Below are 57,671 nucleotides of genomic sequence, written 5' to 3'. Positions count from 1 at the left end.
CGCTTACCGGGCCTACGGGAGAGCATGTAGAGCACGTAGGCCGGGTAAGGCGTAGCCGCCACCCGGCATGTTTTCACGCACTGCTCCAGCCGCCGCCCAGCGCTTTATACAAATCAATTTGCGCCAGCAGCAGGTTGTTTTTCACCTGTACCACGCTGGTCTGCACCGAGAACAGCGTGCGCTGCGCATCGAGCTCATCCAGATAAGAAGAGTATCCGTTGCGGTAGCGGTTTTGCGCAATCCGCAGCGTCTCCTGCGCGACCGTCTGCTGTGCCAGCAGCTCGGTAAGCTGTTCCTGATAGCGGGTGATGGCATCAAGGCTGTCATTCACCTCAGCAAACGCGTTACGCACGGTTTTTTCGTAGCTATACAGCGCCTGATTCCGCTGGGACTGAGAGATATCTACCTGCGCATTCAGCGCCTGACGGTTCAGCAGCGGCGCAAGAATACTGCCGCCCACGCTCCAGAGCTGTAGCGGGTTATCCAGCAATCCCGACAGCGTGCGATCCTGCACCGATCCCGTGGCCGTGAGGTTGATCGACGGCAGCAGGCTGGCGCGCGATGCCGCCAGCGTCGCGTCCGCCGCAATCAGCTGACGTTCAGCCTGGACGATATCCGGGCGTCGGTTCAGTAGCGTCGACGGCAGCTGGGAGGGCAGTTTCAGCGGCGTCAGGGCATCAAAGCTTTCACCGCGCGCAACGTCACCCGGGTTGCTGCCCAGCAGCAGGCTAAGCGCATTTTCCTGCTGCGCAATCTGGTGCTGAAGCAGTGGAACCTGGGCGCGGGTGGCGCGCAGCTCAGAATCCGATTGCATCAGCTCAAGGCGAGAGCTGTATCCCGTCTCAAATTGTCTCTTGGCGAGGTTGAACGCCTCTTCACGCGACTTCAGAGTGGACCGGGTAACGCGAAGCTGTTCGTCCAGCGACAGCAGGGTGACGTACCCGGAGGCCACCGAGGATGCGACGGTAAGATCAGCCGCCGCAGCCGCCGCCTTTTGTGCCTCCAGCGACGCTTCAGCGGCACGGGAGGTGCTGCGGTTTACGCCCCAGATATCCACGTCGTAGCTGGCGGTCAGGCTGCCTTTGTACAACGTACCGTATACCGGAAGCCCCGTGGCGGCGGACTGCGAGCGCGCGCGCGTCCCGGTCACGCCCGCGTCAAGCGACGGGAACAGGCTGCCGTCAGCGGCGTACACCCGGGCCTGGTACTCGTTAATCCGCTCGCGGGCAATCAGCACGTCGCTGTTATTCTTCAGCGCCTGATCCACATAGCGATTCAGATTGCTGTCGTGAAAATTTCGCCACCAGAGCTGCTCTGTCGGGCTGGCTGGCCCCGACGTCGCGCGCCACTGGGCCGGTATGTGCAGGGACGATTTGGCGGGCTCAACGTCTACCGACTGGCATCCCGCCAGGATAGTCATTATAAGCAGGCCGGCTATCGGGCGAAGCGTCATTGTTTCGCCTCCCGCGTGTCGATGGTCACCTGCACCGACATGCCAGGACGCAGCAGCCGGTACGCCTCCGGCTCACCGAGTACCTCAATGCGTACCGGGATGCGCTGGGCGATTTTAACAAAGTTGCCCGTGGCGTTGTCCGGGGTGATAGCGCTGAACTCGACCCCTGTGGCCGGGGATATGCTCTCTACGCGGCCCTGATAGGCTTTATCGTTTAAGGCATCGACGGTGAATTTCACCGGCTGTCCGACGCGTAAATTCGCCAGCTGCGTCTCTTTGATATTGGCGATCACCCAGTGCTGCGGCGGGACCAGCGTGGTAAGGTGCGTCCCGGCGGTGACGTACGCCCCCAGACGCACCGCAATCTGCCCGAGCTGACCGTCACGCGGCGCGACAATGCGGGTGTTTTGCAGATCGATCTGCGCCAGCTCCAGCGCGGCTTTCGCATTCTCAACGTCCGCTTCCAGCGAACCGCGATTGACGATGACCGTTTGTAGATCCTGACGCGACATCTCAAGCGTTGCTTTCGCCTGGTCGATATCGGCGCTCCCCTGGGCGGCACTGGCCAGTGCCGAATCGCGCTCGCGAATGGAGAGGGAGCCGTCCGCGGTCAGCTCTTTCACGCGTTTCAAATCCGCCTGGGTTTTCAGACTTTGGGCACGGGCGTTTTTCAGCGCCGCCTCGTTTTTGGCAATCACCGCTTCCGCGCTTTTGCGCTGTTGCAGGTTGTTATTCAGGGCTGCAATTTTCATTGCCAGCTGCGCCTCGGCCTGATGGACGCGCTGGCGATAGATGCGGTCATCTATCTGCAACAGCAGCTCGCCTTTTTTAACCTGCGCGAAATCCTGAACATGGACCTCGGTAATGTAGCCGTTTACCTGCGGACTGATGAACGTGGTCTGGCCGCGCACGTAGGCGTTATCGGTAAACTGGGCATGACGCGTGAACGGGGGCAACTGCCAGGCATAAAGGATCACCAGTACCCCGACAATGCCGATAGCCGCGGCGGTGAAAATGGAAACGACGCGCACATTTTTGCGGGTGTTGGCCTGCTCTTTGGCGGCATCCTGCTGACTCATAACTTCTCCTGAAAAATAGTCATTACTTGTTGCCAGTGGCGTTCTTAAGGGCCATACGGGCGGTGATGCGCAGACGCAGCAAGCGCCATAAAATCCAGACCAGCGTGGCAGTGGCAATGCTCGCCGTCAGGAGATAAGTATCGTTGTAAGCCAGAATGTTTGCCTCAAGCGCCGTCACCGTCTGGAGCTGGGTAATGGCCTGAGTTCCCAGCAGGGAACTGTCGCCAATCAGGCTTTTGTACATCTGGGTGTAAAGCTGAATCCGTTCGTTCACCAGCGGGTTAAGGGTGGTGAGCTGGTCAGCCAGCAGGCTGGAATGGTACTTCTCGCGCCAGGTCTGGAAGGTGCCGAGGATCGCGGACCCCAGCAGCCCCCCAAGGTTCTGACTCATACCAAACATCACGGAAAAGCTGACCAGATTGCGCGGATCGGCGATCACCCCGCCAATGGCGGCCAGCATCGCAGGCGCAAGGAAGAACGCGCTGCCGAAGCCCAGCAGGAACTGGCTGAATATAAGCTGATCCGGCCGGGTCAGGTTGTTGGACTGGCTGTCCAGCAGCGAGGCAACGATCATCAGCGCCAGCGAGGTGATAATCGGCCAGGCCAGTTTAGTGGGCTTAATTGTCAGACAGCTGGTGACGATACCGCAGACGATCCCGGCGAAAATAGCCCACGCCAGATGGGTCATCTGTTCATTCTGTAAGCCTACATATTGCAGCCAGCCGATGACGCCCGTGTTCTGCTCCGCCAGTACGATGCGGATCAGCAGCATGATCAGCCCCAGGCGTACGATGCTGCCGCTGGAGAGCCAACGGGTATTAAGCAGCGGGTTGTTGCGGTTATGTTCAAACACGATCGCGGAGACAATCAGCACCAGCGAGAGAGCCAGCGCCCAGCCGATCCACGGCGCTTCAAACCACCAGTCCAGACGCCCTAACGACAGAACCGCGCACAGCAGCGCCATACCGGGCGCAAGCAAAAAGAAGGTGATGAAATCTTTCTTCTCGAAGACCTTGCGTCGATCGCCCGGCGGCAGCTTGAGCGCCATCACGCAGGCCAGGGAGATCAGGGCCAGACCCAGCTCGAAGAAGTACAGCCCGCGCCACTCATCAAGCTGTAACAGCTCGGTGGAGAACAGCCGCGCCAGCGGGATCGCCAGCGACGACCCGGTTATGCCGATGGTCAGCGCCTTCAGTCGGTGCTTCGCGGGCCAGGCCTGGATCTGGTAATAAATGCCGAGCGAGCTGAGCGCGGCGGCGACCATCCCGTGTGCCGCCCGTACCATCAGCGCCGAGCTGAGATCGTTCACAAACAGGTGGAAAAAGGTGACCAGCACATACAGCACCAGGAAGCCTTCCGTAAAGGCGCGCAAACCGTACTGCTGGCGAAACTTTACCAGCAGCAGGTTGATGGAGACGTTGGTCATGACATAGACGGCAGGCAACCAGGCGATTTCAGTCGACCAGGCGCCAAAGGTGCCTTGCAGGTTTTGCAGATTGGCGGTGACGACCGCGTTACCCAGCGCCCCGGTCAGACACACCAGCAGGCCGACCACGCCATAGGCGATTCGTTTCGACGTTGGATGTTCCGGGGTGGAAGGGGAACCCAACAGGGCGGGTTTCTCGTGTGGCTGCCACTCGCGAGGAGCATAAGGGTCGCGTTGGGGCAGGCGCATAGCGTGGTTTACCTTTCTAAAAGTTGAATTGTGAGCGGGCTAATGATTCTAAGGCTGACGCAAATCATAATTCAAGTGAATACGATTTTCTCAGGTTAATCAAATGTGAGTGCTTTTTGAGAACGTTCCGGCCCGTTTTTTTCAGCATTCATGCCATAGCATGACGCGCAGAAAGGGGGATAATCGAAGGCTCTGTATGTTGTAAGGAGGTAACGATGACAATGGCACTTTTCCCCTGTCTGCCTGGCACAACCCTCGACGCCGTGAATACCGTTGGGGCGTGGCTTGCTCAGGACGACTATCAGGACAACCAGCCCGTTGATCTGGTGATTCTGGCGGGTAACGCGGTGATCCCCGCGATTGATGCTGCCTGTAAAATCGCGGCTGAACAGGGTATACCTCTGATCATCAGCGGCGGGATCGGTCACTCGACGACCTTCCTCTACGCCGCGATTGCGAAACACCCCCGCTATAACAGGATACCCACCACCGGGCGGGCTGAGGCGGCTATTCTGGCCGACATCGCCCGTGAATTCTGGAACATTCCGGCCGAGCATCTTCACGTTGAGGATCAGTCGACCAACTGTGGCGAAAACGCCCGCTTCAGCCGGGCGTTGATGAAACAAGCCGGACTGAACGCCGCCCGGGTGCTGGTGGTGCAGGACCCGACAATGCAGCGTCGCACAATGGCTACGTTTGCCCGCGTTTGCCGCGACGAGGCCGCATCGCCCGCATGGGTGAGTCATCCCGGCCTGACGCCCGTGCTGCAAAACAGCGACGACGGTCTGGTGTTTAGCGGCCCGGTCGAGGGGTTATGGCCGGTAGAGCGCTACTTGTCGCTGGTGCTGGGTGAATTTCCGCGACTCAGGGACGACATCAACGGCTACGGTCCGGCGGGACGTGATTTCATTGCCCATGTCGATATCCCTGCCGACGTGGACGCCGCGTGGCAGATCTTGCGAAACGACGTCATTCTCACCGACGCGCTGGTGAGCCGTTCCCTGCTGTGATGCTCTGCCCGTTTGCGCCATCTTTTACGCAAACGGGCATCCTGTGTTGCCGATTTGTGATTTTGGAAACGGGCTGACCCGTTTCTTTTATGAGATATCTCACAAAAACAGACTCATAGAGTAGGCAATTGGCCCCGTAATTATAGTTTTTAACATTAAGTTTACTTGTTAAAAACAGTGTGATTACAGGAGCAGGTTATGACAGTACCCGTACAACATCCTATGTATATTGATGGACAGTTTGTTGCCTGGCAGGGTGATGCATGGATTGACGTGATCAATCCGGCCACGGAAGAGGTCATTTCCCGTATCCCCGACGGCAGCGCCGAGGACGCCCGCAAGGCCATTGACGCGGCAGATCGCGCGCAGGCTGGCTGGGAGGCGCTGCCTGCTATTGAGCGCGCCAGCTGGCTACGCAAAATTTCCGCCGGGATCCGCGAGCGCGTCAGTGAAATCAGCGCGCTGATTGTGGCCGAAGGCGGCAAGATCCAGCAGCTGGCGGAAGTGGAAGTGAACTTTACCGCTGACTATATCGACTATATGGCCGAGTGGGCGCGCCGTTATGAAGGGGAAATCATTCAGAGCGACCGTCCGGGCGAAAATATTCTGGTGTTTAAGCGTGCCCTGGGCGTCACCACCGGCATTCTGCCGTGGAACTTCCCCTTCTTCCTGATTGCCCGTAAGCTCGCTCCCGCGCTGCTCACCGGTAACACCATCGTTATCAAGCCGAGCGAATTTACCCCAAACAACGCCATTGCGTTTGCCAAAATCGTCGATGAGATTGGCCTGCCGAAAGGCGTCTTTAACCTGGTGCTGGGCCGGGGTGAAACCGTCGGACAGGAGCTGGCCGGGAACCCGAAAGTGGCGATGGTCAGCATGACCGGCAGCGTCGGGGCAGGTGAAAAGATCATGGCTGCGGCGGCGAAAAACATCACCAAAGTGGGGCTGGAGCTGGGCGGTAAAGCCCCGGCCATCGTGATGGACGATGCCGACCTCGAGCTGGCCGTGAAGGCCATTGTGGATTCACGCGTCATCAATACCGGACAGGTGTGTAACTGCGCGGAACGTGTCTATGTCCAGAAGGGGATCTACGACCGCTTTGTGAATCGTCTGGGCGAGGCAATGAAAGCCGTCCAGTTTGGCAATCCGGCTGAGCGAACGGATATTGCCATGGGGCCGCTGATCAACGCCGCCGCTCTGGAGCGCGTGGAGCAGAAGGTGGCGCGCGCGGTGCAGGAGGGGGCTAAAGTGGTCCTTGGCGGTAAAGCGGCAGAAGGCAAAGGGTATTTTTATCCCCCAACGCTGCTGCTGGACGTACGTCAGGATATGGCCATCATGCACGAAGAGACCTTTGGCCCGGTGCTGCCAGTGGTGGCATTCGACACCCTGGAAGAGGCGCTGAACATGGCCAACGACAGCGACTACGGTTTAACCTCGTCTGTTTATACGCAGGACCTGAACGTCGCGATGAAAGCCATTAAGGGGCTTAAGTTCGGCGAGACCTACATTAACCGTGAAAACTTTGAAGCGATGCAGGGCTTCCATGCAGGCTGGCGTAAATCCGGTATCGGCGGGGCGGATGGCAAACACGGTCTGAATGAGTATTTGCAGACGCAGGTGGTCTATTTGCAGTCGTAATCAGGAGCCCCCTCCATGCGAGGGGGTTCACATTTTCAGGAAAGGTGGTTATGTTGGCGCGATAATGATTCTTTATCGGGAAACAACATGCGCACAAAATATACGGGTCTGCAAATCAGCATTCACTGGCTGGTTTTTCTGTTAGTCATTATGGCCTATTGCGCCATGGAGTTCAGAGGGTGGTTCCCAAGAACCGATCGTCCGCTTATTAATATGATCCACGTTTCCTGCGGGATCAGCATCCTGGTGCTGATGGTGGCGCGCCTGCTTATCCGCCTCAAATTCCCGGCTCCGCCTATTCAACCGAAACCAAAAGCGATGATCACCGGGCTGTCCCATCTCGGGCATCTGGTAATCTACCTGCTGTTCATTGCGCTGCCGCTGATCGGTATGGTGATGATGTATAACCGGGGAAATGACTGGTTTGCGTTTGGCCTGACGATGCCGCATGCGGCGGAGGGGAATTTTGACCTGGTGGATACCCTAAAGGAGTGGCACGTAACGCTGGCGAATCTGGGGTACTTCGTGATTGGTTTGCACGCCTTTGCCGCGCTGATGCATCACTACTTCTGGAAGGACAACACGCTGCTGCGCATGATGCCGAAAAAGCGTCAGTAACCGATAATGCCCTGCGAACCCGCAGGGCATTTTTTTGCGGCTTATTGCAGTTGCGCGCGCTCCTGCGCCGTTAAGTCCAGTTCCTGAGTTGAACCCGTTTCCGAAGATTTTACCGCCGCTTCCAGCACCGCCATCACCGCCAGGGCTTCCACCGGATGGACCGGGTTGTCAATCTTGCCGTTCAGGGCATCGCGCACGTTTATATAGTACTGCCGCTGGTCGCCTTTTGGCGCAGGGATAGCGCTGGCTTCACCCTGGGCATTAAACAGCACCATAGCGTCGCTGTCTTCACCCCAGCTTTCGCTACCCGGAGCGACGCCTGCCAGCAGCTGGGCTTCCTGCTGATCGATGTGCGCTTTCACCACGCTGGCCTTATCGCCGTGGACGGTAAAGCGGGCAACGCCACCCGCCACCAGCATGCTGCAATGGAGGACCACTTTGTGTTCCGGATAATTCAGCACCACGTGCGCCCAGTCGTTAATCTCCGCGCCGTCACGCAGGGTGGCGATGTTGCCCTGTACCGACTGCGGCAGACCAAAAAGCTGTAGCGTCTGGTCAATCATGTGCGGGCCTAAGTCGAACCACAGGCCGCTGCCGGGCACGTTTTGCTCTCTCCAGCGCACGCGAACCTCCGGACGGAAACGATCGATATGCGACTCAAAATGTTTCACCTTACCGATACGGCCTTGCTCAATCACCTGCTTAATGCCGAGAAAATCGCTATCCCAGCGGCGGTTATGGAAGACCGAGAGCAGGCGCTGTTTTTCTTGCGCAAGCGCAATCAGATCTCGCGCTTCCTGCATATCCAGCGTAAACGGCTTATCCACTACCACATGCTTGCCGGCATTGAGCGCCAGGGTGGCCAGCGGCGCATGGGTCGCGTTAGGGGAGGCGATAACCACCAGGTCGATATCCGGGTGCTGAATGGCCTCTTCCGGTGTGGCGACAACGAGGACGTCCGGCAGGTCGCGTTTCACTTTCTCTTCATCCCGGGATGAGACCACCGCCAGCTTCAGGCCTTCGACGGACTGGATCAGCGGGGCATGGAACGTCTTACCTACAAAACCATACCCGATCAGCGCAATATTCATTGTCTTCACTTTATTCATGACCTTCTCCACGTTAATGCGCGCCAACGGTAACCTGCAAGGCGCTATGGTCCCCGAGCTCTGCCCAGGGACGATCTAAAAACAGTTGATGAATCTCGGATAACCCTGACACCAGATACGGTTCGCACTGGTTGAGTTTTAGATGGTCGGCGACTACCCAGTGCGCCTGGCTTGCGGCCAGCATGGCACGCTTCACTTCGGCATCCGCCTCCTGACTGGCGCTCAATCCGAGTTCGGCATGGATGGCGCATGCGCCAAGGATGGCAATATCCGCCCGGTAGCGAGAGAGCAGGGAAAGGGTGGCGCTTCCGGCAAACAGGCGTTGTTTCTGATCCCACTTTCCACCGAGCAGGATCAGGTCAATATCTTCCCGATCGCTAACCTGCTGGGCGATATCAAGAGAAGGGGTGATGATGGTCAGCGGCCCCTGAAGGAAAGAGGCAACGGCCAGCAGTGTGCTTCCGGCGTCCAGAAAAAGCGTCGAGCCCGCAGGCACGCATTGCGCAACCTGTTTACCCAGCCGCTGCTTAATTTCAGGGAGCAAGCTATTCCTGCTTACTCGGGTCATCGTCGAGAGATTCAGCGCGATGGCGCCGCCATGGTTTTTTTGTGCCAGTCCCTGTTTTTCCAGGTCGGTCAGATCGCGACGGATGGTGTCCGCCGAAACCTGCAATCGCTCTGCCAGCTCGGTAATGCTGGCCTGGCCTTGCTCAGTAATGATATCAAGCACATATTTCTGTCTGGCGGTTTTATGCATGGGGCAGTATCCTGCAAAATGTCGCAATAAATCGCAGTTTACAGCATTTTGCAGGAAAGGGAATCGCGACAGGTGCGGGATGTTATCCAAAAACAGTTTAATGATGTGATTATTGATATCGCATTAATCAGTCATCAAAAACATGTATGTATCTTTTAGGTATGTTGTTATCGCTATGTTTTACTTGAAAATTTGGCTTAAGCTGCCGGATTATTGGCTCTAACCAGAATGTTTAGCTAATTTGTAATTATAAATTAGTGCATATATCTATTAGTTTCTATTTTTAAAGTAAAATAATTCAATTTTATTCGGTGTATTACTTAAGTTGACATTTCTTTGAAAATCTTTGTGTCTGATTCGGGGTGAAATTAACGCAAAAATGTACACCGGGGCATTTTAGAATTTTCTTTATATTACAGGGGGTTTATTTGTTTCATCTGAAAGGCCTTTTATAACGTTTTGTCCAGAAACCCCATCTTTTTTCTTATTTGTAACACCGCATTAACATTGCGGGTGTGGTTGCTCATATCACATTTTGTTATGCTGCGAATCAATAAATATTTAAGTAAATTCTTAAAAGAAAAAAAGAGATTGAACGGCTCTCATCTCAATTGAAATGGGCTTGGGGAACTATTACCCAAATTAATCGAGAAGAGGTGAGGGATTTCTGAAGGATTATTTGTACCTCTTCCTGGGTATTTATTTGGCTATCACCTGGAGTCGGGGGATATTATGAAGATGAAATGCAATAACAGGTTGCTCAGATTATCTGTCTCCCTGACCTTAATTTCGCTGGTGGTGACTGCGGCTAATGCAAATAACGGCCAGGCGGGGATATCTCCCGTTGCGGCAATGACGATGAAAGAAAGTATTCTTTTCGCTCTCGATCGCGACCCCTCAGTGAGCCAGCAGGCAGCGCAACTGGGGATCGGCCAGGCACAAATAGACGAAGCGCGCAGTGGCTGGATGCCACAAATAGCCCTGAACGGGAGTACGGGTCACAGCCAGACCACCGATTCAAGCGGCTCGTTGCGAAATTCCGCAGCCTGGGGCCTGAGCCTGACGCAGCTGGTGTACGATTTTGGCAAGACCAATAACAGCATCAGCCAGTCTTCAGCTCAGCGTGACAGCTATCGCTACCAGCTGATGAGCACGATGTCTGCCGTCGCGGAAAAAACGGCCCTCAGCTATGTGGAAGTAAAACGCTACAGCGATCTGTTGCAGGCGGCAAAAGAGAACGTGCAGGCGCTTAAAAACGTTGAGCAGCTGGCAAAACTCCGCGCCGATGCTGGCGTAAGCTCCACCTCTGATGAGCTTCAGACCCGCACCCGTATCGCCGGGATGCAGGCGACGGTAGAGCAGTATAATGCGTCTCTGAACAGCGCCCGCGCGCGGCTGGCGGTATTAACTGGCATACAGGCTGAACGCTATTCACCGGTTCCGGGAGGTCTGGCCGTGGAGCCGGATTCTCTCAACCGGATTGATTATTCACTGATCCCAACGGTGATGGCCGCGCAGAACATGGAGCGTTCAGCCCAGTACGGCGTAGAAACCGCCAGATCTCAGCACTGGCCGACCTTAAGCCTGAAAGGGGGCCGCACCCGCTATGAGTCTGATAATCGCGCGTACTGGGATGATCAGATCCAGCTCAATATTGACGCACCGCTTTATCAGGGCGGCGCGGTCTCGGCGCGCGTCCGTCAGGCCGAGGGCGCAAGGGCAATGGCATCGTCCCAGGTTGATCAGGCCCGTTTTGATGTCCTGCAAAAAGCCTCCGTCGCACAGGCCGACTGGACCGGGGCGCGTGGACGAATGGAAGCCGGGAAGCGTCAGCTGGAAAATGCGTTGCGCGCCCGCGATGTCTACAAAAATGAATATACCCTGAGCAAGCGCAGCATTAACGATCTGCTCAGCGTGGAGCAGGATGTCTGGTCTGCCACCTCAGCGAAAATAATGGCTGAATACGATGGCTGGAGTGCGGCGATTAATTACGCCTCTGCGGTGGATAATCTCTTGCCGCTTATCGGAATAGAGAAAAACGCTGCCGCGAAATTACCTGATTTAAGTTAAAAAAAGGCGCGCCTTTCTGCGCGAAATAAGTCAGACAATAATGGGTGATTTTTCCCAAGGATAGCTACATCCCTCTGGTGGACATATCCACAGGAATACGCGCACCTGCAAGGAGAAGAATATGAGTACCGCAAAAGTTGTTGATGTCATCATTCGCAAAACGGCAGAGAAGACGAAATTAACCGGAGAGGGGAATCTCTCGGTCTCTATTTCCTCATCGAGCGTGATTGAAATTCAGGGTTCTGCTCAGGACGTGGTGCGTTATGTCCGCCAGGGGAATGACCTCCTCATTTATATGAAAGATGGCAGCGTGATCCGCTGCAATAATTATTTTGTCGAAGACACGGAAACCCATAATCATTCCGAGCTGGTATTTAACGATAACCAGGCGTTGACCCATATTTCATTTGCCGATGCCGGGGAAGCATCAGGCGTTGCCGCCACCGAATTAACCGCCCAGGCTGCACCCATTAGCAGCATTGAACCTTTCCTGGAGCAGGGAAGCGTCTTAAGCGATGCGCCGTGGGGTTGGATTGCCGGTGCGGCGTTAGGGGGCGGTGCGATCGGCGCACTGCTGGCTCACGGCGGCGATGGCGAAACTAAAACCAGGGTTATTGATAATACAAAAGAAGTCGAAAGCGCCACGCCGACATTTTTGCTGACGGACAACGCGGGTGACAAGCAGGGCGTGCTGAGTGCAAAAGAGGTCACGGATGACAACACCCCCACCTTCAGCGGTACCGGGCAGCCGGGCGCGACCATTCAGGTTAAAGACGGCAACGGCAGCACCATCGCCAGCACCATGGTTGCGAAGGACGGCACCTGGACGGTAACACTCCCGACCCAGGCGGACGGGGAACATACCTGGTCCGTCGTACAGATCGACGGCAGTAAAACGACCTCTGCGGGCAGTATTACCGTAACCGTTTCTACAGCGGATACCAGCGTGACGCTCGCCACCACGGCGGGCGATAACGTGATCAACGCCAGCGAGCAGGCCGCTGGCTTTACACTGTCCGGCACCAGCAAAAACCTGGCCCAGGGAACGGCGCTTACCGTCACGCTCAACGGTAAAACCTATACCGCAGAAGTGGGGGCAAACGGCGCATGGAGCGTGAAGGTGCCTGCTGCCGACGCACAGGCGCTGGGCGATGGTACCTGGACGGTCAACGTCAGCGGAAAAGACGCGGCGGGCAACACCGTGTCCGGCAGCCAGACGATTGGCGTGGATACCGCCTCGCCAGTGATCTCTGTCGACACGATCGCCCAGGACAACATCATCAACGCGGCTGAACATAATCAGCCGCTGACGCTGACCGGGAAAACCGATGCGGAAGCGGGCCAGATTGTGACGGTCACGCTGAACGGCAAAAATCACACGGCGACCGTGGGCAGCGACGGCAGCTGGTCCGTTACGCTTCCGGCCAGTGAAGTACAGGCGCTGGCTAACGGCGAGCACACCCTGACGGTAAACGTCAGCGACAAAGCGGGTAACGGGTCATCCACCACCGCCGATTTCACGGTCGATACCGCAGCGCCAGTGGTCACTATCAACACCGTCGCGGGCGACGACATTCTGAACACCAGCGAGCAGGGGCAGGCGCAGATTATTTCCGGCCAGGCGAACGGCGCGGCGGAGGGCGACGTTGTCACCGTGACCGTTGGCGGACAGACCTTCACCGGTGTGGTGCTTGCCGACGGCAGCTGGAGCGTCGGCGTGCCTGCCTCCGTCATTGGCGCGCTGGGGGAAGGTAGCCACAGCATTTCGGTCTCCGTGACCGATGCGGCGGGCAACACCGGCAGCGCGACGCACGGCATTACGCTGAGCGGCAACCCGCCGGAATTTACCCTTGACCCCATCAGCCAGGATAACGTCCTGAATGCGCAGGAGGCCATGCAGCCCCTGAGCCTGAGCGGGACCAGTAATCTGCCGAACGGCAGCGCTGTCACCGTGACGCTGAACAACGTTAACTATCAGGCCACCGTTGAGAACGGTCGCTGGTCCGTTCAGGTGCCGGTTTCCGACGTGCTGGATCTGGCGAATACCCTTTACACCGTCAGCGTCAGCGGCACCGACAGCGTGGGTAACAGCGGCTCCGCCGAGGCGAATCTGCTGGTAGACACCGTGCTGCCGCAGGTGGTCGTCAACACCTTTGCCGGGGATAACCTGGTCAATAACGCCGAAGCGGCGGTTGACCAAACCCTCAGTGGACGCGTCACCGGCGCGGCGGCGGGCGATACCGTCTCTGTCACCGTGGGCGGCAAGAGCTACACCGCGACGGTTGGCAGCGACCTCAAATGGAGCGTGACAATCCCATCGGCCGACCTCCAGGCGTTTGGCGACGGCGATTTAACCTTCAGCGCCTCTGTCACCAATGCGCACGGCAATACCGGCACCGGCGAACGTGATATCAACATCAACGCCGAACTGCCGGGCCTGCGCGTGAACACGATCTCTGGCGATGACGTGATTAACGCCATCGAGCAGCAGCAGGATCTGGCCGTAACCGGCTCCAGCACTCATCTGGCCGAAGGCACACAGATCACCGTTACCATCAATAATGTCGAATACGTCACCACGGTTAACGCCAGCGGCAGCTGGCAGATTGGCGTGCCGGCGGCGGACCTTCAGGCATGGACGGCGGGAGGCATGACCGTCAGCGTCAGCGCGGAAGATGCCTGGGGCAACACCGTGGCGGCTGAACACCCGATCGAGCTTGACCTGAATGCGGTGGCCGTCACCATCGATACCGTAACCACTGACGATATGCTCAACGCGGCGGAAAAAGGCGCGGATGTCACGCTTTCTGGTCAGACGCAGGGCGTGGAGGCCGGGCAGACCGTGGTGGTGAAATTCGCGGATCAAACCTTTACTGCACAGGTGCAGCAGGACGGCTCCTGGCACCTGACCGTTCCGGCGAGCGCGATGGAAACGCTGATCGACGGGCGTGCGCAGGTGAGCGTCAGCGTGACTAACGTCAACGGCAACAGCGCGGACGCCTCACGCGTGGTGATCGTCGATACGCAGCCGCCAGCCATTACGCTTGATAACCTGACCGACGACAACATCATTAATGCGGCAGAAGCGCAGCAGGATCTGGTGCTCAGCGGCAGCACAACCGCTGAAGCGGGCCAGACGGTCACCGTGACGCTGAACGGTAAATCTTACCAGACCACGGTACAGGCGGACGGTCGCTGGCAGCTGAACGTGCCTGCCGCCGACGTAGGCGCGCTGACCGATGGCAATGTCACCGTGACGGCCACCGTCAGTGACGTGGCGGGCAACAGCAGCAGCGCGGACCGCGTTGGGCTGGTGGATGCCACCGTGCCGCAGGTGACCATCAACGATTTCGTCACCGACACCAACACCGTTAACCAGCTGGCCCATGCTCAGGCGCAGATCCTGAGCGGCTCCGTCACCGGCGCGGCGGCGGGCGATTTGGTCACCATCACCATCAATAACGTGGACTACACCACCGTGGTGGATGCGGCAGGCAACTGGAGCCTCGGCCTGCCTGCGTCCGTCGTTCAGGGGCTGACGGACGGCACCTGGACCATTAACGTCTCCGTGACCGACCAATCCGGCAACACCGGCAGCAGTTCAGTGGATGTGGTGGTCAATACTGTGACGCCCGTTATCGGTATTAACACGCTGGCCGCGGATGACGTGATCAATGCGGCAGAGAAGGGCGAAGATCTGCTGCTTTCCGGTACCAGCAACCAGCCGGAAGGAACCACCATCACCGTTAATCTGAACGGTATCAACTACACCGCCACCACCGACGCCAGCGGCAACTGGAGCGTTACCGTCCCCGCCTCTGCGGTGAGCGCGCTGGGTGAAGCCAATTACACCGTGACGGCGAGCGTCACCGATAATGTGGGCAACAGCGCCGCTGCCACGCACGATGTACTGGTGGACAGCTCGCTGCCGGTTGTTACCCTCAACAACTTCGCGGGCGACAATATCGTCAACGCGGCGGAAGTGGCCGCAGGGCAAACCCTGACCGGAAAGGTTTCTAACGCGGCATCGGGCGATACCGTCACGATTGTCCTCGGCGGGCAGACATACACGGCCACCGTACAGGACGATCTCACCTGGAGCCTGCCGTTAACCCAGAGTCAGTTAACCGCGCTCGGCAACGGCGACCTGACCGTATCGGCCAGCGTGACGAACGCGCACGGCAATACCGGATCGTCTTCCCTGGATGTCACCATTGACGCCCAGCTGCCCGGCCTGCGCATTGATACCGTCGCCGGTGACGACGTCATTAACGTTATTGAACACGCGCAGAACCTGGTTATCTCCGGCACCAGCACCGACCTGGCGGCGGGTAGCACCGTCACCGTGACCATCAACGGCAAGAGTTATTCCGCCTCGGTACTGGCGGATGGCACCTGGCAGGCTGCGGTTCCGGCCGCCGACGTCTCCCGGTGGGCAGACGGGTCGCTCACCATCAGCGCCAGCGCGCAGGATACCTCCGGCAACCCGGTGAATATCGGTACCGTTGTGGATGTCGATCTCGCCCCGGTGGCGATAAGCATCAACAGCGTGACGGACGACAACGTGCTTAACGCGGCAGAAAAAGGCCAGGATCTGGTGCTGTCCGGCTCCTCCTCGAACGTTGAAGCGGGCCAGACCGTTACCATTATCTTTGCGGGTAAAACCTGGACCACGACGGTCGATGCCAACGGCGACTGGACCTGCACCGTACCGGCTGCCGATCTGAGCGGCCTGAAGGACGGCGACGCCAGCGTACAGGTCAGCGTCACCAACGTGAACGGCAACGCGGCCTCTTCCTCGCAGGCATTCAGCGTCGATACCGCCGCGCCAGCGGTCACCATCAACACCATCAGCGGCGACAACATGCTGAATGCGGCAGAGGCGGCGCAGGATCTGACCCTGAGCGGGACGTCTACTGCCGAAGCAGGCCAGACGGTCACCGTGACCTTCAACGGCAATCAGTACACCGCCCAGGTGCAGGCGAACGGCAGCTGGACGCTGGACGTTCCGGCGGCGGATCTGGCGGGGATCGCCGACGGCAGCGCGGCGGTCACGGTGACCGTGTCCGATAAAGCGGGCAACCCGGCCAGCGCGGGGGCGTCCGTGCTGGTCGACACTACCGTGCCGCAGATTACCTTCAACATTGTGGCGGGCGACGACATTGTTAATATTGCCGAGCACGGCCAGGCGCTGATTGTCACCGGCAAGGTGACGGGCGCGCAGGCGGGCGATGTGATTACCCTGACCCTGAACGGCAAAGACTACACCGCGATGCTGGACGGTGCCGGTAACTGGAGCGTGGGCGTTCCGGCGGCGGACGTGGGCGCGCTGGCTAACGGCGATCAGACGATCTCCGCCACACTCACCGATAAAGCGGGCAACAGCACCAGCGCGACGCACGCGTTTGACGTCTCCCTGACCACGCCGGTGATTGCCATCAATACCCTGGCGGTTGACGACGTGATCAACGCGACCGAAAAAGGCCAGGACCTGTTGATCTCCGGCACCAGCAACCAGCCGGACGGGACCCGCATCACCGTAACCCTGAACGGTATCAGTTACGCCGCCACCACCGATGCCAGCGGTAACTGGAGCGTCACCGTTCCGGCGGCAAACGTCTCGGTACTGGGCGAAGCGAGCTACAGCGTGACGGCCAGCGTGACCGATACCGCGGGTAATAGCGCGAATACCAGCCATAGCGTGCTGGTCGACAGCGCGCTGCCGCAGGTCACCATTAATGCGGTTGCCACCGACGACGTGATTAACGCGGCGGAAGTGGCTTCCGGACAAACCCTGAGCGGGAAAGTGAGCGGCGCGGCGAGCGGTGACACTGTCACGATCGGTATCGGGGGCAACACCTATACCGCGACGGTTCAGGACGACCTGAGCTGGTCGGTTAACGTGGCGTCTGACGTCTTAACCGCTATCGGTAACGGCGATCTCACCGTAACAGCGAGCGTGACCAACGGCCACGGCAACACCGGCACCGGCGAACGCGACATCACGATTGATGCCAGCCTGCCGGGCCTGCGCGTGGATACCGTAGCAGGCGACGATGTGATCAACAGCATCGAACATGGTCAAAACCTGATTATCACCGGCTCCAGCGACGGGCTGGCGAGCGGATCGGCGCTGACGGTCACCGTCAACGGCAAAACCTACGCGGCAACCGTGCTGGCGGACGGCACCTGGACGGCGGCTATACCGGCGGCGGACGTCGGCGCGCTGAGCGCAGGCACAATCACTGTGACCGTTGACGGCCAGAGCGCGGCGGGTAACCCGGTTTCCATCAGCCACGACGTGAAAGTGGATCTGGCGGCAGTCGCCATCAGCATTAATCCGATTGCCTCGGACGACGTAATCAACGCGGCTGAGAAAGGCGCGGACCTGGTGCTGTCTGGCTCGACCACCAACGTGGAAGAAAACCAGACCGTTACCATCACCTTCGGCGGCAAGTTGTACACTGCGACGGTGGATGCCAGTGGCAACTGGACGGCGACCGTACCGTCTGCCGATTTGGGCGGACTGAAAGACGGCGACGCCAGCGTGCAGGTCAGCGTCACCAACGTGAACGGCAACAGCGCCTCGGCGGGCCGCGAATACAGCGTGGACGCCACCGCGCCGACGGTGTCCATCGAGATCGTCAGCGACAACAACATCATCAACGCGGCCGAAGCGCAGCAGGATCTGGTCGTTAACGGTGTCTCCAACGCCGAAGCGGGCCAGACCGTGACCGTGACGCTGAACGGCGTGGACTACACCACCACCGTACAGGCGAACGGCAGCTGGAGCGTCACCGTACCGTCTGCGGATATCGGCGCGATTACCGACGGCGATTACACCATCACGGCAGCCGTCGCGGATAAGGCGGGTAACCCGGCCTCGGCGGACCGCGATGTGCTGGTGGATACCACGGTGCCACAGCTGACCATTAACACCGTTTCCGACGACGACGTGATCAACAGCGCCGAGCATGCGCAGGCGCTGATTGTCACCGGTTCCGTGACCGGTGCGGCGGCGGGCGACGTGGTGACCGTCACCATCAATAACAAAGATTACACCGCGACCCTGGACACTTCCGGCAGGTGGAGCGTGGGCGTGCCTGCGGCGGACGTGAGTGCCCTGGCCGCCGGGGATTACACCATCACCGCGGCGCTGACCGATAAAGCCGGAAACAGCAACAGCACAACGCACGAGGTTGAAGTCAACCTCACCGCGCCGGTGCTGACCATTGACACCGTGTCCGGTGACGATGTGATCAACAGCAGCGAGAAAACGCAGGATCTGACCATCACAGGTACGGCTTCCGGGCTGGCAGCGGGCGCGGTGGTCACCGTGATGCTCAACGGCAAAGCGTACAGCGCCACGGTGGACACCAATGGCCAATGGACCACAACCGTTCCGGCGAGCGAGGTGGGGCAACTGGGTGAAGCGCTTTACACCGTGTCGGCCTCCGCGACGGACAGCGTCGGCAACAGCTCCAGCACCTCGCACACCGTGAACGTGGAATCCGTGCTGCCTGGCGTCATCATCAACACCGTGGCGGGCGACGACGTGATCAACGCAGCGGAGCTGGCAACCGGCCAGACCATTAGCGGCACAGTGGTGAATGCCGAAGCGGGCAACACCGTGACTGTGTCTGTTGGCGGCCACAGCTACACCGCAACGGTACAGGACAATCTCACCTGGTCCGTCAGCGTACCGGAGTCTGTGCTCACCGCGCTGGGCAATGGCGATCTGACCGTGACCGCCAGCGTCACGAACGGCGTGGGCAACAGCGGCAGCGGCGAGCGCGATATCACTATCGACGCGAATCTGCCGGGCCTGCGCGTGGACACCGTAGCGGGCGATGACGTGATTAACAGCATCGAACACGGGCAGAATCTGATTATCACGGGTTCAAGCGACGGCCTGAAGGCGGGTACGGCGCTGACCGTCACCGTAAACGGTAAAACCTATCCGGCTACCGTGCTGGCAGACGGCACCTGGAGCGCGGCGATCCCTTCTGCGGACGTGAGTGCCCTTGCCGCAGGCACGGTCACCGTGAACGTTGAAGGCCAGAGCAGCGCGGGCAATCCGGTGACTATCAACCATGATGTGACGGTGGATCTGGCAAACGTCGCCATCAGCATTGACGCCATCGCTTCCGATGACGTGATCAACGCCGCCGAGAGGGGTGCGGATCTGGTGCTCTCCGGCACCACCTCGAACGTCGAAGAAAACCAGATCGTCACCATCACCTTCGGCGGCAAGAACTACACCGCCACGGTGGACGCTGAGGGTAAATGGACCGCCACGGTGCCGTCTGCGGATCTGACCGGTCTGAAAGACGGCGACGCCAGCGTGCAGGTCAGCGTCACCAACGTGAACGGCAACAGCGCGTCTGCGGGACGTGAGTACAGCGTGGATGCTACCGCGCCGTCCGTGACCATCAACACGATTGCCACCGACGATATCCTGAACGCCACGGAAGCGCAGTCCAACCTGGCAATCTCCGGCACCAGTACAGCCGAAGCAGGCCAGACGCTGACCGTATCGCTGAACGGCAAAGATTACACCACAACCGTCAGCGCGAACGGCAGCTGGACGCTGAACGTGCCGGCAGCTGACCTTGCAGGATTAACCGACGGCAGCGTCACCGTGACCGCGGCCGTCAGCGACAAGGCGGGTAACCCGGCGTCGGTGGACCACACCCTGACGGTGGACGTCACCGTTCCGGCAGTGACCATCCACACCGTGGCAGGCGACGACGTGATTAACGTGGCTGAACACAATCAGGCGCAGATTATCAGCGGCTCCGCCACCGGCGCGGCGGCGGGCGATAAGGTCACCGTCACGATCGGCGGCCAGACTTATACCACCGTGCTGGATGCGGCGGGTAACTGGAGCGTGGGCGTCCCGGCCAGCGTCATTTCCGGCCTCAGCGACGGCAGCGTGACCGTCACTGCGTCAGTCACCGACGCGGCGGGCAATACCGGCAGCGGCACGCATAATGTGACCGTCGATACCGGCCTGCCATCGGTCAGCTTCAACGCCATCAGCGATGACAACGTCCTGAACGCCGTTGAAAAAGGCCAGGATCTGAGCGTCAGCGGCACCAGCGCCAACCTGGCGGAAGGCACCGTGGTCACCGTGACCCTGAACGGTAAAAACTACACGGCGACAACTGCGGCAGACGGCACCTGGAGCCTGACGGTTCCGGCTGCGGATCTGGCCGGTCTCGGTCAGGCCAGTTATACCCTGAACGCAACGGCCACCAACGGCGTTGGCAACAGCGTGAGCAGTTCTGCGAACCTGCTTGTCGACACCGCGCTGCCAACCGTCACCATCAACACCGTGGCGGGCGACAACGTCATCAACGCGGCGGAAGTGGCGGCAGGCCAGACACTGAGCGGCACCGTGGCGAATGCCGAAGCGGGCAACACCGTGACCGTGACTATCGGCGGCCACAGCTACACCGCAACGGTGCAGAATAATCTGTCCTGGTCCGTCAACGTGCCGTCTGACGTGCTGACCGCACTCGGCAACGGCAGCCTGAGCGTGACGGCGACCGTCACCAACGGCCACGGCAACACCGGCACCGGCGAACGCGAGATCGCTATCGACGCTAACCTGCCGGGCCTGCGCGTGAATACCGTGGCGGGTGACGACGTGGTCAACACCATTGAGCACGCGCAGAACCTGATTGTTTCAGGCTCCAGCGACGGGCTGGCGCCGGGCACGGCGCTGACGGTTACCGTCAACGGTAAAGATTACGCGGCAACGGTACTGGCAGACGGCACCTGGAGCGCGGCGATCCCGTCCACCGACGTGAGCGCGTGGCCGGAAGGCACCGTGAAAATCAGCGTTACCGGTGACAGCGCGGCGGGTAATCCGATCACCATCAGCCACGACGTGACCGTGGATCTGGCTACCGTTGCCATCAGCATCAATGCGCTTGCCACCGACGACGTGATTAACGCGGCGGAGAAGGGCGCGGATCTGGTACTGTCCGGTGTGACCACCAACGTGGAAGCCGGGCAGACCGTGACCATCAGTCTGAACGGCAGGATCTACACCACCACCGTGGACGACAGCGGCAACTGGACTTATACCGTGCCGTCAGCGGATCTGGCTAGCCTGAAGGATGGCGACGCCAGCGTGCAGGTGAGCGTCACCAACGTGAACGGCAACAGCGCCTCGGCGGGCCGTGAGTACAGCGTGGATGCTACCGCGCCGTCCGTGACCATCAACACGATTGCCACCGACGATATCCTGAACGCCACGGAAGCTCAGTCAGACCTGGCAATCTCCGGCACCAGTACCGCCGAAGCAGGCCAGACGCTGACCGTATCGCTGAACGGCAAAGATTACACCACAACCGTCAGCGCGAACGGCAGCTGGACGCTGAACGTTCCGGCGGCGGATCTGGCAGGATTAACCGACGGCAGCGTGACGGTCACCGCCTCAGTCAGCGACAAGGCGGGTAACCCGGCGTCGGTTGACCACACCCTGACGGTGGACGTCACCGTACCTGCGGTGACCATCCACACCGTTGCAGGTGACGATGTGATTAACGTGGCTGAACACAATCAGGCGCAGATTATCAGCGGCTCCGCGACCGGCGCGGCGGCGGGCGACACCGTCACCGTCACCATCGGCGGCCAGTCGTACACCACCGTGCTGGATGCGGCGGGTAACTGGAGCGTGGGCGTTCCGGCGAATGTGATTTCAGGCCTCAGCGACGGCAGCGTGACCGTCACTGCGTCAGTCACCGACGCGGCGGGCAATACCGGCAGCGGCACGCATAATGTGACCGTCGATACCGGTCTGCCGTCGGTCAGCTTCAACGCCATCAGCGATGACAACGTCCTGAACGCGGTAGAAAAAGGGCAGGATCTGAGCGTCAACGGCACCAGCGCCAACCTGGCGGAAGGCACTGTAGTCACCGTGACCCTGAACGGTAAAAACTACACGGCGACGACTGCGGCAGACGGCACCTGGAGCCTGACGGTTCCGGCTGCGGATCTGTCAGGCCTCGGTGAAGCCAGCTACACCCTGAGCGCGACGACCACCAACGGCGTGGGCAACAGCATCAGCACTACGGCGAACCTGCTTGTCGATACCGCGCTGCCAACCGTCACCATCAACACCGTGGCGGGGGACAACGTCATCAACGCGGCGGAAGTGGCCGCAGGCCAGACCATTACCGGTAAGGTGGCGAACGCGGACATCGGTAACCCCGTGACGGTGAACATCGGCGGCAACACCTATACCGCGACGGTGCAGAGCGATCTGACCTGGTCCGTTAACGTGCCGGAATCCGTCCTGACCGCGCTGGGCAATGGCGATTTAACGGTGTCAGCAACCGTCACTAATGACCATGGCAATACGGGAACGGGCGAGCGCGATATCACTATCGACGCCAGCCTGCCGGGCCTGCGCGTGGATACCGTCGCGGGCGACGATGTGATTAACAGCATCGAGCATGGACAGAACCTGATTGTCACCGGCTCCAGCGACGGACTGGCGGCAGGCACTACGCTCACCGTGACCGTCAATGGCAAAACCTATGCGGCCTCCGTGCTGGCAGACGGTACCTGGAGCGCGGCGATCCCGGCAGCAGACGTCGGGGCCCTGGCTGCGGGCACGGTTACCGTGACCGTTGCAGGCCAGAGCGCGGCGGGCAATCCGGTCTCTATCAGCCACGACGTCACCGTCGATCTGGCAGCCGTGGCGATCAGCATTGATGCCATCGCCACCGACGACGTGATTAACGCGGCGGAGAAAGGTGCGGATCTGGTGCTTTCCGGCAGCACCTCCAATGTGGAAGAGAACCAGACCGTGACCATCACCTTTGGCGGCAAGTCTTACACCGCCAAAGTCGATGCCGACGGCAACTGGACGGCCACCGTGCCTTCCTCGGATCTTGCGGGTCTGAAAGACGGCGACGCCAGCGTGCAGGTGAGCGTGACCAATGTGAACGGCAACAGCGCGTCTGCGGGCCGGGAGTACAGCGTCGATGCCACGGCGCCAACCGTGACCATTGACACTGTAGCCGGCGACAACGTGATCAACGGCAGCGAAGCGGCTGCGGGCGTGGCCATTTCCGGCACCACCACGGCTGAAGTCGGTCAGACGGTAACCGTTAACCTCGGTGGAAACAGCTATACCGCACAGGTTCAGCAGGGCGGCGTCTGGAGCATTAACGTGCCGGCCGCCGATCTGTCCACTCTGGCGGATAACGGCTACACCGTGCAGGTGAGCGTGAGTGACGCCGCGGGTAACCCGGGCAGCGCGGGCAAAGCGATTACGCTCGATACCACGCCGCCGACCGTCAGCTTTAACGTCGTGGCGGGCGATGACGTCATCAACAGCGTTGAGCACGGGCAGGCGCAGGTCGTCAGCGGCACCGCAACCGGTGCCAGCGTCGGCGATAAGCTGGTCATCACGATAGGTTCGAACCAGTACACCACCACCGTTGACGCCAGTGGCAAATGGAGCGTGGGCGTTCCTGCCAGCGACATTTCTGCCCTGACCGACGGCACCGTGACCCTCAGCGCGACAATCACCGACAGCGCGGGCAACAGCAGCACCCAGACCCATGACGTGGTGGTAAATACCGCATCGGTCGCGCTGACCGTCAACACCCTCAGCGGCGATGACGTGATCAATGCGGCAGAAGCGGGGGCGTCGCTGGTCATCAACGGCTCCAGCGCGCAGTTCGCCAGCGGTACGCAGGTCAATATCACCCTGAATGGTAAGAGCTATACGGCCACTATCCAGAGCGATGGCTCCTGGACAACCACCGTACCGGCCGCCGACGTGGGCACCCTGGCCGACGGCGCGAGCTACCAGGTTTCTGTTTCGGCGCAGGACAGCGCCGGGAACAGCGCCTCGGCGACGCACACCATCAGCGTGGACACCACCGCGCCGGTGATTAGCGTGAACACGTTGTCGGGCGACGATGTGCTGAATGCGGCGGAAGCCCAACAGCCGCTCACCGTACACGGCTCTTCCAGCGCGGAAGCAGGCCAGACGGTGACCGTCACGCTGGGCGGGAAAACCTACACTGCGCTTGTGGCAAACGACGGCACCTGGACGCTCGACGTCCCGGCCGCCGATCTTGCCAACCTGAGCGAAGGCGCGCTGACGGTCACCGCGTCGGTGAACGACAAGGCGGGTAATAACGGCCAGACGACGCATACCTTAACGGTCGATACCGTCGCGCCAGCCGTGACCATCAGCACCGTGGCCGATGACGATATCGTCAACGACGCCGAGCAGCTGGCGGGACAGACCATCAGCGGGACCACCACCGCGGAGCAGGGCCAGACGGTGACCGTCTCCTTCAACGGCCACAGCTATCAGGCGACCGTGGCGGCGAATGGCTCCTGGTCCGTCTTCGTGCCGGGACGCGACTTCCTCGGACTGAGCGACGGGGAATACACCATTACGGCTACGGTGAGCGATAAGGCAGGTAACCCGGGCAGCGCAACGCACGACGTGACGCTGAACGGTGACGTGCCGACCATCGCCATTAACACCTTTGCGCAGGATGATATCGTCAACGCCGCCGAGCACGGCACGCCGCTGGTTATCAGCGGCACCACCGATGCGCCAACGGGCCAGACGGTGACCATTACGCTTAACGGTAAAACCTACACGGCTACCGTTCAAAATGACGGCACCTGGAGCTATACGGTCGGCAGCGCAGACGTGACCGCGCTGGCGGACGGCGGTTCGTACGTGATTAACGCGCAGGTGAGCAACGCCATCGGCAACAGCGCCAGCGATAACCATACCGTTACCGTGGATCTCACCGCACCGTCGATGGGGATCAGCATTGATTCCCTGCAAAACGATACCGGCCTCAGCGCGAATGACTTCATCACCAACGACAGCCAGGTGGTGGTGAATGGTTCCCTGACCGCGCAGCTCGGCAATAACGAGAAGGCGCAGATCAGCCTTGACGGCGGTACCACCTGGATTGACCTGACCGTCACCGGCACCACCTGGCGCTACACCGATGGCCGTACCCTGACCGACGGTACGTACCAGTACCAGGTGCGCGTGATCGACAATGCAGGCAACGTTGGGGCAACGGACAGCCAGGACGTGGTAATCGATCTGACGAAGCCTGCGGCGGCGACTATTACCGTGGATTCCGTCTCGCAGGATACCGGCCTGTCCGACAGCGACTTTATTACCAGCGACAACCAGATCAGCCTGAAAGGGACGCTCGGCGCGGCCCAGGGCAGCGGCGACCACGCTCAGATCAGCCTCGACGGTGGCGCAACCTGGACTGACGTGAGCGTCAGCGGCCTGAGCTGGACCTACGTTGACGGCCGCACGCTGGCCGACGGAGACTACAACTATCAGCTGCGGGTGATTGACGACGCGGGGAATATCAGCGCCACTACCAGCCAGGTGGTGACCATTGATACCGTCGCGCCGGACGCCAGCAAAACGATCGCTATCGACAGCATCAGCGACGATACCGGCCTGAGCAGCAGCGACTTTATCACCAATGACACCTCCCTGACGCTGCACGGCTCGCTCGGCGCAACGCTGGCCGACGGCGAATATGCCCAGATCAGCATCGACGGCGGGGTCACCTGGCAGAACGTGATCGTCACTGGCAACAGCTGGTACTACGTGGACGGCCGCACGCTGGGTAACCAGACCTATGACTACTACGTTCGCGTAGTGGATGCGGCGGGCAACGTGGGTGCCAGCGCTCATCAGCAGGTGACGGTCGATACGGTCGCGCCGGATGCGGCGATTACGGTGACCGTGGATAACATCACCGTCGATACCGGCTTCGACAATAACGACTTCCTGACCAGTTCGACCTCGTACACGCTCAACGGGACGCTCGGGGCCGAACTCGGGGCGGGTGAGTATGTGCAGGTGAGCATGGATGGCGGCACCACCTGGGTTTACGCCACGGTAAGCGGCACCCGGTGGAGTTATAACGACACCCGCACCCTGGCCGACGGCGACTACCGCTATCAGGTGCGGGTTGTCGATCAGGCGGGCAACGTCGGGGCCACCACCACGCAGGACGTGACGGTGGATACCCAGGCGCCGCAGTACGGCATCACCATTGACAGCATCAGCGAAGATACCGGGCAGTCCGGGAGTGATTTCATCACCATGGACACCTCGCTGACGATCAACGGCTCGTTGGGCAGCGCGCTGGCCAGCGACGAGCGCGTACAGATCAGCCTCGACGGCGGTAATACCTGGATTGACACTACCGTCACTAACCAGCGCTGGAGCTATACGGATACCCGCGATCTGGCGGACGGGGATTACACCTACCAGGTGCGAATCATCGACCAGGCGGGCAACGTCGGCTCAACCTCTTCGCAGGTGGTAACGGTTGATACCACGCCGCCTGACACGGTGGGAACGGTGGTCAGCTATACCGACGGGGAAGGTGAACGTACAGGCACGTACGGCGCATCAGTCGCGACGGACGATACCTCGCCGCTGATCAACGGTACGCTTAACCGCGCTCCGGAAGATGGCGAAATCGTGCAGCTTTACCGGGACGGGATCTTACTGGGTCAGGTCACGATGAACGGCAGCGCAAGCTGGTCCTATCAGGACAACGGCCTGCTCGACGGGAATCACACCTACATTCTGCGCGTCACCGACAAAGCCGGTAACTACACGGAATCGGATGGCTTTGTGCTGAACGTCGATACCAGCATCCCGACCACCACGGCGGCGATTACTGCCCAGACCACCTCGGATACCACGCCGATTGTCAGCGGTACGGTCTCCGCAGACCTGGTGAACGGTGAATATCTGGTGGTGACGGTGAACGGGAAAACCTACACCTCCCAGACCGGCGGTGCGGTGGTCGTCGACCCGGATCACAATACCTGGTATCTACAGATCCCGGACAGCGATGCCCTGAGTGTGGCGAGTTACGACGTAACCGCGCAGGTGAAGAGTAGCGCGGGCAACGGTAACACCACCGGTACGGCAACCGGTAGCCTGGTGATCGATACCACCTCGGTGAATACCGACTGGGCGACCACTGCGGGGAACAGCAACAACTCAACCATGACTCTCGGCATGAACAGCAGCGGGCTGTGGAATATCATTGCTAATGGACAGTCTTATTCCAGCAGCGATGATTCAACCTATGCCGGGAATACGTTAACTAACACCCGTAGCTACTATGTGGTGAGCCAGACGGCAGCTGACTTTGACCGTAACGGCACGCAGGATATTTTCGCAACTGAGAATACTTACGCGGGCTCTACGCAGGTGATGTGGACCTACGATGGCAGCAGCTACACCGCCAGCCAGCTGGCGATGGGAACCACCATCTGGTACGGCGGCGTAATTGCCTACGACAAAACCGGCGATGGCTATCTTGATCTGGCGTACGGCGATGCCGGTATGGACTCCCTGACCTACCTGGTGAATACCAACGGCGTTCTGTCGCCGGACGGCACCGGCGGGGAAGGTGGATTCTACGGCCAGTTCGATTCCGGGCGTGAAATCTCCGGCGTCGACCTGAACAACGACGGTACCGTGGACATCGTGCAGCACACCAACCGCAGCGGGGCGTACTCGCTCACCGTGATTAACAACAACGGGAACGGTACGCTTTCCATTGGCCAGAATCTGACCAACGTGTTTGTGGCCAACGCCTCGAATACCACCACGGCGGCCTCCATGACGTGGGCGGACTTTAACGGCGATGGCTACATGGATCTGTACCTCGGCAGCAGCTACAACAACAACGGCGGGGTGATTTACTACAACGACGGTACCGGGCAGCTTTCCACGACCAAAAGCGCGGTGGAAGCCTCTAACGCCACGGCGGGCTATCTGTCGGTGGCGGTAGACTGGAACGGTGACGGGCAGATGGACATCATCAAGCTCAGCACCTACGGCAGCTCACAGACGGCGACCCTGTTCACCAACAACGGCTACGGCTCAACCTGGACTTCAAGCCAGCTGGCTTCTGGGCTGGCCAACGTCACCGGTGTCGCCGCGGTGGACTACAACTGGGACGGTGCGCAGGATCTGCTGGTGTCTCAGCAGAACGGTAAGGTGGTGCTGGTGCAGAACAATGCGGAGATCGCTGACGGTACCGCGATGCATCTGCACATTGTCGATAGCGAAGGCATCAACGCGTACTACGGCAACACGGTCAATCTGTATAACGCTGCGGGCGTGCTTGTGGCCTCGCAGATCATCAACGCTCAGTCCGGCATTGGTTCGAACGATACCTCTGCGCTGGTGAGTTTCTACGGGCTGGATCCGAACGAAACCTACTCGGCGGAGATCGTGAAGATCACCAACGGCGTCTCGGATAACGTCACCTGGACCGGCCTGGACGCGGGCAACGGCAAAGAGGGTTATGTTCTCACCGCCGAAGCGGCCACCGGCGGCCACAGCGGAACCATTACCGGTACCGGCTATAACGACACCTTTATCGCAGAGGATGGGACCTATACCTATAACGGCTCCGGCGGCTGGAATACCCATTCCGACTACGACACCTGGAGCAATACCGGCGGCATGGACGTGGTGGATTACCGTAATGCCACCTCTGGGATAACCGTTGATTTGCGCCTCTCAACGGCGCAGGACACCGGATTCGGTACCACGCGGTTGTTGAATATTGAAGGGATTAACGGCTCCGACTATGACGACGTGATCACCGGCAACAGCGGTGATAACCAGTTCGAAGGCCGGGGCGGGAACGACACCTTCAACATCGGCAGCGGCGGTCACGATACGTTGCTCTATAAGCTGATCAACGCGTCTGACGCGACGGGCGGCAACGGTAGCGATGTGGTGAACGGCTTTACCGTCGGCACCTGGGAAGGGACGGCGGATACGGACCGTATCGATCTGCGCGACCTGCTTTCCGACAGCGGCTATACCGGCACCGGCTCGGCGAGCTACGTGAACGGCGTGGCGACGCTGGACAGCAGCGCGGGCAACATCGCCGACTACATCCGCGTTGTGCAAAACGGCAGCAACACCGAGATCCAGGTTGACCTGGACGGGACGGGCGGTCAGTTCACGCCCACCACGCTGGTAACGCTGAACGGCGTGCAGACGGATCTGGCGACGCTGTTGGCCAATCATCAACTGTTAATTGCGTAAAACAACGCCGCGGGGAGCGATCCTCGCGGCCTTTTGCGTTTCTTTACAACACCAGGCATAACCCTATATTTCACAAGATTATTTTGCGGGCTCGTTTAGACAGTGTTCGATTTCTAATCATCCCGGAAAGGTATCATTTCAGTGCGAAATCATCGCCCTGAACAGGACGTAGCATTATGAAGACACATCCACAGTACGAACCCTGGTTGCAGGGCATGCTCATCATCGCGAAATATTATCGGCTGGATTTTTCGGCGGAGCATGTTCGGGTCACGATTAACCATGAAAGCCAGTCTCCACGCCAGCTGGTGCTGGAGGAGATGGCGCGCCAGCTTGGGCTGGGGATGCGTTGGGTGGCGGCGGGAGCCGTAGCGCTCGATCCGTGGCGTTTACCGCTGCTGGCGGAGTTCACCGGCGGGCAAATTGCGGTCATCAACCGTATGGACAACGAAGGGAACGTCAGCGTGCAGTTTAGCGGCGACGGGGGCCTGGAGACGACGCTGACGCGCGACGAACTCGGTTCGCGGTTAAAGGGGCTGATGGTGCTGCGTCCCCTGGAGTCCACGCCGGATGCGCGCGTGGATGATTACATCAAACCCTATGAGAAAAACTGGTTCTGGCAGCTGGCGCTGAAAGACTGGCGTCGTTACAGCGACATAATGCTGGTGGCGCTGGTCGCCAACGTGCTGGCGCTCTCCGGCATGGTCTTTTCCATGCAGGTGTATGACAGGGTGGTGCCGTCCCAGTCGGAGGCCACGCTGTGGGTGCTGTTTGGCGGTGTGATGATCGCCATCGTGTTTGAATTCATCATGCGCATGCTGCGGGTGCATATTTCGGACGTGGTAGGGAAACGCGCCGACCTGCGTATTTCCGAGCGCGTGTTTGCCCACGCCCTGAGGATTAAAAACGGCGCACGGTCGAAATCGACCGGGTCGTTTATCGCCCAGATCCGCGAGCTGGAGTCGGTGCGGGAGCTGATCACTTCCACCACCATTGCCGCTATCTCCGATCTGCCGTTCTTCCTGCTGTTCGTCTTCATTCTGTGGATGATTGGCGGCCCGCTGGTGCTGGTGGTGCTGCTGGCCGTACCGCTGCTGCTCATTCCCGGCCTGCTGGTGCAGCGCCCGCTGGGAAAACTCTCCAGCGAAGGGATGCGTGAATCGGCGATTCGTAACGCCACGCTGGTGGAAGCGGTGCAGGGGCTTGAGGACATCAAGCTAATGCGTGCCGAGCAGAGGTTCCAGAACCAGTGGAATAACACCAATGACGTTGCCGCGAGCGTCGGCATGAAGCAGCGCTGGCTGACGGGGCTGCTGCTGACATGGACCCAGGAGGTGCAGTCTATCGTCTACGCCGTGGTGCTGCTGGTGGGGTGTTATCTGGTCATCAGCGGCGACATGACCACCGGTGCGCTGGTGGGGACCTCGATTCTGGCGTCCCGGACCATTGCGCCCCTGTCGCAGATTTCCGGCGTGCTCTCCCGCTGGCAGTCGGCAAAGGTGGCCCGCAAGGGGCTGGATGACCTGATGCAGCGCCCGATTGACGATCCCCAGCACGGCAAAAAAGTGCATAAAGCCCATCTGCGCGGTGATTATCGGCTGGACGACGTTGGGTTTTATTACGATGAAGAAGAGAAGCTTACCGTGCTGAATATCAGCAAACTGCGCATTCACGCCGGGGAGCGCGTGGCGGTGCTCGGGCGTAATGGTTCGGGGAAAAGCACCTTGCTGCATCTGCTGGCGGGAATGCAGGAGCCGCAGCAGGGCAGCATTTTGCTGGACGATATTGCTCTCAATCATCTTGACCCGGCCGACGTGCGCCGCGACATGCAGTTGCTCAGCCAGCAGGCGCGGCTGTTCTTCGGCTCCGTACGCGACAACATCCTGATGGGTAATCCGCTGGCGACAGACGAGGAAATCCATCAGGCGCTGGTCAACAGCGGCGCGCTGGAGTTTGTGCGCAAGCAGAAAATGGGGCTGAACACCATCATCAATGAGGGCGGAACGGGGCTTTCCGGCGGGCAACGTCAGGCGCTGCTGCTGGCGCGCGCGCTGATCACCTCGCCGAATATTCTGCTGCTGGATGAACCCACCGCCTGGCTGGATGAGGTCAGCGAGAAGCAGTTTATCCAGCATCTGCACCAGTGGCTCGGTAAGCGCCGGACGCTGGTGGTGGCGACGCATCGTCTGCCGATTCTGGACCTGGTTGACCGCATCATCGTCCTGGAAAACGGCAAAGTGGTGATGGATGGCCCTCGTGATGCCATTTTACGCCAGCACGGAATGGCCCCGCAGCAGGCGCCGCAGCGCACGGTTAAACTGAAAACGGAGGGCGTGGCATGAATGATTTCTCCCGCTTTAACAGCCGGCTGAAGGAGCCCCGCCTGCCGCGTTCGTCGCTGGTGGCATGGTCGCTGTTTGCCCTGCTGGTGGTCTTTATAACCTGGGCCAGCCTGTTCCAGCTGGATGAGGTCACGACGGGTAGCGGCAAGGTGATCCCGTCCTCCCACGAGCAGGTGATCCAGTCCCTGGAAGGGGGGATTATCCACAGTCTGATGGTGCGCGAGGGCGATATCGTCGAGCGTGGTCAACAGCTTGCCCAACTGGACCGGACGAAAACCGAGTCCAGTGTGCTGGAGAGCGAGTCTCGATTAAACGCTGCGATGGCGACGGCCGCGCGTCTGAATGCTGAGGTAAACGACACCGGGCTGACATTCCCGGCAGAGCTGGATGACGACGTTGAGTTGGTCAAACAGGAAACGGCGCTTTATCAGTCACGTCGCGAAAGCCTTGAAAAAGGGCTGGCGGGTTTACGCCAGGGAGCAGATCTCGTGCAGCGTGAACTGGCATTAACGCGCCCGCTAGTGACGCAGGGGGCGGCCAGTAAGGTCGAAGTCTTACGCCTTGAACGTCAAAAAAATGAGCTGGAGAGCAAAATCACCGAAATGAAAAACCAGTACTACGTTCGCGCCCGCGAAGAACTGGCAAAAGCGAACGCGGAAATGGAAGCGCAACGTTCGGTCATGAAAGGACGCGAAGATTCACTCACCCGCTTAACGTTTAATGCGCCGGTGCGTGGCATCGTGAAGGACATTGACGTGACGACGGTGGGCGGAGTGATCCCGCCGAACGGCAAACTGATGAGCCTGGTACCGCTTGATGACCAGATGGTGATAGAAGCGAAAATCTCGCCGCGCGATGTCGCGTTTATCCATCCTGGGCAAAAAGCGCTGGTGAAAATCACCGCTTATGACTACTCGATCTACGGCGGGCTGGAAGGGGAGGTGACGATGATTTCCCCGGATACCCTTCAGGACGAGGTGAAACGGGATGTTTATTATTATCGCGTTTATATTCGTACTGACAGTAACCATCTGACCAACAGGCAGGGCAAGGAATTCCCGGTGTTCCCGGGCATGATAGCCACGGTTGATATCAAAACCGGCAGTAAATCCGTCATTGATTATCTGCTGAAACCATTGAATAAGGCAAAAGAGGCGCTGCGCGAGCGATAAAAAAGGCGTTCAGCAAACCGAACGCCCGTCAGATCAGAGTGTAGGCGTCATGTTGACAGCATGGCGTCGTTCTTTTGGTACCACGTTGATGTAATGTGTGACATACGCAAAATATAATCCGGCATAATTTTCGACCAGCTCGATAAAGGCCGGGTAAATTGACATCCGGCCATCGCCGCGATCTTTAAGATAACCTGCCTCCTGCGCCGATTTGATAATGCGGTTGACGTGGATACGCGAGACGAAAAATTCTTTTGCCAGTGTGCTGGCTGAATACGCTATTATGGCACCGTGTGCTGTTTTGTTTTTAATGGCCTGCAAATAGAGATAGAGCATAATCATTCGGCCACCATCCTTATCAATAAATAAACCCACCTCCGGAAGCACTTTCCTGAATGTTAATCCGCGGAAAAGGTACTCTGCGGCGCGCCGGAAAAAGTTGTGCCTCAAAATGTCATTGTCCAGAAGGTTAACATTAATGTTGAATGTCGGATAAAGAATGCTGACAGGCGTAAATGCCCCAGACATATAGCGTTTCAGCTCATCCAGTCCTTTTTCCGTTGGCGCGATTTTTGTTTTTCGGCGATCTTCGGTACAGCGCCAGGTCTTAATTCGCCCGGTGGTCTTAAGTATGGTGATGATCGCGATAACACTGTTAGGACTGGCGATATTATAGCGGGTACACAGTGCCTTTATCTCTGAAACTGACTCAGCCTGATTACCAAAAACAAAACAACACATTGACAGTATTATGTTGAAGCGTGATTCCTGAAGCATCGTTTTGTAGAACAAGGGTTGTTTTTTATAAATGGCATCATTGATTCTGTAGTGCTCTGTTATAGCTTCACCAAATCGCGGGTTGTTTTTAATAACATCCCTTCGATGTAGCAAAGCCCTGGATGAAATGTGATTATCCATAGCATTTTCTCTTTTTGTCTGGGCCGATAAGATGAAGTGTCCGGTCTTCTTTTTCGGAATTTTCATTATACCTTGTGAAGTGCATATTTACTGTCGTTATATGAAAAGAAAGTAATATTTATACTGCATATGGATGAGTGGGTTGATTAACGCAAAGATGTTCCCGCGCATAACATTGATAACGGTTTATTAACCAAATGGGGTGCGGTAAAATTATTCAATGCGACAAAGAATATTGGCTTTAATCACATTTGGGAATGATATTTACATTCTCAGGAGCAGGTTATGTCTCAAAATTTACCTTTTATGCAAGGTACATGCTACAAGCAACGATTCGTTATTTCAGCCTGCGGTTTCACCTTCGAGGGGTATAGCCTGCTTCTCAAGTCTCGTGGCGTAAACGTCACGCGGCTCCATTTTGAAGATGATGAAGTTTGCTCAGGTGATGTGCAAAAAATGATGCAAAATCAACAGCCTGAGATTTCTGTTTTTCTTGGTCGCGACGTGACTGCCTTTCTTGAAAGCCTGAAACGGTTGGTCTCGGTTCTGAATGCACTGCCGGTTATTTGTAGCGTGACCCTGTATGGTGCAATACCAGAAAGGTGGCTTTATGCCACGCTGAAAAGTCTCGTTAATAATACCAGATCGTTGTCGAGGATCAGGGTGGCGAATATTTCAGAGGTAATGAATTGTGTAGAGAGTATTTCTGATGTGCATGCCGATTCGTCACGTTTATTGCGTGAAGGACCTGAGAAGGAAGGTAAGGAAAGCCTGCATGGTTTAACAAAACGTGAGTTAACCGTATTGCTGAATTTTTATCGGGGTATTTCGATAAAAGAGCAGTCAGCGAGGTTAGGGTTGTCAGATAAAACCATTTATACCCATCGGAAAGTGGGGTTGAGTAAATTATATCTTATCAGAGTGTGGTTTAGCGATGCACGTGTCTTAAGGGATGAGGTCTGTGCAGTAAAGAACAAAGCGCAGGGGTTTTCGGAAGCAGAAATAAATATATTGCAGGCGTTACATAAGCGGGAAATCTTTGCGGCTTATCAAATTATTACCGATAGCGATAAAAAAGGAGTAGGCTTTGAAATTCTGCTGCGCTGGCATAAAAACGGTCAGGTCCTGAAACCAGGCCAATTTCTGGATGGGATAAAAAATGGCGAAATTTGGCTCAAGCTGACGGCGTTAGTCATTCACGCGGCCGTATCAGGTATCAACAGATACAATGGAAAATATTATTTTTCGGTTAATATTCCTCCTCAACTGGCTGCCGGGAACGCGCTGCCGGGAATGGCGAAAAAAGCCGTTGAAATGTTACTGAAACCGCAGTGGGCCGGGAAACTTGTCTTCGAATTAGCTGAAACCATTGATGTAACAAAGGATCCAAATATTCCTGTCACTCTCCAGCGTTTACGCGCCGAGGGATGCCGGCTGTTTCTGGATGATTGCTTTTCCAGAAATTACGCTATGTTACCCATCCGACAGATTAATGTTGATGGACTGAAGCTTGACCGCGATATAGTTGAGCACTTTGTTGCTAACGACAATGACAATAGCATTATTAAAGCGATACAGATATACAGCGACATGACGGGAAGGGAATGCGTTGCGGAAGGCGTCGATAGCGAAGAAAAATTTGAAAAACTTGTCGCATTAGGAGTTAAGCGCTTCCAGGGATATTATCTTTCCCGGGCGGTTAAAGAAGAAGAGCTGGATCGAATGGTACGGCTATTTAGTTAATGGCTTCACTATACTGGTGGTACGACAGACTTAACTCTTCGACCACCAGCAAAAACAGTCACTCACCAGGGTAATAATCTGTTATCAGATATCATCGCGCGTAAAACCGACAACAATTTCAAGCGTGTTTCGAATGACATCGCAGGCTTCGGGCTCCTCGGTAATTTCGAGGGCGTGAATCAGTTGCAGGATAATCTCTTTATTTGAGAGATTGTCACCGGTCAGCATAATACAGCGTATTGCCGAGCCCAACACTTCAACCTCACCACTGAGATGCTTTCCAGCATTAAGAAAATGTTCCGCCAGTTCTTTATCGTGCAGGGCTTCAAAATTATACGTCTGCTGCATAATCGCTTTACTCATGGTGGTCACCGTTTCGGTTAAAATTAGTGTTTCTTGTCTGGGGTCAGAAGCGTGTTGTGAGTAAAGAGAGAGCGCATGCGTCCAATTTCATAATCGCCCATCACTCTTCCCCGGTCGTGCGATACGCCGGTTACACGCTGGCGCACTTCATCTTCAGCGGCAATCAATGCATTTTTACGTTCATCATTTGATTCAACGTTAGCCATCGCCCGCAGGCGATTAGCAAGAGACACAAAGGTAATAGGTCCGTTCTCTTTCAGTATGGATAATACGGCCTCACCGATAAGGTCATCCTTAAGTCGTTCAAATTTAGTTCTATGCATAGCTTCAATCTCACTCTGCTACACGCAGCAGGCTGTAGCATGGGGTTAGTCATCGCATTCAGGAGCTCTATTCTCACTCAGCATGACTAACTTAGTAAGTTAAAAAAACAGTGTTCAGGTTAACGCTCGAAGAAGAGGGCTATCAGACCGTTATAGTGCGCTTTCTCAACGTCAGACGTTGACTCTTCAATTCTGCGCAACAGCTTTGTACAGATTGTCATTCTGCTCAGTTGTACATTTTCTTTGATGATCTCACTGACGATAGCACCAAGGGTTTCCTGCTGTGTTGGGACATTATCCTTGTTAAAATACAAGGTGATAGCGCTTTCTGCTGTAGAGGGAGCATGGTTGCGACGCATAATTTTCCACCGTTAACAAACAATTTTGTAACATCAGTGGCATTGAATTTATACTATTCGATCAAATCTGTACATTAAAATTGTACAACTTTTCACAGGGATCGTGTTTTTGTCAGGAAAACTATCAACAATAGGGGGGGAAAGAGCAGGAAAGAGGGGAAAAGGAAAGGCCCCGAAGGGCCTGAAATTATTTACGTCCCAGCAGAAGTCCCAGAACGATACCTACCGCACCCGCAGCGATTAAGCCCGTTAAGGGATTGTTTCTGACGGCTTCAGTGACATCCGAGACGGCATCACTGGCCTGGGCAGCATATTTTTTCGCTGCACCTTTCACCTGGTGTTTAGGGGAATCAACGAATTCACCAAACTGCTGCTGCGCAGAGCCGGATAATTCATCAAGTTTGTTTTTGGCTTTATCGCCAGCGTACTGTGCATTTTTATCAGTGTCGAAATCAGACATTCCAGCCTCCTTTTGTTGGTAGTCTAAGGATAGACGCTGATTGCAGGAGTGAGCGAGAATTCGCTGAAATCGACGCCTGATTGCCCCTTTTTAGGACATGTCTTTCTTACATGACCACCATAATGTCCAAAAAATGTCGTTCTCTACGCAGCGCGAAGAGACTGTTTCTGCCGTGCGTGAGTGCGAAAGGTAACGTAATAGCCAAGGGATGCGGCCAGGCACAGCATATAGCCGAATGATTCCGAACCTTCCTCCACGGCGTTTTTCACGACGCGCATATAGCCATGCTCCAGGATGTCGTGCCACAGCACCTGCATTCCAAAGAGGCGGGAGAAGACCAGTACAGCCAGCAGGCCGCTCAACAGAATGCCGTACCAGGGGGATTGGGTATATTTTGCCAGCTGTTCCAGGGTAGCGCGAAAATGCATAACGGGGCGAATTAACGCCAGCAGAGCGGTAATCAGCGCGAACCACACCCAACTCCCATGAGAAATGAGATCAAAAAGCGCGTCCAGTTCACGAATTAGCATTGTCAGGAAAAATCCGCCCACCAGAATATTACAGTAACGCATGGATTCGTCCATTTTCGCCAGACGAAAATGGAGAAAGACAATAGTCGCTAATACCGTTTCCTGCATAATTTCGGTCAGTGATAATTCCGGAATATCATGGCCGACAAACCGCATATCAACCCAAAGACACAGTACAATAAGTGCGCAAGCGGCTGCTGCGCCAACGAAGAATAAAAAGCTCTTTAGTACAATCATTAACACCACCATTTTGTTTGTAGCGAGTATGTTAGGTGACGAGAATGTTATTTCTGTTCACATTGTGCCATATAAGTGCGGATTTTTAACATTTTGAGCTAAATAGGGTTGGTCACGACGAGACGAAAGCGTAAATATCGTCAGCCTCGTCTGTGCTGTTTAGGCGGGCGCTGTCATTACGGAGGGTGCCTTCAGGCAACGGGATGTTAGGGTATTGAGGGACCAGCGAGAGGTGGAAAACACAGCTGCGGAACTATCTTGTCGATATTTTCTTAAGAACGAACTCTGATAGAGAAAGCGTTCAGTTCCACAAAAAATGCTGTTTCTCCACCCTGGCAATTATTTTTCTTCTGTGTACTCACCTTTTGATTTCAGTTTATCTCTAACAAGGTTGGCGCAACTGGTTGCATTCTGTAAACTCTGATCGTTTACAATAGAGGACCGAGATTTTAAAACTTCGTTGTAAGCATCTTTAACTTTCGGACTGACTGTTGCAGCATAACTATCTGGCGGGAAGTCACCCAAAGGTTCTTTGTCACCGCTTAAGGCCTTAGCACAAGCATTATTAATTTGGTCATCAATGCTTAATTGATTTGCGTTAGCAGATAACGAAAAAGCTACAACCAAAGAGGCGAGAACAATTCTTTTCATACTTAGTCATTCCTTAATGATGAAGCGTTGTGATCCGAATTCAATTTGTAAAACCCAATTGTGATAGTAATATTTATCAAAGTGTATGGAAATTCTATTAGATAAACCGGATCCGAACCAGTTTCAGCAATGTTTTCTGTCCGAACATGCTGCACCCGACTTATTTTGTTTAATACAGGCTAAATGTTAGCAAAGATAAATATATCCAACAGTATTAGTCTATTCTTTTTCGTATTCTTATGATACCTACGTTCTTTAGTGGGGGTTAGTGTGATTGCACAAGTCTTTTAAAGTAGGATTTTTAAGAAAGAATGACGTTGTATGACTTCATCTGTACCACACTTGCATTACACTCAATAACAAGAACAACCAACACGTTAATTTTTAAGGGACAGTGCATGGCTGCCATGGATTTATCCAAAATGGGCACTGCCAAAGTGGTGCTGAATACCAGTGATTGCAATCATATAGTTATAGAAAAGTGGCCTGTCAGCGATGTTGAGTGGGCCTTTTATCTCTACGCGGCAACAGAGCTTAATCAGGCAGGGATTGCTACGCCAACGCTTTTGTCTGCTGATGCCACCTTACGCCAGTTAAGACTGGAGTATATTCCTTATAAGGTTGATCAGACCGCTGTGGCAAACGATTATGCCATAGCTATGCTGGGGCGCCTGCATCGCTATCCTGCAAATTCTGAATGGCTCTATCATACGCATACGTGGACAGAAACAGCGCTTGAAAACGCTCTCATGCTTTTGGCATTGCCTGAAAAAAATGCCCGGCAGCTTCGACGATTTCAGCAGAATAGTAATGCGTTATTCGCTTGCCAAAGCCTGGTTTCCGGCGACAGCAATGCAGGCAACTGGGGAAGAAGAGAAAGCGGTAATTTAGTTCTTTTTGACTGGGAAAGGTTTGGCAAAGGGAGTCCTGCTATTGACCTGGCTCCCCTCATAAGGGGAATGGGGACAAAACAAGAATTTATAGACCTTGCAGGACGCTATTGCCAGCTATCCTCCCATCAAAATATCAGGGAGCTGGCCAGAGAAATTGCTATTGTCAAAGCCTGGATTGTCACGGAAGTGATTGTCCTGCTTCATATGCGGCAAAAGAGTGCATTTCCCTTGTATCTCAACTGGTACAGAGAACATCTTCCCGACTGGTTAGACAACGTGGAAAAAATGTTATGAAGCATGATTTCTAAAAATTCTGCTTTTTATAGCAATACCTACTTTTCGCTCCTGACGCACCTGATTACCCACTTCTGATATATCAGCGAGTCACTAATATTAACTCGCTGATTTTTCACATTACCTACGGCTCTACTTAAAACCCACAATAAACTTCGTGTTTACATAAAATCGTATTAACAGATACAATACCCCCCTATAGTATCAGGAGGGCGTATGCCGCATTCACCCGAAGATAAAAAACGTATTCTGACCCGCGTCCGCCGCATTCGGGGCCAGGTTGATGCCCTTGAACGCGCCCTGGAATCGGGCGATCCCTGTCTCGCCATTTTGCAGCAAATTGCCGCCGTGCGAGGCGCTGCCAATGGTCTGATGGGGGAAATGGTCGAAATTCACCTCAAAGATGAGCTGGTGACGGGGGAGACCACCCCGGATCAGCGGGCAGTGCGGATGGCGGAAGTCGGCCATTTACTGCGCTCTTATCTAAAATAAACCCACACACCTCACAACAAGGGAAAGACATCATGAAATCTCGCGCAGCTGTCGCGTTCGGCCCAGGCCAGCCGCTGAAAATCGTTGAAATTGATGTTGCTCCGCCGAAGAAAGGCGAAGTGCTGATCAAAATTACCCACACCGGCGTTTGCCATACCGATGCGTTTACCCTGTCCGGTGACGATCCGGAAGGCGTATTCCCGGCGGTGCTCGGCCACGAAGGGGGCGGTGTGGTGGTGGAAGTGGGTGAAGGCGTCACCAGCCTGAAGCCCGGCGACCATGTGATCCCGCTCTACACCGCAGAGTGCGGCGAGTGTAAGTTCTGCAAATCCGGCAAAACTAACCTCTGCCAGGCCGTGCGCGCCACGCAGGGCAAAGGACTTATGCCGGACGGCACTACCCGTTTCTCCTATAACGGCGAGCCCATTTATCACTACATGGGGACCAGCACCTTCAGCGAATACACGGTGTGCGCCGAGATTTCACTGGCGAAAGTGAATCCGCAGGCCCCGCTGGATAAAGTCTGTCTGCTCGGCTGCGGTGTCACCACCGGTATCGGCGCGGTGCATAACACGGCGAAAGTGAAAGAGGGGGACACCGTGGCGGTGTTCGGCCTGGGCGGGATCGGTCTGGCGGTTATCCAGGGCGCGGTACAGGCGAAAGCTGGGCGTATCATTGCTGTGGATACCAACCCGGAGAAATTTAAGCTCGCAGGTGAGATGGGGGCGACCGACTTTATCAACCCGAAAGACTACGACAAACCGGTTCAGGACGTGATCGTTGAGCTGACCGACGGCGGCGTGGACTTTAGCTTCGAATGTATCGGCAACGTCAACGTAATGCGCTCAGCGCTGGAGTGCTGCCACAAAGGTTGGGGCGAGAGCATCATTATCGGTGTGGCCGGCGCGGGTCAGGAGATCAAAACCCGTCCCTTCCAGCTGGTGACAGGGCGCGTATGGCGCGGGTCAGCATTTGGCGGCGTGAAAGGCCGTACTCAGCTGCCGGGCATGGTTGAAGATGCGATGGTCGGTAAAATTCAGCTTGATCCGTTCATTACGCACCGCCTGCCGCTGGAGCAGATCAACGAAGCCTTCGATCTGATGCACGAAGGAAAATCCATTCGCACCGTTATCCATTTCGGCGACAACTGATTATTCTGCCAGCGGTTTTTTCCGCTGGCATTTCTTCCCTGATCTTCTCTAAAGTGTGACCTGTCCGGCGCTTTTAGACGTAATTTAATTCCCTGGCGTGCCGATGACTCTTTTACAGGCGTGTTATTACGCATCTTACCTATAAGAGAGTCGACGGTCATGGACAACACAACATCGATGCAGGCGCAGCATAAGCTGAGTTTCTTGCATCACATCCGGCTGGTTCCGCTGTTTTCCTCCATTCTCGGTGGCATTATTCTCCTGTTTGCATTGAGCTCAGGTCTGGCAGGCTATTTCCTGCTCCAGGCCGATAACGATCAGCAGGATGTCACGGCAGAAATCCAGGTGCGCACCGGTCTGTCAAACAGTTCCAACCATTTACGCACCGCCCGTATCAACATGATCCACGCGGGGGCGGCGAGCCGTATCGCGGAGATGGAGGCGATGAAGCAAAACATCGCCGAGGCCGAAACCCGCCTGAAGCAATCGCAGGATGGATTTGCCGCCTACATGAAGCGCACCGTTCGCACACCGGCGGACGAAGCGCTGGATGGCGATCTGAAAGCCCGCTACGACGCCTACATTGCCGGCATGCAGCCGATGCTTAAATACGCCAAAAACGGCATGTTTGAAGCCATCATCAACCATGAGAACGAAACCGCGCGCCCGCTGGACGATGCCTATAACGCGGTGTTGCTGAAGGCGATAAAAATCCGCACCGAACGCGCCAACGCGCTGACGGCACAGGCTCACACCCGCACCCGGCTGGGGCTGATGTTTATGTTCGGCGCGTTTGGCCTGGCGCTGGCGCTGGCGGTGATCACCTTTGTGGTGCTGCGCCGTACGGTGATAAACCCGCTCCAGCGAGCCGCTACGCGTATCGAAAATATCGCGAAAGGCGATTTGACCATGCCGGACGAACCGACCGGGCGCAGCGAAATTGGCCGCCTGACGCGCGATCTGCAAACGATGCAGCACGCGCTGGTGACAACCGTGGGCACCGTGCGGCAAGGGGCGGAGGAGATCTACCGTGGAACCAGCGAGATCTCCGCGGGTAACACCGATCTCTCTTCCCGTACCGAGCAGCAGGCGGCGGCGATTGAACAGACGGCGGCCAGCATGGAGCAGCTCACCGCGACGGTGAAACAGAACGCCGATAACGCGCATCATGCGAGTAAACTGGCAGAAGATGCCTCCGGTAAGGCCAGCCGCGGGGGGCAGATGGTCTCCGGCGTGGTGAAAACCATGGGTAATATTTCCACCAGCTCGAAGAAGATCTCTGAAATTACCGCCGTGATTAACAGTATCGCGTTCCAGACCAATATTCTGGCGCTCAACGCGGCGGTCGAGGCGGCGCGTGCGGGTGAACAGGGACGCGGCTTTGCGGTCGTGGCGAGTGAAGTCCGCACCCTGGCAAGCCGCAGCGCGAATGCGGCGAAAGAGATTGAAAGCCTGATTAATGAATCGGTGTCGCTTATCGATCAGGGTTCCGGGGAAGTGGTTGCGGCGGGCAATACCATGAATGAGATTGTCGAGGCGGTTAAACGCGTCACCGATATTATGCTGGAGATTGCCGCGGCGTCCGATGAGCAGAGCCGCGGCATTGTTCAGGTGAGCCAGGCGATTTCCGAGATGGACAAGGTGACGCAGCAGAATGCCTCGCTGGTGGAAGAAGCTTCTGCGGCGGCGGCCTCGCTGGAAGAGCAGGGCGCACGTCTGACGGAGGCCGTTGGCGCGTTTCGTCTCAACGGGGCGCGCGCAGGACGGACTACAGCCGCTGCAACCGCAGCGAAACCCGCGCCTTTAACCCCGGCGGCGGCCGTCTCAGGTGATAACTGGGAAACGTTCTGAGTAAGACAGACCCGCCCTTGCGGCGGGTTCTGCGTTTAGGGTCAGAGAGGCATTGATTTACGAATAGCGCTTAACAGCGTTTGGGCGCCTTCAGAGAGCGGGGCATCTACCCGCGTCAGGATCCCAATCGGTTCTCCCGCGCCGGGCGATGTTACCGGCAGCGCCGTAAGCACGCCGCGTCGCAGATCGTCCTTCACCGCGCCAGACGGCACAAACCACACGTAGTCGTAATCCACCGTAAGCTGGCGCGACAGCGACGCCGAGAGCGTTTCAATACACCCGGAAGGCAGCGTGCAGCCCTGCATTTGCAGCAACGCTTCCGCATTCTGACGCGGAACGGTTCCTTTTGGTGAGACCACCACCGGCCACTCCATCACGCGGCTCAGGGTCACGGTGTCCTGCAACAGGGGATGATTCGGACGCACGACCAGCTTCAGCGATTCCAGGAACAGCAGCTCGTAATTCAGGCCGCTCATCAGTTCCGGATCGGACATCCGCCCAATGCCCAGATCCAGCTCGCCTGACTTCAGGCCCGCCAGCAGCATGGTGTTATTCATGGTCGCGACCTGAAGCGTGGCGTGCTTTTGCTGACGGTGGAACTGGCCGATCGCCGCAGGCAGTATTCCCAGCGCCGCCGTTGGCAGCGCGCCCACGCGCACGATGTCGCTGGCCGACTCCTCTTTGCGGTTGAGCGCCTGACCGGCGGTATTGAGGGCATCGAGAACTTTAACGGCATGCGTCAGGAACTGTTCACCCACGAGAGTAAGCTGAGCGCCCAGACGGCCGCGATCGAACAGGCGGGTTCCGGTAAGCTGTTCCAGTTCGTTCAGCGTTTTGGATAGTGCAGGCTGACTGAGGTTAAGGGTTTCAGCCGCTCGCCCCAGCGTTCCCTGTTGAGCGACGGCCACAAAAGTATGCAAATGGCGCAAGCGTATGCGCTGACTGAACAGACCATTTTTTTCCATAGGCGATGTTAAAAACAGAGCGACGCGGGTGACAAGTTAAGATGTTTGAATTTGATAACCTGATAGCAAAATATTTTTAACATTTGATCTATTTGAGTTACAACCGTTTTTCGAAAATGCCCACGCTTTGACCACTGGTCTGCCTGGATCACAATTCGTAAATTCTTCCCAACGAAAGGAACGGGCTTCTCTACACTCCAGGTAGTATTCACTGGAGGCATGACATCATGGCGAACACCATCACGGCTGATGATATTCGGGAACACTTTTCGCAGGCTATGTCGGCGATGTACCAGCAGGAAGTTCCGCAGTACGGCACCTTGCTGGAACTGGTGGCGGACGTTAACCTGGCGGTTCTGGAAAATAACCCACTTTTACATGAACAACTGGCAAACGCAGACGAACTGGCGCGCCTGAATGTTGAACGTCACGGTGCGATCCGCGTTGGCACCGCGCAGGAGCTTTCCACCCTGCGCCGGATCTTCGCCATTATGGGCATGTATCCGGTCAGCTATTACGATCTCTCCCAGGCGGGCGTGCCCGTCCACTCGACGGCGTTTCGTCCGACAGACGATGCGGCGCTCTGCCGTAATCCGTTTCGCATTTTTACCTCGCTGCTGCGCCTGGAGCTGATTGAAAACGTTGCGCTGCGCGAAAGGGCGGCGGAGATCCTCTCCCGGCGCAACATCTTTACGCCGCGCTGCCTGGAACTGATCGACCTGCATGATGCGCAGGGACACTTTACTGAGGCACAGGCGCGCGAATTTGTGCAGGAAGCCCTGGAAACCTTCCGCTGGCATCGCCATGCGACGGTCGATCAGGAAACCTATCTGGCGCTGAGCAACGAACATCGCCTGATTGCCGACGTGGTCTGTTTCCCGGGGTGCCATATCAACCATCTCACGCCGCGCACGCTGGATATCGACCGGGTGCAGGAGCTAATGCCGAATTACGGCATTGAGCCGAAAATTCTGATTGAAGGCCCGCCGCGCCGCGAGGTGCCGATCCTCCTGCGCCAGACCAGCTTTAAGGCGCTGGAGGAGCCGGTGCTTTTCGCGGGAGAACACAAGGGCACCCATACCGCGCGTTTCGGTGAGATTGAGCAGCGCGGCGTGGCCCTTACGCCGAAAGGGCGCGAGCTGTACGACAGTCTGTTAAATCAGGCCGGGACCGGCAAAGACAACCTGACCCACCAGCTTCACCTGCGCGAGATCTTCAGCGCCTTCCCGGACAGCGAAATGTTCCTGCGCCGTCAGCGGCTGGCTTATTTCCGCTACCGTCTGACCCCGACAGGTGAGGCGCATCGCCACGCATTTCGTCCCGGCGACGATCCGCAGCCGCTGATCGAACGGGGCTGGGTTGTGGCACAGCCCATCACCTACGAGGATTTTCTGCCCGTCAGTGCGGCGGGGATCTTCCAGTCGAATCTTGGCAATGAAACGCAGGCGCGCAGCCACGGCAATGCCAGCCGCAATGCCTTCGAAGCCGCGCTCGGCTGTGCGGTGTACGACGAGTTTTCGCTTTACGAGGAGGCGGAAGCGCGCAGCAAACAGCGTTGCGGTTTGCTCTGAAACCGTTACTCTGCAAGGGTGTGATGGAAAAAGAAGGTTGGTATGGAAAATCCCTCCGCCCCTGTGGTTGAAACGCGCCAGGGCGCACTGATTGGTTTTACTGAAGGCGATACTCACGTGTGGTGCGGCATTCCCTATGCGGCACCGCCCGTAGGCCAGTGGCGGTGGCGCTCCCCGCGTCCTCCCGCGCGCTGGGATGGCGTACGTCCGGCGACGGCGTTCTCCGCCTCCAGCTGGCAGAGCAGCGAAAGCTGTCAGGAGCTGGGTGGCGGCGATCCCGGCCAGTTCTCTGAAGACTGCCTGTACCTTAACGTCTGGTCGCCAGTCGCACGCGCCGATCCGCTTCCGGTGATGGTCTGGCTGCACGGCGGAGGATTTACCCTCGGCGCTGGCGGGCTGCCTCCGTATAACGGCAGGGCGCTGGCGAAGCGCGGCACGGTGGTGGTGACGATCAATTACCGTCTCGGACACCTCGGCTTTTTTGCCCATCCGGCGCTGGAGGGGGAAGAAGAGCGCGTGGTGCATAACTTTGCGCTGCTCGATCAGATCCAGGCCCTGGAATGGGTGCGCGATAACATCGCCGCGTTCGGCGGCGATCCTGAGAACATCACCGTATTTGGCGAGTCGGCCGGCGCGCGCAGCGTGCTGTCGCTGATGGCCTCTCCGCTTGCGCGAGGACTGTTCCACAAAGCCATTGTGCAAAGCGGGTACACGCTGCCCGACACCCCACGCGGGCAGGCCATGCATAAAGGCGAAGCGATTGCCGCCCATTTCGGCCTGCACAATGCCACCGCGGAACAGCTTCGCGCGATCCCGCCTGAGGCGTTCTGGCCGCTGACCTCGCCGCTGAATATCGCCCCTGCGCCCATCGTGGGGGATTGCGTTTTGCCTGAGGCCATGCTCGACGTTTTCTTCGCGGCCCGCCAGTATCCTGTACCGGTGATGATTGGGTCAAACAGCGACGAAGCCAGCGTGATGTCGGTGTTCGGGGTCGATCTGGCCGGGCAGATCCAGAAGCTTCGCCGCGAGCGGCGCTTTGGCCTGGGGCTGATTAAGCTGCTTTATCCTGGCGTGAAGGGCGATGAGGAACTTGGCAGGCAGGTATGCCGCGACATGGCCTTCACCACTATGGGATACGTGGTGATGCAGGCGCAGCAGCGGGCGGGCGGCCTGTGCTGGCGATACTGGTTTGATTATGTGGCCGAAGCGGAGCACGCGACGTACATCAACGGCGCCTGGCACGGCAACGAAGTGCCCTACGTGTTCGATACCCTTGGACAGGTGGAACCCTCGCGGCAGTATGTAAATGAACGCGATCTGGCCTTCGCCGCTCAGGTGGCGGACTACTGGGTGAGCTTCGCCCGGGATGCGGGGGCACGCGATAGCCTGACAGGGCCCACGCGCTGGCCCGCCTGCCGGAAAGGGCGAGACGTGCTGTTACGTATCGGTGTGAATAAACATGCAGGTTTTCGGCTTGAAAACCGCTTCATGCGTGCCCGTATGAGCCTCTTTAAACGGGTGATGAAACACCACGTCAGCCTCGACTGAGCAGACAGGCGCGAAACGCATCCAGTCCGTTTTCCGGGCCGGGTGCGTCGCGTAATACCAGCCGGTAGCTCGCCCCCGTCTTTATGCTTGTGTCAAAAGGCCGCATCAGCCGTCCGGCGCGCACGTCCTCCTCCACCAGCGTTTCATCCGCGATGGCGATGCCCAGCCCCTGAATGGCGGCGGTAATGGCCAGATCCATGGTTTCGAAGTGTTGATTTTTGAGCATAGCTGGCGGCGGACCCGGCTGTTTCGCCAGCCACAGCGTCCAGTCCGTTTTGTCCCGCGTGGGGTGAAGGAAGGTGAGAGTTTCCAGCGCAGAACCGGCCCGTACCGGGCTCATCACCGGGGTTAAGGCCTCTTCGAACAGCAGATCGCCGGCGCTCATGTGTGTCCCAAACACAATCGCCGCGTCACAGGATTCGGTTTTGAAATTGACGTTATGATCGGTGGTGGTGGTCAGCGCAATCTGGAGTTCCGGCTGTTCGCGCTCCACCTGTAGCAGCCGCGGCACCAGCCAGCGCATCGCGCAGGTAGGCGCTTTCAGACGAATAACGGTCTGGTGCGTTCGTGCCTGTTCAGCAACGTTCAGCAGGTGCTCAAACGCAGATTGCAGCTCCGGCAGCAGGGCGCTTCCCTGAGAGGAGAGACGCAGGCCGCGCGCATGGCGCTCGAACAGCGGGAAGCCGAACCAGCTTTCCAGCGAAGCGATTTTGCGGCTTACCGCCCCCTGCGTCAGACAAAGCTCCCTGGCGGCATGGGTTAGATTCAGGTGACGCGCGGTCACGATAAATGTCTCTACGGCATTGAGCGGAAATGATCGACGCGACATATCTCACCTTAGCTATGCGTTTTTGTCATGGCTATTATGACAACAATTCGATTGTCCCGGCAATGAAGTTGTTGTTTGAATAGTTATGCATTCACCACGAGAAGGGACAGAGGATGACTTTGAAAACGCCGGTGCAGACACGATCCAAATTGCCCGATGTGGGAACCACCATTTTTACCGTTATCGGCCAGCTTTCAGCCCGGCATAACGCCATCAACCTTTCTCAGGGTGCGCCGAATTTTTCCTGCGACCCAAAACTTATCACCGGCGTGACCCGCGCCATGGAGGCAGGGCATAACCAGTACGCCTCCATGACCGGGCTGCAACCGCTCAGGGAGCGCATTGCGGACAAAATTGCCACGCTCTATGGCACACGCTATGACCCGGCGAGTGAGGTGCTGGTGACCGCCAGCGCCAGCGAAGGGCTTTACTCAGCCATCAGCGGGCTGGTTCATCCTGGGGATGAGGTGATCTATTTCGAGCCCTCCTTTGACAGCTATGCGCCGATTGTGCGTCTGCAAGGGGCGACGCCGATCGCCATTAAACTGACGGTACCGGATTTTGCCGTGAACTGGGATGAAGTACGGGCGGCTATTACCCCGCGCACGCGGATGATCATCGTCAATACGCCGCACAACCCGAGCGGGCAGGTGTTTTCAGCCGCCGATCTGCACCAGCTGGCAGCGCTGACGCGCCACACCGACATCATCATTTTGTCTGACGAAGTGTACGAGCACGTCGTTTTTGATGGCGAACCGCACCACGGAATGGCGACGCACCCGCAGCTGGCGGAGCGCAGCGTGATTATTTCTTCTTTCGGAAAAACCTATCACGTCACCGGCTGGCGCGTGGGTTATTGTGTGGCACCCGCGGAGCTGATGGATGAGATATGTAAAGTCCATCAATTTTTAATGTTCTCGGCCGATACGCCGATGCAGTACGCGTTTGCCGAACACATGACCGATCCGCAAACCTGGCTGTCGCTGGCGGCGTTTTATCAGCGCAAGCGCGATCTGCTGCAAAGTTTGCTCGCCGACTCACCGTTCAGGCTGCTACCAAGTGCCGGTTCGTTCTTCCTGCTGGCGGATTACAGCGGCTTTAGCGACGAGCGCGACAGCGAGATGGTGAAAAGGCTGATTGTCGAGTACGGGGTTGCCACCATTCCGCTGTCGGCGTTTTATGCCGATGGCACGGACAATAAGTTAATCCGTCTCTCTTTTGCGAAAGATGAGGCGACGTTACGGGCAGGTGCCCAGGCCCTTTGTCGGGTTACACCACGTTAAGGAATTTGAGATGAAATTACGCGCGTTAGTTGTCGGCATGGGACTGTTGTGTTCATTCTCGTCGTTTGCCGCTACCGAGTTGCGATACGGGCTGGAAGCGGAATATCCGCCGTTTGAAAGCCGCAATGCGTCAGGGGAGCTGGAAGGGTTTGACGTAGAGCTGGGAAATGCCATCTGTAAAGCCGCCGCGCTGAAGTGCAGCTGGGTTGAAACCTCGTTTGATGCGTTGATCCCCGGTCTGGTGGCGAAAAAGTTCGACGCCATAAACTCGGCGATGAACATCACCGAACAGCGTCGCAAAAGCATTGATTTCACCCAGCCCATCTATCGCATTCCCTCCCAGCTGGTGGGCAAAGCCGGTTCTGCGGTAGAGGCTACCCCCGAAGGGCTGAAGGGCAAAACCATCGGCGTTCTTCAGGGTTCAATTCAGGAAACTTACGCCAAAGAGCACTGGGAAAAGCACGGTGTCACCGTGGTGTCTTATAAAGATCAGAATATGGCCTGGGGAGATCTGCTGAATGGCCGCATCGATGCCTCGCTGGTCATGTCAGCGGCCGGGCAGGCAGGTTTCCTCAGTAAGCCGCAGGGTAAAGGGTTTGGCTTTATCGGCAAACCGGTGTCGGACGACACCATCCTCGGCAGTGGGATCGGCTTTGGGCTGCGTAAGGGGGATGAGGCCACCAAAAAGCAGCTTGATGCCGCAATTGATAAAGTACGTGCCGATGGCACGATCGCTAAACTGGCTGATAAGTACTTCCCGGGTATCGATGTCAGCGTAAAATAACCGCCTCGTTGGTCCCGGCTGTTGATGTCCAGCCGGGACTCTTTTATACATAACTTTACCCCTTTTTCAGGCCGTTCTGGTCGACAGAAAATATTTCTCGGTTTGTTCAGATAATCACCCGCCAACAATTGGATTCTTAACCGTTTTTGTTTAGGCTGTGCGTTCTTTCTTGCCGTCATTTCGCTGCGCGCGAAACTCATTCACACGACCATAAGGACGTTTTCTCAGGCATGAATCGCAGACGTTTTCTCAAAGGTTCCCTGGCAATGGCTGCCCTGAGCGGCACTTCTGGCCTTGCTTCTCTGTTTTCCCAGGCGGCGTATGCTGCTGACTCCGACATTGCCGACGGTCAGAGCCGTCGCTTTGACTTCTCTGTTCTGCAATCCATGGCGCACGATCTGGCGAAAACCGCGTGGCGCGGTGCGCCGCGTCCGCTGCCGGAAACGCTGGCCACCATGACGCCGCAGGCGTACAACGCCATCCGTTACGATGAGAAGCAGTCGTTGTGGAATAACATTGAAGGCCGTCAGCTGGACGCCCAGTTCTTCCATATGGGGATGGGGTTCCGCCGCCGCGTGCGCATGTTCTCGCTGGATCAAACCACCTCTCAGGCGCGTGAGATCCACTTCCGGCCTGAGCTGTTCAGCTACGGCGATACGGGCGTGGATACCCGCCAGCTTGAAGGGCAGAGCGACCTCGGCTTCGCCGGATTCCGCGTCTTTAAAGCGCCGGAGCTGGCGCGACGCGATATCGTTTCGTTCCTGGGCGCGAGCTACTTCCGCGCGGTGGATGATACCTACCAGTACGGCCTCTCTGCGCGTGGTCTGGCGGTGGATACCTTTACCGACACCCCGGAAGAGTTCCCGGATTTCACCTCCTTCTGGTTTGAAACCGTGAAGCCGGGTGATACCACCTTTACCGTCTATGCGCTGCTGGACAGCCCGAGCATTACCGGTGCCTATAAGTTTGTGATCCACTGTGAGAAGAGCCAGGTGATCATGGACGTCGAAAACCATCTCTATGCGCGCAAAGACATCAAGCAGCTCGGCATCTCGCCAATGACCAGCATGTTTAGCTGCGGCAACAACGAACGCCGCATGTGCGACACCATTCATCCGCAGATCCACGATTCAGACCGCCTGGCGATGTGGCGCGGTAACGGGGAGTGGATCTGCCGGCCGCTGAACAACCCGCAAAAGCTGCAATTTAACGCCTACCTGGATAAAAACCCGAAGGGCTTTGGTTTGTTGCAGCTTGACCGTGACTTCTCCCATTACCAGGACGTCATGGGCTGGTATAACAAGCGACCAAGCCTGTGGGTCGAGCCGCGCAACAACTGGGGGAAAGGTTCCATTGCCCTGATGGAGATCCCGACAACCGGCGAGACGCTCGATAACGTGGTCTGCTTCTGGCAGCCAGAGAAACCGGTGCAGGCGGGTGATGAGCTGGACTTCAAATACCGTCTCTACTGGAGCGCGCAGCCGCCGGTGCGTTCCCCGCTGGCAAACGTCTACGCCACCCGTACCGGTATGGGAGGCTTCCCGGAGGGCTGGGCGCCGGGTGAAAATTACCCGAAAGTGTGGGCCCGTCGCTTTGCCATTGATTTCGTCGGGGGCGATCTGAAGGCCGCCGCACCGAAGGGCATTGAGCCGGTGATCACCCTGTCCAGCGGTGAAGCGAAGCAGGTGGAGATCCTCTACGTCGAGCCGTTCGACGGATATCGCATTCTGTTTGACTGGTATCCAACCTCTGACTCCACCGAGCCGGTGGATATGCGCCTGTTCCTGCGCTGTCAGGGCGATGCCATCAGCGAGACCTGGCTGTATCAGTACTTCCCGCCCGCGCCGGACAAACGTAACTACGTTGACGACCGGATCATGCGCTAGTCCTTATGGGTTTGTGCCGGGTGGCGACCCGGCCTGCTCTGGACGCATTTGTAGGCCGGGTAAGCGTTAGCGCCACCCGGCAATTAAGAGGCACCATGTCTTCAGAAATCATCCCCGTTAACCAGGAAATCGAGCTTCGCGCCGTCGAAGAGCGCTATACCACCGATCTGCATAACCTCGTAATCAAAAACAAAACCTGGCTGCAAACCGCCTTTGACTGGGCGCAGCATGTCGGCAGCGAAGAGGACACGCGCCGCAACGTGCAGAGCAACCAGATGTTGCACCAGCGCGGTTACGCCAAAATGTTCCTGATTTTTATGAATGACGAGCTGATAGGCGTGCTCTCCTTCAACGCGATCGAGCCTGCGAATAAGGCCGGGTATATCGGCTACTGGCTTGACGAAGCGCATCAGGGGCAGGGTATTCTTTCTCAGGCGCTCCAGGCGTTTATGCGCTATTACGTTGAGCGCGGCGAGATCCGCCGTTTTGTGATCAAGTGTCGCGTGGATAACCAGAGCAGTAACCGGGTGGCGCAGCGCAACGGTTTCACGCTGGAAGGTTGTTTGCGGGAAGCGGAAATGCTCAACGGTCGCTACGATGACGTGAACCTGTACGCCAGAATCTTCCCGCTATAGCGCCCCCAGCAGCGGCGTCCGGGTGATCCGCGTGTCGCCGTTGATCACTTTGGCTCCCCGGACGTGAATGCTTTCACCCTCCAGCGCCTCGATAACCGCATCGTCCGTTATTTCCACCTGATGCTCAATCAGGACATCGCCGCTGATACGCGCCCGCCCCTGAATGACCACTTTGTCATCAATCAGGATCGGCCCGCCGCGTAACCACGCCTCGCCGCCTATTAATACGTGGTGTTTAATGACGCAGTTGCCTTCGACGAGGGCGTTTTCCGCGACCTGTGAACTGTACCGCACGGTCGGGATGGCATCATCCTCCAGACCGGCCAGCAGACGGGCGTTGCCGTACACTTTGGCGCAGTCGCACACCCAGACGTTATTCAGCGCGTTGCCCTCAAGAATGGCGCGAGCGAACACCTCGGCGCGGTGCTCAACAAAGGCCCAGGTCACCATGGCATCGCCGTAGATTTGTGCCTGATGCACAATACGCGACTGGCTGACCGTGGCTCGGTCATAGATTTGCAGGATCTGCTCACGGTCGGGTGTCAGCCCTTTGGCTGCAATCACCAGGCTGTTATGCAGCACCCGCGCGTCACCCGCGATACGGCATTCCCCGCGTACGGTGGAGTGCTGAATGGTGACGTTGTCACTTATTACCGCCCCGTGACTCACCTCTGCCGCGTCAAGCCAGCCGTTGCCGCCAACGTGTGCGCGGTGGCTTACGATGCAGGGTTGGGTGAGGCGGGCGTTACCGGATATCCTGGCCCCGGCAAACACCACGCTGTTTTCATCGTAAACCCAGCAATCCCCATCCTGGGCGAGCGCGTGTTCATCCTCAACCCAACCGCCTTTAGTCCCGCTGGTCACATCGTTAAAATCCTTCACGGCAATAATTTGTCTGAGAGGCGTTGTGCACGGCGTTGATCCGTCCTGCCAGCGCCAGAGACGCGTTTCATTGCTAAGCCGATATTTTGTCATCGTGTTATCCCTGAAAAGCCTTTCAATAAACGTAGCAAAGTTTAGGTTTTTCGAAGTGCTGGCGTCCGCTCAGGAAACCCCTTAAAATGGCATTTAAAATACATTTTAAACTTTAATAAAAATGCATAACCAAAACCAACGTGTTCTTAACTTGCCCGCCGGGTATTTCGGTATGGTCCTCGGGACCATAGGCATGGGGTTCGCCTGGCGTTACGCCGGCACCATCTGGCCGGTGACGCGCTGGCCGGGCGAGATCCTGGTGGCGCTGGCGGTGGGGATCTGGTTCCTTCTGAGCGTGGCGTTTCTTACCCGTGCGGTACGGTTTCCACATAGCGTGCTGGCCGAGATGCGGCATCCGGTAATGAGCAGTTTTGTCAGCCTGTTTCCTGCCACAACGCTGCTGGTGGCCATCGGCTTTGTGCCGTGGTATCGCCCGCTGGCGCTGGGGTTGTTTAGCGTGGGCGTGGTGATCCAGCTTGCGTATGCCGCCTGGCAAAGCGCCGGGCTGTGGCGCGGCAAGCATCCGGAAGAAGCCACGACGCCGGGACTGTATCTGCCGACGGTAGCGAATAATTTTATCAGCGCGATGGCCTGCGGTGCGCTAGGCTTCCACGACGCGGGGCTGGTGTTCCTTGGTGCCGGGGTCTTTTCCTGGCTGAGCCTGGAGCCGGTCATTTTGCAACGCCTGCGCAGCGCGGGCGAACTGCCCGCTGCCCTTCGTACCTCGCTCGGGATCCAGCTTGCGCCTGCCCTGGTGGCCTGTAGCGCCTGGTTTAGCGTCAACGGCGGCGAAGCGGACACCTTCGCCAAAATGCTTTTCGGCTATGGCCTGTTGCAACTCCTGTTTATGCTGCGTCTGATGCCGTGGTATCTGTCGCAGCCGTTCAACGCGTCGTTCTGGAGCTTCTCGTTCGGGGTGTCGGCGCTGGCGACCACCGGTTTACATCTGGGGCAGAGCAGTCCGTCAGGGTTCTTTCATGCCCTCGCGGTTCCCCTGTTTATTTTCACCAACGTCATCATCGCGATGCTGCTGGTCCGTACTTTTATCTTGCTGATGCAGGGCAAACTTCTGGTGCGCGCTGATAAGGCACTGCTTATGCAATCTGAGGAAAAATAATGACTGTCGATGAAAACTACTTTACTGAGAAATATGGGCTGACCCGCACGCACTCAGAGGTGCTGCTCAGCGCGGACATTGTTAAGCCCGGTAAAACGCTCGATCTGGGTTGCGGAAATGGCCGCAACAGCCTCTACCTCGCTGCCAACGGCTATGACGTGACGGCGTGGGATAAAAACCCGATGAGCATCGATAACATTGAGCGCATTAAGGCGGCGGAAGGGATCGCGAATCTGGAAACGGCGATTAAGGATCTGAACAACCTGACCTTTGACGGCGAATACGACTTTATTCTTTCCACCGTCGTGTTGATGTTCCTCGAAGCGAATACCATCCCTGGTCTTATCGCCAATATGCAGCGTTGCACCAGACCAGGCGGCTATAACCTGATCGTTGCTGCCATGGATACGGAGGATTATCCGTGCACAGTCGGCTTCCCGTTTGCCTTCAAAACCGGTGAACTGAGCAACTACTACGAAGGCTGGGAGCTGATCAAGTACAACGAAGAGGTGGGGGAACTCCACCGTACCGATGCCAACGGGAACCGTATCAAGCTACGCTTCGCCACCCTGCTCGCACGCAAGCCCGCTTAACGCGCGGCCAGCAGACAGAGTTGCAGGGCAGTGCGACAGGAGGCCTCGAACGACGACAGCGGTAAAAACTCAAACTTCGAGTGGAAGTTATGGGCGCCGGTGAAGAAGTTCGGGGTGAGCAGGCCTTTGGCTGACAGGGCCGCCCCGTCCGTGCCACCGCGCATGGGGATCGGTTTTGGGGTGATGCCGAGCGACTCCATCGCCTCGAACATCAGGTCGATCGCGCGGCGGTCTTCGCCAATCGCATTGCTGATATTGCTGTAGGTATCCTCAATGCGGTATTCCACGTTTGCCGTGGGATGCTGCGCGGCTATTTGCGCCGCCACATCGGCAATGTGCTGCTTGCGGGCGGCGAAACCATCTTTGTCAAAATCACGAATATTGGCTTTCAGTATCGCTTCGTTCTGCCCGGCCTGGATGCCGTTAAACCAGATATAACCTTCGCGCCCCTCGGTGCATTCCGGGGTTTGCCGGCGATCGAAATGGCTGATGAAATCCGTTGCCATCAGCAGCGGATTGACCAGTACCCCTTTGGCGGACATCGGGTGAGCCGTGACGCCGGTAAAGCGAATTTCAGCCGCCGCCGCGTTAAAGTTCTCGTAAACAATCTCCCCCAGCTCGCAGCAGTCGATGGTCCAGGCAAAATCGACGTCGAAGCGCTTTAAATCCAGCGCTTTCGCGCCGCACAGGCCAATCTCTTCATCGGGTACAAACGCCACCACAATATCGCCATGCTTATGTTCAGCGGTGAGGTTTTCCAGCACCGTCATGACCACGGTGACGGCCGCTTTATTATCTGCGCCTAATACGCTGGTTCCGTCGCTGAAAATAATCTCCTCATCAGGATAAGCCAGAATTTCCGGGTGCTCTTTTACGCGCAACCAAATATCTTTCTCTTTATTCAGGCAGATATCATCCCCCGTAAACGTTAATATTTGTGGATGAATATCCGGGGATAAACCGACGTCGACGGTGTCGATATGGGTAATAAAACCAATCCGCGGCGCGCCGGGAATATTGCCTTTTTTCACGGCGGTAACGGTGGCGAACTCATCTATCACAATATCGTCTAACCCCAGCGTTTCCAGCTCCTTCGCCAGCTCCCGCGCCATGTCGTGCTGGCCCGGGGTGGAGGGCAGGGTTTTGACTTTCGGGTCGCTCTGGCTGGTGATGGCGAGATAGCGGAAAAAGCGTTGGGTTAATTGTCTGGAGAGTTCTGAGCCCATAGTGTTTCCTTCTGTATTTATTTTTCATGTGTTTGCGCCATCACTTTAATGTTATTTATGAAATGGCAAAAGAAGTAATTAGCCGTCGAATTAAAAAGACAGGAATAAATGATGAAAAGCACATTCACAATGATAACGCTGGCGCTTGCTGCGCTGACGGTCAGTTCCACCGTCGCGGCAAAAACGCTGGTGTATTGCTCCGAAGGATCGCCGGAAAATTTCAATCCTCAGCTCTATACGTCGGGGACCAGCGTGGACGCCAGCGCCGTACCGGTTTATAACCGTCTGGTCGATTTCAAACCGGGCACTACCGAACTGGTGCCGAGCCTGGCGGAAAGCTGGGAGGTAAGCGACGATGGCAAGGTCTACACATTCCACCTGCGCAAAGGGGTGAAATTCCACAGTAATAAGCTGTTCACGCCGACGCGCGACTTCAACGCGGACGACGTGATTTTCTCGTTTATGCGCCAGAAAGATGTGAATCATCCCTACCATAACGTCTCCAACGGCAGTTATTCCAACTTCGAAAGTCTGGAGTTCGGCAGCCTGATTACCGCCATTGATAAAGTTGACGATCGCACCGTGCGCTTCACCCTGGCGCATCCGGAAGCGCCGTTTGTCGCTGATCTGGCGTGGTACTTTGCCTCCATTCTGTCGGCGGAGTATGCCGATGCCATGCTGAAAGCGGGCACGCCAGAAAAGGTCGATATGCAGCCGATTGGCACCGGGCCGTTTAAGCTGGCGCAATATCAGAAGGATTCCCGCATCCTCTTCACCGCTTTCCCTGACTACTGGCAGGGAAAATCGAAGCTGGATCGTCTGGTGTTCACCATCACGCCGGACGCCTCGGTGCGTTTTGCCAAAGTCGAGAAGAATGAGTGCCAGGTGATGCCGTTCCCGAACCCGGCGGACCTGCCGCGTATGAAGGCTAACAAAGACATCAA

General features: G+C 57.1%; 37 protein-coding genes (1 of these 37 only partly in view). 21 read left to right on the top strand and 16 right to left on the bottom strand.

Going from position 1 to position 57,671, the window contains the following annotated elements:
• Positions 1–73: 73 nt before the first annotated feature.
• Genes ACWKXX_RS10580 through ACWKXX_RS10570 form a run of 3 tightly spaced genes read right to left on the bottom strand, consistent with a single transcriptional unit; the run spans position 74 to position 4,207 of the window.
• Positions 74–1,453: an efflux transporter outer membrane subunit gene (locus ACWKXX_RS10580; protein WP_017693459.1), complete on the bottom strand. Its 1,380-nt coding sequence runs from the start codon at positions 1,451–1,453 to the stop codon at positions 74–76.
• Positions 1,450–2,532, bottom strand: coding sequence for an HlyD family secretion protein (locus tag ACWKXX_RS10575; RefSeq protein ID WP_017693458.1), 1,083 nt, complete (start codon positions 2,530–2,532; stop codon positions 1,450–1,452). The genes ACWKXX_RS10580 and ACWKXX_RS10575 overlap by 4 nt, the downstream gene beginning before the upstream one ends.
• A gap of 22 nt (positions 2,533–2,554) precedes the next feature.
• A complete protein-coding gene (locus tag ACWKXX_RS10570) occupies positions 2,555–4,207 on the bottom strand; it encodes an MFS transporter (protein WP_023303698.1) in 1,653 nt (550 codons plus the stop codon).
• A 215-nt stretch (positions 4,208–4,422) separates the two neighbouring features.
• Between ACWKXX_RS10570 and ACWKXX_RS10565 the strand changes: the two genes are divergently transcribed.
• The 3 genes from ACWKXX_RS10565 to cybB all read left to right on the top strand — a co-directional run bounded on the left by ACWKXX_RS10565 (position 4,423) and on the right by cybB (position 7,473).
• Positions 4,423–5,217, top strand: a complete 795-nt coding sequence (locus tag ACWKXX_RS10565) for a YdcF family protein (RefSeq protein WP_074163431.1) — start codon at positions 4,423–4,425, stop codon at positions 5,215–5,217.
• 198 nt (positions 5,218–5,415) lie between these two features.
• Positions 5,416–6,855, top strand: coding sequence for an aldehyde dehydrogenase (gene aldA / locus ACWKXX_RS10560; protein ID WP_023296575.1), 1,440 nt, complete (start codon positions 5,416–5,418; stop codon positions 6,853–6,855).
• 87 nt (positions 6,856–6,942) lie between these two features.
• The gene (gene cybB / locus ACWKXX_RS10555) at positions 6,943–7,473 is read left to right on the top strand and encodes a cytochrome b561 (protein WP_015570570.1); all 531 of its coding nucleotides are present in this window, start codon (positions 6,943–6,945) and stop codon (positions 7,471–7,473) included.
• Between the two features lie 41 nt (positions 7,474–7,514).
• Here cybB and ACWKXX_RS10550 read toward each other — a convergent pair whose 3' ends face one another.
• Together ACWKXX_RS10550 and ACWKXX_RS10545 are read right to left on the bottom strand one after the other, a co-directional pair.
• Positions 7,515–8,582 carry an oxidoreductase gene (locus tag ACWKXX_RS10550; RefSeq protein ID WP_023303701.1) on the bottom strand — a complete coding sequence of 356 codons (1,068 nt, stop codon included), beginning with the start codon at positions 8,580–8,582 and terminating at the stop codon, positions 7,515–7,517.
• A gap of 13 nt (positions 8,583–8,595) precedes the next feature.
• Entirely contained in the window at positions 8,596–9,339 is a 744-nt protein-coding gene (locus tag ACWKXX_RS10545) for a DeoR/GlpR family DNA-binding transcription regulator (protein ID WP_015570569.1), read from the bottom strand.
• Positions 9,340–10,071: 732 nt separating this feature from the next.
• Here ACWKXX_RS10545 and ACWKXX_RS10540 point away from each other — a divergent pair.
• From ACWKXX_RS10540 to ACWKXX_RS10525, 4 genes are all read left to right on the top strand, one after another.
• A complete protein-coding gene (locus ACWKXX_RS10540) occupies positions 10,072–11,409 on the top strand; it encodes a TolC family outer membrane protein (protein WP_023303703.1) in 1,338 nt (445 codons plus the stop codon).
• Positions 11,410–11,530: 121 nt separating this feature from the next.
• A complete protein-coding gene (locus ACWKXX_RS10535; protein ID WP_454540820.1) occupies positions 11,531–29,536 on the top strand; it encodes an Ig-like domain-containing protein in 18,006 nt (6,001 codons plus the stop codon).
• A 176-nt stretch (positions 29,537–29,712) separates the two neighbouring features.
• Positions 29,713–31,878, top strand: a complete 2,166-nt coding sequence (locus ACWKXX_RS10530; protein ID WP_040117621.1) for a type I secretion system permease/ATPase — start codon at positions 29,713–29,715, stop codon at positions 31,876–31,878.
• Complete coding sequence (locus ACWKXX_RS10525) at positions 31,875–33,050, top strand: HlyD family type I secretion periplasmic adaptor subunit (RefSeq protein WP_032104109.1); 1,176 nt, start codon at positions 31,875–31,877, stop codon at positions 33,048–33,050. Before ACWKXX_RS10530 ends, ACWKXX_RS10525 begins: the two co-directional genes overlap by 4 nt.
• Before the next feature lie 33 nt (positions 33,051–33,083).
• Here ACWKXX_RS10525 and ACWKXX_RS10520 read toward each other — a convergent pair whose 3' ends face one another.
• Positions 33,084–33,968 (bottom strand): hypothetical protein, encoded by an 885-nt coding sequence (locus tag ACWKXX_RS10520; protein WP_023296585.1) that lies wholly within the window; start codon positions 33,966–33,968, stop codon positions 33,084–33,086.
• Positions 33,969–34,253: 285 nt separating this feature from the next.
• On the opposite strand from ACWKXX_RS10520, the gene ACWKXX_RS10515 reads away from it, so the two are divergent.
• Entirely contained in the window at positions 34,254–35,711 is a 1,458-nt protein-coding gene (locus tag ACWKXX_RS10515) for an EAL domain-containing protein (RefSeq protein WP_045339755.1), read from the top strand.
• 84 nt (positions 35,712–35,795) lie between these two features.
• Here ACWKXX_RS10515 and ACWKXX_RS10510 read toward each other — a convergent pair whose 3' ends face one another.
• The 6 genes from ACWKXX_RS10510 to ACWKXX_RS10485 form a co-directional block, all read right to left on the bottom strand.
• On the bottom strand, positions 35,796–36,074 hold the full coding sequence (locus ACWKXX_RS10510; protein ID WP_017384011.1) for a biofilm development regulator YmgB/AriR family protein: 279 nt from the start codon (positions 36,072–36,074) through the stop codon (positions 35,796–35,798).
• A 23-nt stretch (positions 36,075–36,097) separates the two neighbouring features.
• A complete protein-coding gene (locus tag ACWKXX_RS10505; RefSeq protein WP_017693452.1) occupies positions 36,098–36,397 on the bottom strand; it encodes a hypothetical protein in 300 nt (99 codons plus the stop codon).
• A 119-nt stretch (positions 36,398–36,516) separates the two neighbouring features.
• Complete coding sequence (gene ycgZ, locus ACWKXX_RS10500) at positions 36,517–36,756, bottom strand: regulatory protein YcgZ (protein WP_003857265.1); 240 nt, start codon at positions 36,754–36,756, stop codon at positions 36,517–36,519.
• A gap of 187 nt (positions 36,757–36,943) precedes the next feature.
• The gene (locus tag ACWKXX_RS10495; RefSeq protein ID WP_003857263.1) at positions 36,944–37,216 is read right to left on the bottom strand and encodes a DUF883 family protein; all 273 of its coding nucleotides are present in this window, start codon (positions 37,214–37,216) and stop codon (positions 36,944–36,946) included.
• Between the two features lie 143 nt (positions 37,217–37,359).
• Positions 37,360–37,983 carry a hypothetical protein gene (locus ACWKXX_RS10490; RefSeq protein ID WP_032104107.1) on the bottom strand — a complete coding sequence of 208 codons (624 nt, stop codon included), beginning with the start codon at positions 37,981–37,983 and terminating at the stop codon, positions 37,360–37,362.
• 339 nt (positions 37,984–38,322) lie between these two features.
• On the bottom strand, positions 38,323–38,634 hold the full coding sequence (locus tag ACWKXX_RS10485) for a hypothetical protein (RefSeq protein WP_023303710.1): 312 nt from the start codon (positions 38,632–38,634) through the stop codon (positions 38,323–38,325).
• Between the two features lie 398 nt (positions 38,635–39,032).
• Between ACWKXX_RS10485 and ACWKXX_RS10480 the strand changes: the two genes are divergently transcribed.
• The 4 genes from ACWKXX_RS10480 (at position 39,033) to ACWKXX_RS10465 (ending at position 43,315) form a co-directional block, all read left to right on the top strand.
• Positions 39,033–39,821 (top strand): phosphotransferase family protein, encoded by a 789-nt coding sequence (locus ACWKXX_RS10480; RefSeq protein WP_261666253.1) that lies wholly within the window; start codon positions 39,033–39,035, stop codon positions 39,819–39,821.
• Between the two features lie 216 nt (positions 39,822–40,037).
• Positions 40,038–40,313: a metal/formaldehyde-sensitive transcriptional repressor gene (locus tag ACWKXX_RS10475; RefSeq protein ID WP_003857256.1), complete on the top strand. Its 276-nt coding sequence runs from the start codon at positions 40,038–40,040 to the stop codon at positions 40,311–40,313.
• A gap of 32 nt (positions 40,314–40,345) precedes the next feature.
• Positions 40,346–41,464, top strand: a complete 1,119-nt coding sequence (locus ACWKXX_RS10470) for an S-(hydroxymethyl)glutathione dehydrogenase/class III alcohol dehydrogenase (protein WP_017693450.1) — start codon at positions 40,346–40,348, stop codon at positions 41,462–41,464.
• A 159-nt stretch (positions 41,465–41,623) separates the two neighbouring features.
• Positions 41,624–43,315: a methyl-accepting chemotaxis protein gene (locus ACWKXX_RS10465; RefSeq protein ID WP_064489385.1), complete on the top strand. Its 1,692-nt coding sequence runs from the start codon at positions 41,624–41,626 to the stop codon at positions 43,313–43,315.
• A 41-nt stretch (positions 43,316–43,356) separates the two neighbouring features.
• Here ACWKXX_RS10465 and ACWKXX_RS10460 read toward each other — a convergent pair whose 3' ends face one another.
• Positions 43,357–44,280, bottom strand: coding sequence for a LysR substrate-binding domain-containing protein (locus ACWKXX_RS10460; RefSeq protein ID WP_015570563.1), 924 nt, complete (start codon positions 44,278–44,280; stop codon positions 43,357–43,359).
• Positions 44,281–44,507: 227 nt separating this feature from the next.
• Here ACWKXX_RS10460 and hglS point away from each other — a divergent pair, with 227 nt between their 5' ends.
• Positions 44,508–45,851 (top strand): 2-oxoadipate dioxygenase/decarboxylase HglS, encoded by a 1,344-nt coding sequence (hglS, locus tag ACWKXX_RS10455; protein WP_045334836.1) that lies wholly within the window; start codon positions 44,508–44,510, stop codon positions 45,849–45,851.
• Between the two features lie 42 nt (positions 45,852–45,893).
• A complete protein-coding gene (locus ACWKXX_RS10450) occupies positions 45,894–47,399 on the top strand; it encodes a carboxylesterase/lipase family protein (RefSeq protein WP_017693448.1) in 1,506 nt (501 codons plus the stop codon).
• On the opposite strand, the gene ACWKXX_RS10445 is transcribed toward ACWKXX_RS10450, so the two are convergent.
• Positions 47,386–48,228: a LysR family transcriptional regulator gene (locus tag ACWKXX_RS10445; protein ID WP_015570561.1), complete on the bottom strand. Its 843-nt coding sequence runs from the start codon at positions 48,226–48,228 to the stop codon at positions 47,386–47,388. The two genes, ACWKXX_RS10450 and ACWKXX_RS10445, sit on opposite strands and share 14 nt — an antisense overlap.
• 113 nt (positions 48,229–48,341) lie before the next feature.
• Between ACWKXX_RS10445 and ACWKXX_RS10440 the strand changes: the two genes are divergently transcribed.
• From ACWKXX_RS10440 to rimL, 4 genes are all read left to right on the top strand, one after another.
• Positions 48,342–49,511 (top strand): pyridoxal phosphate-dependent aminotransferase, encoded by a 1,170-nt coding sequence (locus ACWKXX_RS10440; protein ID WP_017384002.1) that lies wholly within the window; start codon positions 48,342–48,344, stop codon positions 49,509–49,511.
• A gap of 10 nt (positions 49,512–49,521) precedes the next feature.
• Positions 49,522–50,295: an ABC transporter substrate-binding protein gene (locus ACWKXX_RS10435; protein ID WP_003857237.1), complete on the top strand. Its 774-nt coding sequence runs from the start codon at positions 49,522–49,524 to the stop codon at positions 50,293–50,295.
• Between the two features lie 230 nt (positions 50,296–50,525).
• Positions 50,526–52,181 (top strand): glucan biosynthesis protein D, encoded by a 1,656-nt coding sequence (locus ACWKXX_RS10430; RefSeq protein ID WP_111962064.1) that lies wholly within the window; start codon positions 50,526–50,528, stop codon positions 52,179–52,181.
• A 95-nt stretch (positions 52,182–52,276) separates the two neighbouring features.
• Positions 52,277–52,816, top strand: coding sequence for a 50S ribosomal protein L7/L12-serine acetyltransferase (gene rimL / locus ACWKXX_RS10425; RefSeq protein WP_017384000.1), 540 nt, complete (start codon positions 52,277–52,279; stop codon positions 52,814–52,816).
• Here the strand turns inward: rimL and ydcK are convergent.
• A complete protein-coding gene (gene ydcK / locus ACWKXX_RS10420) occupies positions 52,811–53,791 on the bottom strand; it encodes a YdcK family protein (RefSeq protein WP_261666252.1) in 981 nt (326 codons plus the stop codon). The genes rimL and ydcK overlap by 6 nt on opposite strands.
• 115 nt (positions 53,792–53,906) lie before the next feature.
• Between ydcK and tehA the strand changes: the two genes are divergently transcribed.
• Positions 53,907–54,908 (top strand): dicarboxylate transporter/tellurite-resistance protein TehA, encoded by a 1,002-nt coding sequence (gene tehA, locus ACWKXX_RS10415; RefSeq protein ID WP_261666473.1) that lies wholly within the window; start codon positions 53,907–53,909, stop codon positions 54,906–54,908.
• Complete coding sequence (gene tehB, locus ACWKXX_RS10410; protein WP_040117630.1) at positions 54,908–55,501, top strand: tellurite resistance methyltransferase TehB; 594 nt, start codon at positions 54,908–54,910, stop codon at positions 55,499–55,501. Before tehA ends, tehB begins: the two co-directional genes overlap by 1 nt.
• Here tehB and pepT read toward each other — a convergent pair.
• On the bottom strand, positions 55,498–56,727 hold the full coding sequence (gene pepT / locus ACWKXX_RS10405) for a peptidase T (protein WP_261666251.1): 1,230 nt from the start codon (positions 56,725–56,727) through the stop codon (positions 55,498–55,500). The two genes, tehB and pepT, sit on opposite strands and share 4 nt — an antisense overlap.
• Positions 56,728–56,838: 111 nt before the next feature.
• On the opposite strand from pepT, the gene ACWKXX_RS10400 reads away from it, so the two are divergent.
• Positions 56,839–57,671: the 5' portion of an ABC transporter substrate-binding protein gene (locus ACWKXX_RS10400; RefSeq protein ID WP_454540821.1), read on the top strand. The gene runs 763 nt beyond the window's last position; 833 of the gene's 1,596 nt are visible here — the first part of the coding sequence; it begins with the start codon at positions 56,839–56,841; its stop codon lies beyond the right edge, outside the window.

The sequence above is a fragment of the Enterobacter sp. UPMP2061 genome (assembly GCF_053709615.1).
This window is presented reverse-complemented; position numbering and strand designations above follow the sequence as displayed.

Bases quoted from the DNA above. Each gene is read 5' to 3' on its own strand.
- ACWKXX_RS10445 (WP_015570561.1), bottom strand. From the start codon at position 48,228: ATGTCGCGTCGATCATTTCCGCTCAATGCCGTAGAGACATTTATCGTG.
- rimL (WP_017384000.1), top strand. From the start codon at position 52,277: ATGTCTTCAGAAATCATCCCCGTTAACCAGGAAATCGAGCTTCGCGCC.
- ACWKXX_RS10465 (WP_064489385.1), top strand. From the start codon at position 41,624: ATGGACAACACAACATCGATGCAGGCGCAGCATAAGCTGAGTTTCTTG.
- ACWKXX_RS10485 (WP_023303710.1), bottom strand. From the start codon at position 38,634: ATGAAAAGAATTGTTCTCGCCTCTTTGGTTGTAGCTTTTTCGTTATCT.
- ACWKXX_RS10575 (WP_017693458.1), bottom strand. From the start codon at position 2,532: ATGAGTCAGCAGGATGCCGCCAAAGAGCAGGCCAACACCCGCAAAAAT.
- ACWKXX_RS10495 (WP_003857263.1), bottom strand. From the start codon at position 37,216: ATGTCTGATTTCGACACTGATAAAAATGCACAGTACGCTGGCGATAAA.
- ACWKXX_RS10460 (WP_015570563.1), bottom strand. From the start codon at position 44,280: ATGGAAAAAAATGGTCTGTTCAGTCAGCGCATACGCTTGCGCCATTTG.
- ACWKXX_RS10540 (WP_023303703.1), top strand. From the start codon at position 10,072: ATGAAGATGAAATGCAATAACAGGTTGCTCAGATTATCTGTCTCCCTG.
- ACWKXX_RS10535 (WP_454540820.1), top strand. From the start codon at position 11,531: ATGAGTACCGCAAAAGTTGTTGATGTCATCATTCGCAAAACGGCAGAG.
- ACWKXX_RS10440 (WP_017384002.1), top strand. From the start codon at position 48,342: ATGACTTTGAAAACGCCGGTGCAGACACGATCCAAATTGCCCGATGTG.
- tehB (WP_040117630.1), top strand. From the start codon at position 54,908: ATGACTGTCGATGAAAACTACTTTACTGAGAAATATGGGCTGACCCGC.
- ACWKXX_RS10450 (WP_017693448.1), top strand. From the start codon at position 45,894: ATGGAAAATCCCTCCGCCCCTGTGGTTGAAACGCGCCAGGGCGCACTG.
- ACWKXX_RS10570 (WP_023303698.1), bottom strand. From the start codon at position 4,207: ATGCGCCTGCCCCAACGCGACCCTTATGCTCCTCGCGAGTGGCAGCCA.
- cybB (WP_015570570.1), top strand. From the start codon at position 6,943: ATGCGCACAAAATATACGGGTCTGCAAATCAGCATTCACTGGCTGGTT.
- ACWKXX_RS10510 (WP_017384011.1), bottom strand. From the start codon at position 36,074: ATGAGTAAAGCGATTATGCAGCAGACGTATAATTTTGAAGCCCTGCAC.
- pepT (WP_261666251.1), bottom strand. From the start codon at position 56,727: ATGGGCTCAGAACTCTCCAGACAATTAACCCAACGCTTTTTCCGCTAT.
- ACWKXX_RS10480 (WP_261666253.1), top strand. From the start codon at position 39,033: ATGGCTGCCATGGATTTATCCAAAATGGGCACTGCCAAAGTGGTGCTG.
- ACWKXX_RS10580 (WP_017693459.1), bottom strand. From the start codon at position 1,453: ATGACGCTTCGCCCGATAGCCGGCCTGCTTATAATGACTATCCTGGCG.
- ACWKXX_RS10490 (WP_032104107.1), bottom strand. From the start codon at position 37,983: ATGATTGTACTAAAGAGCTTTTTATTCTTCGTTGGCGCAGCAGCCGCT.
- ACWKXX_RS10505 (WP_017693452.1), bottom strand. From the start codon at position 36,397: ATGCATAGAACTAAATTTGAACGACTTAAGGATGACCTTATCGGTGAG.
- ACWKXX_RS10550 (WP_023303701.1), bottom strand. From the start codon at position 8,582: ATGAATAAAGTGAAGACAATGAATATTGCGCTGATCGGGTATGGTTTT.
- ACWKXX_RS10525 (WP_032104109.1), top strand. From the start codon at position 31,875: ATGAATGATTTCTCCCGCTTTAACAGCCGGCTGAAGGAGCCCCGCCTG.
- ACWKXX_RS10515 (WP_045339755.1), top strand. From the start codon at position 34,254: ATGTCTCAAAATTTACCTTTTATGCAAGGTACATGCTACAAGCAACGA.
- ACWKXX_RS10430 (WP_111962064.1), top strand. From the start codon at position 50,526: ATGAATCGCAGACGTTTTCTCAAAGGTTCCCTGGCAATGGCTGCCCTG.
- ydcK (WP_261666252.1), bottom strand. From the start codon at position 53,791: ATGACAAAATATCGGCTTAGCAATGAAACGCGTCTCTGGCGCTGGCAG.
- ACWKXX_RS10520 (WP_023296585.1), bottom strand. From the start codon at position 33,968: ATGGATAATCACATTTCATCCAGGGCTTTGCTACATCGAAGGGATGTT.
- ACWKXX_RS10470 (WP_017693450.1), top strand. From the start codon at position 40,346: ATGAAATCTCGCGCAGCTGTCGCGTTCGGCCCAGGCCAGCCGCTGAAA.
- aldA (WP_023296575.1), top strand. From the start codon at position 5,416: ATGACAGTACCCGTACAACATCCTATGTATATTGATGGACAGTTTGTT.
- ACWKXX_RS10565 (WP_074163431.1), top strand. From the start codon at position 4,423: ATGACAATGGCACTTTTCCCCTGTCTGCCTGGCACAACCCTCGACGCC.
- hglS (WP_045334836.1), top strand. From the start codon at position 44,508: ATGGCGAACACCATCACGGCTGATGATATTCGGGAACACTTTTCGCAG.
- ACWKXX_RS10435 (WP_003857237.1), top strand. From the start codon at position 49,522: ATGAAATTACGCGCGTTAGTTGTCGGCATGGGACTGTTGTGTTCATTC.
- ycgZ (WP_003857265.1), bottom strand. From the start codon at position 36,756: ATGCGTCGCAACCATGCTCCCTCTACAGCAGAAAGCGCTATCACCTTG.
- ACWKXX_RS10545 (WP_015570569.1), bottom strand. From the start codon at position 9,339: ATGCATAAAACCGCCAGACAGAAATATGTGCTTGATATCATTACTGAG.
- ACWKXX_RS10530 (WP_040117621.1), top strand. From the start codon at position 29,713: ATGAAGACACATCCACAGTACGAACCCTGGTTGCAGGGCATGCTCATC.
- ACWKXX_RS10475 (WP_003857256.1), top strand. From the start codon at position 40,038: ATGCCGCATTCACCCGAAGATAAAAAACGTATTCTGACCCGCGTCCGC.